At 54.5% G+C, this 55,007-nt stretch carries 61 protein-coding genes and 3 pseudogenes (1 of these 64 running past the window's edge); 23 read left to right on the plus strand and 41 right to left on the minus strand.

Annotated elements, in window-relative coordinates:
* Positions 1-289: 289 nt before the first annotated feature.
* A complete protein-coding gene (locus FHS72_RS11240) occupies positions 290-580 on the plus strand; it encodes a hypothetical protein (RefSeq protein ID WP_183529140.1) in 291 nt (96 codons plus the stop codon).
* A 161-nt stretch (positions 581-741) separates the two neighbouring features.
* Here FHS72_RS11240 and FHS72_RS11245 read toward each other — a convergent pair whose 3' ends face one another.
* Positions 742-1,200: a hypothetical protein gene (locus tag FHS72_RS11245; RefSeq protein WP_183529142.1), complete on the minus strand. Its 459-nt coding sequence runs from the start codon at positions 1,198-1,200 to the stop codon at positions 742-744.
* A gap of 281 nt (positions 1,201-1,481) precedes the next feature.
* Here FHS72_RS11245 and FHS72_RS11250 point away from each other — a divergent pair.
* Positions 1,482-2,666 (plus strand): annotated as a pseudogene (locus FHS72_RS11250) (IS3 family transposase).
* 30 nt (positions 2,667-2,696) lie between these two features.
* Here FHS72_RS11250 and FHS72_RS18650 read toward each other — a convergent pair.
* The 3 genes and pseudogenes from FHS72_RS18650 to FHS72_RS11260 all read right to left on the minus strand — a co-directional run.
* A pseudogene (locus FHS72_RS18650) lies at positions 2,697-2,911 on the minus strand (hypothetical protein); the annotation flags it as partial.
* A 21-nt stretch (positions 2,912-2,932) separates the two neighbouring features.
* Positions 2,933-3,136: pseudogene (locus tag FHS72_RS18655) on the minus strand (IS3 family transposase); the annotation flags it as partial.
* Between the two features lie 34 nt (positions 3,137-3,170).
* On the minus strand, positions 3,171-3,356 hold the full coding sequence (locus FHS72_RS11260) for a hypothetical protein (protein WP_183529146.1): 186 nt from the start codon (positions 3,354-3,356) through the stop codon (positions 3,171-3,173).
* A 476-nt stretch (positions 3,357-3,832) separates the two neighbouring features.
* Here FHS72_RS11260 and FHS72_RS11265 point away from each other — a divergent pair, with 476 nt between their 5' ends.
* The 5 genes from FHS72_RS11265 to FHS72_RS11285 all read left to right on the plus strand — a co-directional run bounded on the left by FHS72_RS11265 (position 3,833) and on the right by FHS72_RS11285 (position 8,035).
* The gene (locus tag FHS72_RS11265; protein WP_183529148.1) at positions 3,833-4,432 is read left to right on the plus strand and encodes a TRAP transporter small permease; all 600 of its coding nucleotides are present in this window, start codon (positions 3,833-3,835) and stop codon (positions 4,430-4,432) included.
* A complete protein-coding gene (locus tag FHS72_RS11270) occupies positions 4,432-5,970 on the plus strand; it encodes a TRAP transporter large permease (RefSeq protein ID WP_183529150.1) in 1,539 nt (512 codons plus the stop codon). The genes FHS72_RS11265 and FHS72_RS11270 overlap by 1 nt, the downstream gene beginning before the upstream one ends.
* Positions 5,971-5,992: 22 nt before the next feature.
* Positions 5,993-7,057 carry a TRAP transporter substrate-binding protein DctP gene (gene dctP, locus FHS72_RS11275; protein ID WP_183529152.1) on the plus strand — a complete coding sequence of 355 codons (1,065 nt, stop codon included), beginning with the start codon at positions 5,993-5,995 and terminating at the stop codon, positions 7,055-7,057.
* A gap of 116 nt (positions 7,058-7,173) precedes the next feature.
* Entirely contained in the window at positions 7,174-7,560 is a 387-nt protein-coding gene (locus FHS72_RS11280) for a hypothetical protein (protein WP_183529154.1), read from the plus strand.
* 127 nt (positions 7,561-7,687) lie between these two features.
* A complete protein-coding gene (locus tag FHS72_RS11285; RefSeq protein WP_183529156.1) occupies positions 7,688-8,035 on the plus strand; it encodes an H-type lectin domain-containing protein in 348 nt (115 codons plus the stop codon).
* 1 nt (position 8,036) lies between these two features.
* Here the strand turns inward: FHS72_RS11285 and FHS72_RS11290 are convergent, their stop codons facing one another.
* The gene (locus FHS72_RS11290; RefSeq protein ID WP_183529158.1) at positions 8,037-9,050 is read right to left on the minus strand and encodes a ribose-phosphate pyrophosphokinase; all 1,014 of its coding nucleotides are present in this window, start codon (positions 9,048-9,050) and stop codon (positions 8,037-8,039) included.
* Between the two features lie 111 nt (positions 9,051-9,161).
* Between FHS72_RS11290 and FHS72_RS11295 the strand changes: the two genes are divergently transcribed.
* Positions 9,162-9,758 (plus strand): 2-hydroxychromene-2-carboxylate isomerase, encoded by a 597-nt coding sequence (locus FHS72_RS11295; protein ID WP_183529160.1) that lies wholly within the window; start codon positions 9,162-9,164, stop codon positions 9,756-9,758.
* 63 nt (positions 9,759-9,821) lie between these two features.
* On the opposite strand, the gene FHS72_RS11300 is transcribed toward FHS72_RS11295, so the two are convergent.
* From FHS72_RS11300 to FHS72_RS11325, 6 genes are all read right to left on the minus strand, one after another.
* A complete protein-coding gene (locus FHS72_RS11300; protein ID WP_183529162.1) occupies positions 9,822-10,868 on the minus strand; it encodes a threonine aldolase family protein in 1,047 nt (348 codons plus the stop codon).
* On the minus strand, positions 10,868-11,335 hold the full coding sequence (locus FHS72_RS11305) for a YcgN family cysteine cluster protein (RefSeq protein ID WP_183529164.1): 468 nt from the start codon (positions 11,333-11,335) through the stop codon (positions 10,868-10,870). The genes FHS72_RS11300 and FHS72_RS11305 overlap by 1 nt, the downstream gene beginning before the upstream one ends.
* Positions 11,328-12,266 carry a bifunctional riboflavin kinase/FAD synthetase gene (locus FHS72_RS11310; protein WP_183529166.1) on the minus strand — a complete coding sequence of 313 codons (939 nt, stop codon included), beginning with the start codon at positions 12,264-12,266 and terminating at the stop codon, positions 11,328-11,330. The genes FHS72_RS11305 and FHS72_RS11310 overlap by 8 nt, the downstream gene beginning before the upstream one ends.
* A gap of 37 nt (positions 12,267-12,303) precedes the next feature.
* Entirely contained in the window at positions 12,304-12,747 is a 444-nt protein-coding gene (locus tag FHS72_RS11315) for a MaoC family dehydratase (protein ID WP_183529168.1), read from the minus strand.
* An 89-nt stretch (positions 12,748-12,836) separates the two neighbouring features.
* Positions 12,837-13,712, minus strand: coding sequence for a TIGR01459 family HAD-type hydrolase (locus FHS72_RS11320; RefSeq protein ID WP_183529170.1), 876 nt, complete (start codon positions 13,710-13,712; stop codon positions 12,837-12,839).
* 145 nt (positions 13,713-13,857) lie between these two features.
* Positions 13,858-14,778: a manganese-dependent inorganic pyrophosphatase gene (locus FHS72_RS11325; RefSeq protein WP_183529172.1), complete on the minus strand. Its 921-nt coding sequence runs from the start codon at positions 14,776-14,778 to the stop codon at positions 13,858-13,860.
* A gap of 229 nt (positions 14,779-15,007) precedes the next feature.
* Between FHS72_RS11325 and FHS72_RS11330 the strand changes: the two genes are divergently transcribed.
* Positions 15,008-15,694 (plus strand): DUF2161 domain-containing phosphodiesterase, encoded by a 687-nt coding sequence (locus tag FHS72_RS11330; RefSeq protein WP_183529174.1) that lies wholly within the window; start codon positions 15,008-15,010, stop codon positions 15,692-15,694.
* Here FHS72_RS11330 and FHS72_RS11335 read toward each other — a convergent pair.
* Entirely contained in the window at positions 15,691-15,909 is a 219-nt protein-coding gene (locus tag FHS72_RS11335) for a DUF6500 family protein (RefSeq protein WP_183529176.1), read from the minus strand. The genes FHS72_RS11330 and FHS72_RS11335 overlap by 4 nt on opposite strands.
* Entirely contained in the window at positions 15,906-16,904 is a 999-nt protein-coding gene (locus tag FHS72_RS11340) for a TraB/GumN family protein (RefSeq protein ID WP_183529178.1), read from the minus strand. Before FHS72_RS11340 ends, FHS72_RS11335 begins: the two co-directional genes overlap by 4 nt.
* 196 nt (positions 16,905-17,100) lie before the next feature.
* On the opposite strand from FHS72_RS11340, the gene FHS72_RS11345 reads away from it, so the two are divergent.
* Entirely contained in the window at positions 17,101-17,388 is a 288-nt protein-coding gene (locus FHS72_RS11345; protein WP_183529180.1) for a co-chaperone GroES, read from the plus strand.
* 61 nt (positions 17,389-17,449) lie between these two features.
* On the plus strand, positions 17,450-19,096 hold the full coding sequence (gene groL / locus FHS72_RS11350) for a chaperonin GroEL (protein ID WP_183529182.1): 1,647 nt from the start codon (positions 17,450-17,452) through the stop codon (positions 19,094-19,096).
* Between the two features lie 131 nt (positions 19,097-19,227).
* Here the strand turns inward: groL and yghX are convergent, their stop codons facing one another.
* Positions 19,228-20,115 (minus strand): YghX family hydrolase, encoded by an 888-nt coding sequence (yghX, locus tag FHS72_RS11355; RefSeq protein WP_183529184.1) that lies wholly within the window; start codon positions 20,113-20,115, stop codon positions 19,228-19,230.
* A 119-nt stretch (positions 20,116-20,234) separates the two neighbouring features.
* On the opposite strand from yghX, the gene FHS72_RS11360 reads away from it, so the two are divergent.
* On the plus strand, positions 20,235-21,071 hold the full coding sequence (locus FHS72_RS11360) for a DMT family transporter (protein WP_183529185.1): 837 nt from the start codon (positions 20,235-20,237) through the stop codon (positions 21,069-21,071).
* Here FHS72_RS11360 and FHS72_RS11365 read toward each other — a convergent pair.
* Positions 21,068-21,514 carry an NUDIX domain-containing protein gene (locus tag FHS72_RS11365; protein ID WP_183529187.1) on the minus strand — a complete coding sequence of 149 codons (447 nt, stop codon included), beginning with the start codon at positions 21,512-21,514 and terminating at the stop codon, positions 21,068-21,070. The genes FHS72_RS11360 and FHS72_RS11365 overlap by 4 nt on opposite strands.
* Before the next feature lie 88 nt (positions 21,515-21,602).
* Here FHS72_RS11365 and FHS72_RS11370 point away from each other — a divergent pair, with 88 nt between their 5' ends.
* Positions 21,603-22,358, plus strand: coding sequence for an esterase/lipase family protein (locus tag FHS72_RS11370; RefSeq protein ID WP_183529568.1), 756 nt, complete (start codon positions 21,603-21,605; stop codon positions 22,356-22,358).
* 61 nt (positions 22,359-22,419) lie between these two features.
* On the opposite strand, the gene FHS72_RS11375 is transcribed toward FHS72_RS11370, so the two are convergent.
* From FHS72_RS11375 to FHS72_RS11385, 3 genes are read right to left on the minus strand one after another with little or no spacing between them, the layout of a single operon-like run.
* A complete protein-coding gene (locus FHS72_RS11375) occupies positions 22,420-23,490 on the minus strand; it encodes a 5-(carboxyamino)imidazole ribonucleotide synthase (RefSeq protein ID WP_183529189.1) in 1,071 nt (356 codons plus the stop codon).
* Positions 23,483-23,971, minus strand: coding sequence for a 5-(carboxyamino)imidazole ribonucleotide mutase (gene purE, locus FHS72_RS11380; RefSeq protein WP_183529191.1), 489 nt, complete (start codon positions 23,969-23,971; stop codon positions 23,483-23,485). Before purE ends, FHS72_RS11375 begins: the two co-directional genes overlap by 8 nt.
* Positions 23,972-24,031: 60 nt before the next feature.
* Complete coding sequence (locus FHS72_RS11385) at positions 24,032-24,250, minus strand: YdcH family protein (RefSeq protein ID WP_183529193.1); 219 nt, start codon at positions 24,248-24,250, stop codon at positions 24,032-24,034.
* Positions 24,251-24,445: 195 nt separating this feature from the next.
* Here FHS72_RS11385 and FHS72_RS11390 point away from each other — a divergent pair, with 195 nt between their 5' ends.
* Together FHS72_RS11390 and FHS72_RS11395 are read left to right on the plus strand one after the other, a co-directional pair.
* Positions 24,446-24,859 (plus strand): Hsp20 family protein, encoded by a 414-nt coding sequence (locus FHS72_RS11390; RefSeq protein WP_183529195.1) that lies wholly within the window; start codon positions 24,446-24,448, stop codon positions 24,857-24,859.
* A gap of 4 nt (positions 24,860-24,863) precedes the next feature.
* Positions 24,864-25,088: a DUF1150 family protein gene (locus FHS72_RS11395; RefSeq protein ID WP_183529197.1), complete on the plus strand. Its 225-nt coding sequence runs from the start codon at positions 24,864-24,866 to the stop codon at positions 25,086-25,088.
* 75 nt (positions 25,089-25,163) lie between these two features.
* Here FHS72_RS11395 and FHS72_RS11400 read toward each other — a convergent pair whose 3' ends face one another.
* Both FHS72_RS11400 and trxB read right to left on the minus strand, forming a co-directional pair.
* Positions 25,164-27,239 (minus strand): bifunctional sulfate adenylyltransferase/adenylylsulfate kinase, encoded by a 2,076-nt coding sequence (locus FHS72_RS11400; protein ID WP_183529199.1) that lies wholly within the window; start codon positions 27,237-27,239, stop codon positions 25,164-25,166.
* Positions 27,240-27,496: 257 nt separating this feature from the next.
* On the minus strand, positions 27,497-28,444 hold the full coding sequence (trxB, locus tag FHS72_RS11405; RefSeq protein ID WP_183529201.1) for a thioredoxin-disulfide reductase: 948 nt from the start codon (positions 28,442-28,444) through the stop codon (positions 27,497-27,499).
* 199 nt (positions 28,445-28,643) lie between these two features.
* On the opposite strand from trxB, the gene FHS72_RS11410 reads away from it, so the two are divergent.
* Entirely contained in the window at positions 28,644-29,144 is a 501-nt protein-coding gene (locus tag FHS72_RS11410; protein ID WP_183529203.1) for an Lrp/AsnC family transcriptional regulator, read from the plus strand.
* On the opposite strand, the gene FHS72_RS11415 is transcribed toward FHS72_RS11410, so the two are convergent.
* The 5 genes from FHS72_RS11415 to lgt form a co-directional block, all read right to left on the minus strand.
* On the minus strand, positions 29,141-29,938 hold the full coding sequence (locus tag FHS72_RS11415) for a Hint domain-containing protein (protein WP_183529205.1): 798 nt from the start codon (positions 29,936-29,938) through the stop codon (positions 29,141-29,143). The genes FHS72_RS11410 and FHS72_RS11415 overlap by 4 nt on opposite strands.
* A gap of 326 nt (positions 29,939-30,264) precedes the next feature.
* Complete coding sequence (locus FHS72_RS11420) at positions 30,265-30,450, minus strand: hypothetical protein (RefSeq protein ID WP_183529207.1); 186 nt, start codon at positions 30,448-30,450, stop codon at positions 30,265-30,267.
* 278 nt (positions 30,451-30,728) lie between these two features.
* On the minus strand, positions 30,729-31,490 hold the full coding sequence (gene pgeF / locus FHS72_RS11425; RefSeq protein ID WP_183529209.1) for a peptidoglycan editing factor PgeF: 762 nt from the start codon (positions 31,488-31,490) through the stop codon (positions 30,729-30,731).
* Positions 31,480-32,544 carry a class I SAM-dependent methyltransferase gene (locus FHS72_RS11430; RefSeq protein WP_183529211.1) on the minus strand — a complete coding sequence of 355 codons (1,065 nt, stop codon included), beginning with the start codon at positions 32,542-32,544 and terminating at the stop codon, positions 31,480-31,482. The genes pgeF and FHS72_RS11430 overlap by 11 nt, the downstream gene beginning before the upstream one ends.
* The gene (gene lgt, locus FHS72_RS11435) at positions 32,541-33,425 is read right to left on the minus strand and encodes a prolipoprotein diacylglyceryl transferase (protein WP_183529213.1); all 885 of its coding nucleotides are present in this window, start codon (positions 33,423-33,425) and stop codon (positions 32,541-32,543) included. The genes FHS72_RS11430 and lgt overlap by 4 nt, the downstream gene beginning before the upstream one ends.
* Before the next feature lie 93 nt (positions 33,426-33,518).
* Here lgt and FHS72_RS11440 point away from each other — a divergent pair, with 93 nt between their 5' ends.
* Positions 33,519-33,758 carry an accessory factor UbiK family protein gene (locus FHS72_RS11440; protein WP_183529215.1) on the plus strand — a complete coding sequence of 80 codons (240 nt, stop codon included), beginning with the start codon at positions 33,519-33,521 and terminating at the stop codon, positions 33,756-33,758.
* A 95-nt stretch (positions 33,759-33,853) separates the two neighbouring features.
* Here FHS72_RS11440 and FHS72_RS11445 read toward each other — a convergent pair whose 3' ends face one another.
* Positions 33,854-34,885, minus strand: a complete 1,032-nt coding sequence (locus FHS72_RS11445) for a M42 family metallopeptidase (RefSeq protein WP_183529217.1) — start codon at positions 34,883-34,885, stop codon at positions 33,854-33,856.
* A gap of 96 nt (positions 34,886-34,981) precedes the next feature.
* On the opposite strand from FHS72_RS11445, the gene FHS72_RS11450 reads away from it, so the two are divergent.
* Positions 34,982-35,647, plus strand: coding sequence for an HD domain-containing protein (locus FHS72_RS11450; RefSeq protein WP_221235408.1), 666 nt, complete (start codon positions 34,982-34,984; stop codon positions 35,645-35,647).
* 196 nt (positions 35,648-35,843) lie between these two features.
* Positions 35,844-36,347, plus strand: coding sequence for a type III secretion system chaperone family protein (locus FHS72_RS11455; protein ID WP_183529221.1), 504 nt, complete (start codon positions 35,844-35,846; stop codon positions 36,345-36,347).
* A 42-nt stretch (positions 36,348-36,389) separates the two neighbouring features.
* Here the strand turns inward: FHS72_RS11455 and FHS72_RS11460 are convergent, their stop codons facing one another.
* The 11 genes from FHS72_RS11460 to FHS72_RS11510 form a co-directional block, all read right to left on the minus strand.
* Positions 36,390-37,568 carry a DegT/DnrJ/EryC1/StrS family aminotransferase gene (locus tag FHS72_RS11460; RefSeq protein WP_183529223.1) on the minus strand — a complete coding sequence of 393 codons (1,179 nt, stop codon included), beginning with the start codon at positions 37,566-37,568 and terminating at the stop codon, positions 36,390-36,392.
* A gap of 72 nt (positions 37,569-37,640) precedes the next feature.
* Entirely contained in the window at positions 37,641-38,948 is a 1,308-nt protein-coding gene (locus FHS72_RS11465) for an NAD(P)/FAD-dependent oxidoreductase (RefSeq protein ID WP_183529225.1), read from the minus strand.
* Positions 38,945-40,297, minus strand: a complete 1,353-nt coding sequence (locus tag FHS72_RS11470) for a glutamine synthetase family protein (protein WP_183529227.1) — start codon at positions 40,295-40,297, stop codon at positions 38,945-38,947. Before FHS72_RS11470 ends, FHS72_RS11465 begins: the two co-directional genes overlap by 4 nt.
* Complete coding sequence (locus FHS72_RS11475; RefSeq protein ID WP_183529229.1) at positions 40,294-40,977, minus strand: type 1 glutamine amidotransferase; 684 nt, start codon at positions 40,975-40,977, stop codon at positions 40,294-40,296. The genes FHS72_RS11470 and FHS72_RS11475 overlap by 4 nt, the downstream gene beginning before the upstream one ends.
* Positions 40,978-41,052: 75 nt before the next feature.
* Complete coding sequence (locus FHS72_RS11480) at positions 41,053-42,384, minus strand: glutamine synthetase family protein (protein ID WP_183529231.1); 1,332 nt, start codon at positions 42,382-42,384, stop codon at positions 41,053-41,055.
* Between the two features lie 106 nt (positions 42,385-42,490).
* Positions 42,491-43,297, minus strand: a complete 807-nt coding sequence (locus FHS72_RS11485; protein WP_183529233.1) for an ABC transporter permease — start codon at positions 43,295-43,297, stop codon at positions 42,491-42,493.
* A complete protein-coding gene (locus FHS72_RS11490) occupies positions 43,294-44,178 on the minus strand; it encodes an ABC transporter permease subunit (protein ID WP_183529570.1) in 885 nt (294 codons plus the stop codon). The genes FHS72_RS11485 and FHS72_RS11490 overlap by 4 nt, the downstream gene beginning before the upstream one ends.
* Before the next feature lie 93 nt (positions 44,179-44,271).
* Positions 44,272-44,988, minus strand: coding sequence for a transporter substrate-binding domain-containing protein (locus FHS72_RS11495; protein ID WP_183529235.1), 717 nt, complete (start codon positions 44,986-44,988; stop codon positions 44,272-44,274).
* A gap of 28 nt (positions 44,989-45,016) precedes the next feature.
* Positions 45,017-45,829 (minus strand): ABC transporter ATP-binding protein, encoded by an 813-nt coding sequence (locus tag FHS72_RS11500; protein ID WP_183529237.1) that lies wholly within the window; start codon positions 45,827-45,829, stop codon positions 45,017-45,019.
* A 45-nt stretch (positions 45,830-45,874) separates the two neighbouring features.
* Positions 45,875-46,315: a tellurite resistance TerB family protein gene (locus FHS72_RS11505; RefSeq protein ID WP_183529239.1), complete on the minus strand. Its 441-nt coding sequence runs from the start codon at positions 46,313-46,315 to the stop codon at positions 45,875-45,877.
* Between the two features lie 105 nt (positions 46,316-46,420).
* The gene (locus tag FHS72_RS11510; RefSeq protein ID WP_183529241.1) at positions 46,421-47,200 is read right to left on the minus strand and encodes a 23S rRNA (adenine(2030)-N(6))-methyltransferase RlmJ; all 780 of its coding nucleotides are present in this window, start codon (positions 47,198-47,200) and stop codon (positions 46,421-46,423) included.
* Positions 47,201-47,287: 87 nt separating this feature from the next.
* On the opposite strand from FHS72_RS11510, the gene FHS72_RS11515 reads away from it, so the two are divergent.
* Positions 47,288-48,025, plus strand: a complete 738-nt coding sequence (locus FHS72_RS11515) for a MipA/OmpV family protein (protein WP_183529243.1) — start codon at positions 47,288-47,290, stop codon at positions 48,023-48,025.
* Positions 48,026-48,033: 8 nt separating this feature from the next.
* Here FHS72_RS11515 and pyrG read toward each other — a convergent pair whose 3' ends face one another.
* The 3 genes from pyrG to FHS72_RS11530 form a co-directional block, all read right to left on the minus strand.
* Positions 48,034-49,677 carry a CTP synthase gene (gene pyrG / locus FHS72_RS11520; protein WP_183529245.1) on the minus strand — a complete coding sequence of 548 codons (1,644 nt, stop codon included), beginning with the start codon at positions 49,675-49,677 and terminating at the stop codon, positions 48,034-48,036.
* A gap of 176 nt (positions 49,678-49,853) precedes the next feature.
* Positions 49,854-50,219 carry a preprotein translocase subunit SecG gene (secG, locus tag FHS72_RS11525; protein ID WP_183529247.1) on the minus strand — a complete coding sequence of 122 codons (366 nt, stop codon included), beginning with the start codon at positions 50,217-50,219 and terminating at the stop codon, positions 49,854-49,856.
* Between the two features lie 80 nt (positions 50,220-50,299).
* Positions 50,300-50,695 (minus strand): DUF6524 family protein, encoded by a 396-nt coding sequence (locus tag FHS72_RS11530; protein WP_183529249.1) that lies wholly within the window; start codon positions 50,693-50,695, stop codon positions 50,300-50,302.
* Positions 50,696-50,826: 131 nt separating this feature from the next.
* Here FHS72_RS11530 and FHS72_RS11535 point away from each other — a divergent pair, with 131 nt between their 5' ends.
* Both FHS72_RS11535 and FHS72_RS11540 read left to right on the plus strand, forming a co-directional pair.
* Complete coding sequence (locus tag FHS72_RS11535; RefSeq protein WP_183529251.1) at positions 50,827-52,119, plus strand: adenylosuccinate synthase; 1,293 nt, start codon at positions 50,827-50,829, stop codon at positions 52,117-52,119.
* 9 nt (positions 52,120-52,128) lie between these two features.
* On the plus strand, positions 52,129-52,344 hold the full coding sequence (locus tag FHS72_RS11540; RefSeq protein WP_183529253.1) for a DUF2842 domain-containing protein: 216 nt from the start codon (positions 52,129-52,131) through the stop codon (positions 52,342-52,344).
* 112 nt (positions 52,345-52,456) lie between these two features.
* Here FHS72_RS11540 and FHS72_RS11545 read toward each other — a convergent pair whose 3' ends face one another.
* The gene (locus tag FHS72_RS11545) at positions 52,457-54,541 is read right to left on the minus strand and encodes a prolipoprotein diacylglyceryl transferase (RefSeq protein WP_183529254.1); all 2,085 of its coding nucleotides are present in this window, start codon (positions 54,539-54,541) and stop codon (positions 52,457-52,459) included.
* Between the two features lie 141 nt (positions 54,542-54,682).
* Between FHS72_RS11545 and FHS72_RS11550 the strand changes: the two genes are divergently transcribed.
* Positions 54,683-55,007, plus strand: the beginning of a protein-coding gene (locus tag FHS72_RS11550) for a thiamine diphosphokinase (RefSeq protein WP_183529255.1). It continues 338 nt past the right edge of the window; the window shows 325 of its 663 coding nt (coding positions 1-325); it begins with the start codon at positions 54,683-54,685; the stop codon falls past the right edge of the window.

The raw sequence follows: 55,007 nt of genomic DNA on the forward strand, positions 1-55,007 counted from the left end.
AGCACACGAACAACGGCATGCTGTCACCGGTTGACTATGAAATGAAACAGCAGAAAATGAACAAGGCAGGCGTCTAGGAAGTTAGGGGCACCTCATTGAGCTTGGTAGCCTCTTAGTTTCCGACCCAACTTGGGAGCATCAATCAGGTAAATGGAAGGGTGACGAATTTAAACTGTCACACTACCAAGAACCGTTGCAAAACAATGTGAGAACGATACTTAGTCAAATTATTTCGGAAGAACCGAGTTGTGCTAGCCTAAGAGATGGATTAGCTGGGCTGAATGGTGCTATGGAAACAGCAGTAGCAATCATGCCCACAGTGTCAGGTTCTGCAGTTATCGCCTCCAATACCAAGGTAGACGAAATCAAGGAGCAGCATCGAAAAGTTGGAGGTCTTGATATGGAGGTTTATGGTCTCTACCGAGCCGCCGCTCTGCACGCAGATAACGTGAGTTGCTTTGCTGCAAAAACTGTCGTTGATCTCGCAAACGAAGATAAAGGAGATGACCTTCACCATTCTGGCGCTGTATTTTCCGCACGCTTTGTAGCTAAAGCAATACCGCGAATTCTTCGTGGTTAGTTTTGAGGCAAGAAGCCCGAAGATCTATCGATGGAATTGATGGCCCTTTTTCAAACCAGCGTACGGGTCTGCTAGCGTCTGCAGCGAAGCTTTCTTGGTATAACGACCGGCAAACGATCTCTTCATAGGCATGGAATCTAGTCTGCGAACCGCTTTGGGTTTTATTGATCTATCCGAACAGCGTTGCTAAACATGTTGCCTGGCCTCTCGTAGGGCTTATCTTCGCGCTTACTAACGTCCCCACCGATATTCTCTACCCAGCCAAAGAACATGTGCGCATCGCCATAAACTGGCAACGTACTCACTATGGTTTCGTTTGCAAAACGCCACATAGTCTTCAAAAAGCAATGCAATCTAAACGGATGCGCGGCGAGGTTTCGCCCTTTGCGTTCCAGAGCGTCAATGATTATCACATTCTGGTTCCCGTGATCAAAACGGAGATGATCGCACGTGGTCGCAACTTTCATGGCCTCTTTTAAAGCGTCCCGACCAAAATGATCACGCAAACCGGCTACTGTCAAAATACCATGCTCGGTTATCCATAGTTCTTGTGATGAAATCCAAGCAATGTTTGCAAGCTGATTATGAATTTTCAGTTGGTATGATTTTGTTTCTCTCACGGTCTTTCTCCTAGCTTGTCATAATAAATATGCTGAGCATTTTGTATGGTCATATCTTCGGTAATTCTTAGACAAGCCAACCAATCGTTGGGCGTCCACTTGGTGTAGTTGATAGCAGCTTCATAGAGCGTATCTGGTCGTTCTGAGTGTTGCACCTTGAACTGGTCCCTCCACTGTTCGTAAAAATGCCGCTGATCACTTGTCAGGTCGGCTAAGAGGTCTGAGCTGCTGCCGGTTTCGTGGACACCGAGATAAGGTGTTTATGAGATTGGAGATCAGCGATGACGAGAAGAGTTTACAGCTGAGAATATAAACGCGAGGCGGCACAGCTTGTGACGGCTCGCGGAGTGAGTGTCGCACAAGCGGCCAAAGATCTGGATGTGCATGCAACCGTGCTGCGCCGATGGGTGCGTGAGTTTGGATCAAACGGGCCAAACGCCTTCCCAGGCAACGGTCAGCTGAAACCAGATGACGAAGAGCTTCGCAGCCTGAGACGTGAGGTCGCAAAGCTGAAAGCGGAGCGTGACATATTAAAAAAGGCCGCCGCCCGCTGACCGGCAGCACATGCTTGCATGTGTGAGAGGGACCTTCGCCAGGGACCATCTGTAATGTTCGGGTTTGTTGCGAAGCACCGAGGGGTTTGGCCAGTGAGTTGGATGTGTGATGCGCTCGGTGTGTCACGAAGTGGGTTCCATGCGTGGCTGACGAGACCGCGCAGCGCCCGTGCGTTGCAAGACGAACTGCTTGGCGCCGCTATCAGGGCGAGCTTCGTGCGATCTGATCGGACCTATGGCGCGCGCCGCGTTTGGCATGACGTCCTTGCTGAGGGCTTTGAATGTGGTCTGCATGGCATTGAACGGTTGATGCAAATGAATGCCCTCAGGGCGCGTCCGCGCCGCCGTCAGCTCCCAAAGGATGTGGGCGAGCGATCCAGTATTGCGCCAAACGTGCTTGAACGTGAGTTCAAAGCAGAGGGCCCAAACCAAAAATGGGTCGCCGACTTCACTTATATCTGGACCGCCGAAGGTTGGCTTTACGTTGCTGTGGTCATTGATCTGTTCTCGCGTCGCATCGTCGGCTGGTCGATGAAAGATGCCATGACAGGGCAGATGGTTACTGATGCCCTGATGATGGCGATCTGGCGCAGAGGGCGACCAAAGGAACTGCTGCATCACTCGGATCAGGGTAGCCAATATACCAGTGAACCGTTCCAGAGGCTAATGGCGGACAATGGCGTCACCTGCTCGATGAGCCGGTCGGGCAATGTCTGGGACAACGCTGCAGCGGAAAGCTTCTTCTCATCGCTCAAAATCGAACGTGTGAAGCGCAAAGTCTACCGGACCCGTGATCAAGCCCGTGCGGATGTGTTCGATTACATCGAGCGTTTCTACAATCCGACACGTCGTCACTCGACCATAGGATATTTAAGCCCTATGCAATACGAGGAGAGAGCGATGAAAGCTTAAGTTGCCGTCCACGAAACCAGCAGCAGCTCACAGATACAAAAACCCACGCCGAACAGGGATATAGGTGATGTCACTGCACCAAACATGGTTCGGCCGCGTGATTGGTCGCTTCCGGAGCAGGTATGGATAAATGCGGTGCTGAGGGTGCTTCTTGCCCCCTCTCACACATGCAGAGCATGTGTTGCCGGTCTATGGGTATTCGGGCTCTTGTAGATGGCCTGTAACCCCATCAAACTCAGCAGCCGCCGCACGCGGTGGCGGCCTGCATGGAACCCATTTCTGGGCAAGTAGGCTGTGATCTGTCGGCTTCCGAAGAACGGGTATTTTGTGAACACGCGGTCGATCTCATTCATCAGTTCCAACGTCTCTGCGTTCACGCCCACTGGGGCATAATACAGGGATGACCGGCTGATCTTCAGCAGCTTACACTGCCTGGTCAAACTCATGTCCGTGCAATCCCGATTGATCATTGTTTTCGTTCAGACGGGCTCATCGCCTCTCGGGTCATTGCTGCGCAATACCCTGTCGGTAATACATCAGCCCTTGTGACAAAAAATCATTTTCCACCGCCACCTTGCCGATCTTCGCGTGCAGTTCTTTGACTTCGGCTTCGTTATCCTCAGCCTTCCTGACTTTGTCGGAAAAAACACCCGTCAGGCCATCAATTGCCTGCCGCTTCCACGTCGTCACCTGCGTTGGATGCACTTTGTGCTTGTAATCTCTTGCGCCGTCTTGTCTCCACGAAGCGCCTCAAGCGCTACCGTGGCCTTAAACTTATCTGAAAAACTGCGTCTCTTCGTCATTTCTGTATCCTGTCTTCAAGGTTGGATACATCTTAGCACGCTGCCCAAATTTGCAGGACCACTTCACTCTACGTCCACCGTTTTCATGTTCCTCACACTTTTTGACTAATCTGGCCGTAAACGCGGTCTAGTGACATTCACGAATTCTCATCCAATTCGACAATTGATACACCATTGTGTCACATTGTCGTCCATGTTACCAAAACGTCATTGTTGGCGCGTATCCGTTTGGTTGTCGTTGCATATTTTGCCATTCAATCGGTTGACAGATGCGTACGGTGGCGACGACGATGGCACGGTAAGCTAACAAGTTCAGCGATGGCCGGGGAGGGTCATTCTTAATAAAGCGGGGGGAGGAGCTGTATGTCAGTCCTGTTTGGGTTATTGTGGCCGTTGGAGCGCATCAACGCGACTTTGCTTGCTATCGGCAAAGTCATCGCGATTGCAGCGCTCGCCATCATGGTGTGTTTAATCCTAGGTCAAGTTTTCTTTCGTTACATACTCAATGACGCGCCCAATTGGACCGAAGAAGCCGCGCGTTTTGGCATGCTTTGGATGGCTGGATTGATGGCGCCTTTGGCCTATCGCATGGGCGGTTTTGTCGGGATCGACATGCTTGAACGCGCATTGCCGCGTGCGCTCTCTGGTCTGTTATCTTTAATCCTAATGTGTCTGACGATGTGGGTTCTGTTCATTGCTTGGGAACGCGGACTTAATAATCACCTCGACACGATTTCTGGGAAAGGCTGTTCAGCGTCGTTGCGCTGGCCTTTCGGCATCGAGATCGGGAAATGTGGTGCTAAATTTCAGAACAGGTTTCAATACGCATCGCTTTGGGTCGGGGTAAATCTGCTTATCTTGGTGAACTTCGAACTTATCATTCGCCAACTTATCATGCTGGCCGGGCAAGGCGACCGTCTGTCGCGCCTGACTGCGGACGAAGATATTGCAGGAGCTTCATAATGCTGCTTTGGTTCCTTCCTTTATTTCTCGTTCTCATCATGGTCGGCTTGCCGGTCGTATTTGCATTGCTGGTTTCGCCCTTCGCGTTAATCATGCTCGAAGGCGACACCCGCAATGTCGTCGCGGGGTTGTACCGTAACTTCTACAACGGAATGGATAGTTTTCCGTTAATGGCGCTCCCGTTTTTTATGCTTGCTGGCGAGGTCATGAACCGCGGCGGGATCACTGTTCGACTGGTCGAGTTTTCCCAAGCATTCATGGGGCATATGCGCGGTGGTCTCGCTCACGTGAACATCCTGTCCTCAATCTTATTCGCAGGCCTGTCTGGGTCTGCGGTCGCTGATACCTCGGCGCTGGGATCAACGCTGATCCCTGCGATGGAAAAAAACGGCTATAGCCGCAAGTTTGCCGCCGCGATCACGGCTGCGTCGTCGGTTATTGGGCCGATCATTCCGCCGTCCGGCATCATGATTATTTACGCCTACATCATGGGCGAAAGCGTGGCAGCGCTGTTCCTTGCCGGTATCGTTCCCGGCATTTTGGTTGGGGTCGGATTGATGATCATGGTTCGTCTGATGGCTGACCGCTATGACCTGCCCAAGGCCGAACGGATCGTCCAAAAAGACCAAACCATGACGCCACTTGAGGCTTGGGTCAGTTTTTTCCTTATTCGTGTTAACATCGCGGGATTGCTCTACGCGATTTCAGGTCTCGTCACTCAGTTTATCCCACAACAAGTGAACGGCTGGTTAATTTTTCTCATCGGTCTGCCGATTGCACATGCCATCGCGACTGCGACCAAAGCGCGTGTGAGCCATGATTTTCGTATCGTCTGCAAAAAAGCCATCGCGCCGCTGCAAACGCCGATCATCATTCTTGGCGGGATCCTCGTTGGGGTATTCACACCAACCGAAGCCTCTGCGGTTGCGGTCGCCTATGCGCTGATCGTCAGCTTCTTTGTTTTGCGGTCGATGAACGGTAAAGACCTGATCGAAGTCCTTGCAAAGTCAGCGCTTTCCACCTCGGCGGTCTTGCTTCTCGTAGGGGCGGCTGTGGCCTTTAAAACGGTCGTCAGCCTATCCTATGCGCCGCAAATCCTGTCTGATTACATCCTGTCACTGTCCGAAAACCCGCTGATCTTGCTGTTTCTGATTAACATCCTGTTATTCATTGTCGGCATGTTCCTCGATGCTGGGCCCGCGATCATTATCCTTGGGCCGATCTTGGGCCCGATTTTTGTCGACCTCGGTGTTCACCCCGTCCATTTCGCGATCATTATGTCAGTTAATCTGACCGTCGGGTTGGCGACGCCGCCTATGGGGCTTGTGTTATTCGTGGCTTCGACAGTGTCCGGCGAAAAGGTTGAAACCATCGCCAAAGCAATCTTGCCATTTCTTGCGGTCGAAGTTCTCGTGATTTTCCTCATCACATATATTCCGGCGATTTCGATGACCGTGCCGTATCTTTCTGGCTTTTTGGGTTGCGGCCCAGAGGTCGGTTTCTCTGCGTGTATCAGCCCTGTGCCGGTACCAAACTGACAGCATCTATAGGGAGAATAAAATGCTGAAAACTCTATCAAAGGTCGCTGCGACCGCCGCGTTTCTAACTGCGCCACTTGCAGCGTGGGCGGACGGGCATCAAGAATTCACTATCCGCGCGACTGCCAACTCAAATGAGAACGACGAAGACTACGACGGACTGGTTGTCTTTAAAAACTACGTCGAATCCGCGTCGAATGGCCGTATCGGGGTCGAGCTGTTTATCGGCACGCAGCTCTGTTCCGGCGGGGCTGAGTGCCTCGAAGGTGTGGCCGAAGGTTCGATTGATGTGTTCGTGACCACATCAGGTGGTGCCGCTGGTATCATGCCTTTCGTTCAAGTTCTTGACCTGCCTTATCTGATGTCTGACGACCGCGTGGCAGAGGCCGTTTTGACTGGCGATTTCACACGCACGATGCGCGACATGGGGCTTGAGGCCACTGACGGCGCATTGCGTCTGATGACCATTGGTAACACGGGTGGCTGGCGCAACTTTGCCAACACCCAACGCCGTGTCACTGGCCCAGCTGACATGGAAGGCCTGAAAATTCGGACCGTTGTCGCTGATCTGCCGCAGGAACTGGTGCGTGCGATGGGCGCTTCCCCGACACCGATCCCATGGCCCGAGCTTTTTACATCGTTCCAAACCGGTGTCGTTGAAGGGTCCAAAAACGGTATCACTGATATCATGAGCATGAAGTTCCCTGATGCAGGGCTTCAGTACCTCACACTCGACGGTCACGCCTACATGGGCGCGTTGTGGTACATGAACAATGAAAACTTCCTTGGCATGCCAGAAGACATGCGCCGTGTTGTTGTTGATGGGTTCTCCCAATTGCAGCAAGCGACATTTGCTTCGCCAAAGCGCAAGTCGATTGAGGCTTATCAAGCCTTTGTTGAAGGTGGCGGCGACTTGTATGTGCCATCACCAGAAGAAAAAGCAGCTTTCGCTGAGGCTGCCACCCCAGTTCAAGGTTGGTTCCGCGAAAACGTAGACGGGGGTGATCAAGTCCTCGACGCGTTGATCGCAGCTGTTGAAGTGGCCGAATCCGACCTTGCAGCAGAATACGCAAGCGACCTGAATTAAACGTTAATACGCAACGACAAAGGGCCGCCCATCGCGGGCGGCCCTTTTTTCATGGGTAATCTTGTCGATCTTGCACTGCTCAGCTACGGTTCGACCAACAAAAAACGGAGAACATCATGCGTGGCGCAGGCGGCAGCGACGGCGGCGAATTTAACTTCGTCATTGGGCTCGTGATGATGGTGGCGGGCGGGTATCTACTACTTAGCAACATCGTAATTCGCCCTAATTTTGGTATGGGAACACGGGCTTTTGGGCTTGGTGGCGTAGACGTCACGACGGGTATGATCCTTATTCCGTTCATGTTCGGCATCGCAATGGTGTTCTATAATGGGCGCAGTAAAATCGGTTGGGCACTCGCAGTCGGTGCGATCATTGCGCTAATCGCTGGGGTGATTTCGAACCTCACGCTGCAATTTACACGCCTCAGCGCGTTCGACCTACTGGTCATCCTTGTGCTGCTTTTTGGGGGCGTTGGCCTGTTTTTGCGGTCGTTGCGCGGATAACCAAAGTGCTGTGGTTAAACCGATGACGCATAATGATCCCAACTGTGCGTAAAACCTACCCAAAGTTTGTTTTCATTTTGTTAATCGTTCATAGTGTATACGTTACTGAAGCGGGATTTGAGCACGAATGAAACGATTGGATAGCCACGCTATTGGTGTGGATCACGGCGACTTAATATTATTTTCGGACTTTGAAGACGACGGTGAAATGTGGAAAGGCGAGGGCCCACGCGCTGCACGTCGCACGGTAACCTTTTCTGAACGTTTCGCAGATATGCCTGTTATTTCGTTGCAGATGTCGATGGTCGACATGTCGAATGATGCCTACATTCGCGCCGATTTACAGCCGGACGGCATAACCGAGACCGGCTTTGATATTGTTTTTAAGACGTGGGGCGATAGTCGCATCGCGCGTATTCGGGTCGCTTGGCAGGCGATTGGATCACTGCCAAGCGACGATTCTTGGGAGCTATGATTTAGCTCGAATACATGCCTTCGTAGATCGGGCCGAGCGTCTCGTGGTCGAACAGCGACGACACCGAGGTGCCGTTGGACGTGTTCAGGATCGCTTGGGCGAACATTGGTGCGGTTGGTACGATGCGGATTTTGTCGGTCGCCAAAACTGGTTTTGTCGCTTCAATCGTGTCGGTGATCACAAGGTGTTTCATCACAGATGCATTTACGCGTTCGATGGCGGGACCGGACAAAACGCCGTGCGTAATATAGGCGTGAACCTCTTTTGCGCCATGCTCAAGCAGCACCTCGGCAGCTTTACACAGTGTACCTGCGGTATCGACGATATCGTCGACGATCAGACAAGTGCGGTCTTTAACGTCACCAATCACAGTCATTTCTGCAACTTCGCCAGGCTTGCCACGCCGTTTATCAACGATAGACAACGGTGCGCCGATCCGCTGGGCCAGATCACGGGCACGCGCCACGCCACCGACGTCAGGGGACACAACCATGATCTCGTCCATCTGGTTCTTAAAGTTGTGCTTCACATCAAGCGCGAAAATCGGCGACGCATAAAGGTTATCGACTGGAATATCGAAAAATCCCTGGATCTGTGTCGCATGAAGATCAAGCGTGAGAATGCGTTCAACGCCAGCTTCGACGATCATATTCGCGACCAGTTTCGCCGTGATTGGCGTCCGCGCTTTGGACCGGCGATCCTGACGGGCGTAACCAAAATACGGGATGACAGCGGTAATGCGCGCGGCAGACGATCTGCGTAAAGCATCCGCAATAATCAACAATTCCATAAGGTTATCGTTTGCAGGATTCGACGTCGGCTGGATAATGAACATATCCTCACCGCGGACGTTTTCGAACACTTCGACGAAAATTTCGCCATCATTGAACCGCTCGACACGGGCGTCAACGAGACCCACTTTGCGTCCGCGATGCATCGACATCCGTCGTGCGACACGTTCGGCCAACGGCGTATTGGCATTTCCTGAGATCAGTTTGGGTTCGGTGGGCGTCATCTGGCGCGGTCCTTTGGCAGAAGGTCTGTTGAAAGTAACAGAATCGTGGCGTTGACACCGCTTAGCACGCCGTTACGGTCTCGCAAACATCATGCGCGTCCGGAGACCAAAATGGCCCATATAGATTACTACTTTGCCACGATTTCGCCCTTTACCTACCTGTGCGGCACACGCCCCGAGCAGATCGCAAAGGCGCATGGTGCAACCCTGACGTACAAGCCGTTGGATATTATGCAGTTATTTGGCCGGACAGGGGGCGTCCCCCCCAAAGATCGGCATCCGAACCGTCAAGAGTATCGGCTGCAAGATATGCGGCGCAGGGCTGCGATGACCGGACAGCCGATGAATTTGAAGCCAGCGTTCTGGCCGACAAACGGTGCGCCTGCGTCATTTGCGATTATTGCAGCACAAACAGCGGGCGGCGATGTGGCCAAATTGGTCGCGAACATCACCAAAGCATGCTGGGCCGACGACAAAGATATCGCGCAAGACGAGGTGATCCGTGCTTGTTTAGTCGAGGCCGGTTTTGACGCGGATCTGGCCGACAAAAACATGCTGACAAGCGCTGAAACCTTCGGCGCAAACCTCGAAGAGGGTATCAATGCGGGCGTCTTTGGCGCGCCATTCTTTGTTACAGATGATGGCGAACGCTTTTGGGGTGAAGACCGCTTGGCCGATCTTGATGCGCATCTCGCGGGCAAGATTTAAGGTAAGCGCGGCGGGGGCCAGCCCCCGCACCCCCGGAGTTGTTCTGGCGAAATGAAGTTGAGGTTAACCGTTGATGATGTTGAGAAAATTCTCGACATCCTCAGCGGTTGCAGACCAGTCTGTCACAAGCCTTGCGGTTAATATCGCGTCTAAATCGCCAGCCTGTGGATCACCATCAATGACGTAGTAGTTCGCGCCAGCATTCAGCAAACGTTGGTGAAGGTGACGCGGGAAGCGTGCGAAAATAATGTTGGCTTCGGGTTTTTCGACGAAAGTAACAGCAATGTTTGTCACAAGTCCCTGAGCGAGTTGTGCACATCGCGCATTCGCTTCGGTCGCCATGGAAAGCCAAAGGTTATCAGTCAGATAAGCCTGCATTTGTGCGGACAAATACCGGTGTTTAGAAAAGAGATGACCGCCGCGTTTGCGCCGTAGCTGAAATTCCCATGCCTTTTCAGGATCAAAAATCACGCAGGCTTCGACGCCCATGAGACCGTTTTTCGTACCGCCAAAGCTGACCGCGTCGATGCCGGATTTCCATGTCATCTCGGCAGGAGTGCAATTGAGCGTGGCAAGCGCGTTGGCAAATCGCGCACCGTCCATATGGACCTTGCTTCCGAATTCGCGGGCGATCTTGGTTAATGCGCGGAGTTCGTCCAAGGTGTGAACAGTGCCCATTTCGGTGACTTGGCTGATCGAAACGGGACCGTGTTGTGGGCCGTGCACGCCGCGATTTCCTTCGTTCTGCATTGAGATGCGCAATGCCTCTGGCGTCATTTTCGCGTTTTCAGCAGGCACCAATGTCAGCTTCGCATTTGTGTAGAATTCTGGCGCGTTACATTCGTCTTCGTGAATGTGTGCCATGGGCGAGCAGAATATCGTGTCCCATGGATTTGTAAGCGTCGCCAGTAGGATAGCGTTCGCTGCTGTACCCGTCCCGACCAGAAAAACGGCGGCATCTGGGGCTTCGAATAGCTCGCGGATTTGCGCCGTTACGATGTCCATTTCTGCATCCGCGCCGTAACCTGATCGGTATCCGTTGTTCGCGTTAACCAACGCCTCTAACACCTTTGGATGGGTCGGCCCGGAGTTGTCGGATGCAAAGAACATCAGGTCGGTTCCTCTATGATGTAGTCTTCCCAATCGTCTTCGTGAATTTCAAATTCGGGAATTGTGCGCCCCTGCATGGTCACGCCAGCCTCGTGGATCGCGGTGTTGTTTCCGGCGATCAAGGGATGCCAATCGTAAAGTTTGCGCCCCTCGTAAAGCAGGCGATAACCGCAGGTGCTAGGCAGCCAATAAAGGTTATCTTCTAATGTCTTAGGTGTCAAAACGATGCATTCAGGCACAAACTGGTGACGGATGGGATATTGACTACACAGACAAGTTTCGTTGTCGAGCAGGCGGCAGGCAACGCGGGTTAATGCGACTTCACCGGTGTCTTCGTCTTCGAGTTTGTTAAGACAGCATTTACCACATCCATCGCAGACGGCTTCCCATTCTGCTTTGTTCATTTTTGACAGTTTTTTGGTTTCCCAAAACCGGTCAGCAAGACCTTCGCGAGGAATATCAGACATTGGTTAATATCTCGCGCGCGGTCACACAATCCGCGTCCATTTGAGTGATAAGGGCATCAAGTCCATCGAATTTCAACTCTGGCCGCAGATAGTCGATCAATGCGAGGGAAATCGTTGAACCGTATAAATCCCCTTTGAAATCAAAGAGAAACGTTTCGCAATTCGGGATGTTTTCGCCAAACATCGGGCGGACACCAATTGACGCAGCGCCATGATAGCTGCCTTTGTGCGGTCCATTCAGAACGTCGGCTTTAACGGCGTAAACCCCGAATTTGGGCTGGTGCAACCCGCTGATCGACATGTTCGCTGTTGGATACCCAAGCTCGCGACCGCGCTGTTCGCCACGTATCACAACACCTTCGATCTCGTGCCAATGACCCAGCATCGCGGCGGCATCGCGCGGGCGTCCATCGGTCAGCGCAGTGCGGATCGCTGTGGATGATACCGCCTCGGTGCCGATTGATTTCATCGGCGCAATGGTAACGCCAAACCCCATCTCAGCGCCGAACGTCTGAAGGTCTGTAATGGTGCCGAGGCGACCGCTGCCAAAGCAGAAATCACTGCCGACAACGATGTGTTTCAGGCCAAGCCGATCGACGATAATCTGCTGCGTAAATTCGCGCGGACTGAGGGCGGCGAGGGCAGCATTGAACGGCACTTCGTAGAGCTTATCAACCCCAAGCGCGTCCAGACAATGCGCCTTTGCATCCGCGTTCATGAGGCGGAAGGGGTTGTCATCCTTAGAGAAATAGCTGCGCGGATGCGGCTCGAATGTCATTACTCCTAGCGGCGCATTCACGGCTTTTGCGGCCTCGCGCGTCAGGTCAATAACCGACTGGTGCCCGAGATGGACGCCGTCGAAATTTCCTATCGCCGCAGCAGCGCCGCGGTCGTCTGGATCGATGAATAATGTGTCACGAATAATGCGCATGGCCGTGCGTACCCCGCTGTGAAACGGGGCGCAAGGTTCAGTCGAATTTGCGCGACGGTGCCAGCACAGTTGCCTCGCCGACCAAGACCTTTTTGCCATTCACGATGCAACGGGTTTCCATTTTAACACGCCGTTTTGAATGGTCGATTTCGACCACCTCAACCTCTGCCAGAACCATGTCGTCGGGACGTACAGGAGCCAAGAATTTAAGGCTTTGCCCAAGGTAAACTGTGCCGTGACCGGGTAGCTGTTCGCCAATAACCGCTGAAATCAGGCCCGCGGTCAGCATCCCATGCGCAATGCGACCACCAAAAATGGTGTCGTGGGCGTAGTCATCGTCAAGGTGGACAGGGTTCCGGTCGGTCGAAATTTCTGCAAACATCTCGATGTCACGGTCGGTCACTTGCTTGCGCAGCGACCGGACCATGCCGATTTCGATGTCTTCGATACAGATTGTTCCGCGCGGTGCATTGTCCAACATTTTGCGTCCTTGAGGTAATAAAAGACCGACACATGGGTGTCGTTTGTAATTTTATTACTTCGCGAGTGCAGAAAAATCAACCGTTACTTTTAGCGTAGGTGTCCGATGCTGTAGGTCGCCGTTGTCTTTTCGGATTCCAGATAATCGGCCAAGGCTTGTGGGTCCGGTTGCGGGTCTGTTTTGGTTTCTGCCGCTGCTAAGCCGCCAGTGATGAACAGTGTATCGAGGTCTTCTTGCTGGCCGCCAAGGACGTCGGTGCGAATCCCGTCACCGATGCAGATGATATCACAATCAGCCGCAGATTTTCCTAACGCCGCGAGTCGTCGTTTCGCGAGATCGTAAATTGGTGGATGTGGCTTGCCGAAGTACAGGCTTTCGCCGCCCATATCGGTGTATAGTTCGGCGAGCGCACCAGCGCACCATTCCCGAATTTCACCACGGTCCACGATGATATCGGGGTTGGCGCAGAGCAGTTTCAGACCCTTTTGCTTTGCATATAAAAATTGTGGGCGGTTCACGTCGGGATCGGCCATCGTGTCGAACGGGCCGCAGCACACAATGCCTTCGGCCTCTTCGAGCGGAACCTTTGTGATCTCAATCGGATTTTCGAGGAGAGACAAGGGCTTGAAGAAATCATCGTCGCGCGGCGTCTCGCCCATGAACCAGACTTTGGAGCCGACAATACCTTGGAACATCGCTGATCTGGCAGAGTCGCCGGACGTCGCAATCGCGTCCCACGCATCCTCTGGAATGCCGAAATCTAGTATCTGGTGCGCAACCGAATCCCATGGGCGCGGGGAGTTCGTGACGAGGATCACAATGCCGCCGCGGGCGCGGTAATCTTGCATGGCTTTGACCGCTGCCGGATGTGCGTCGATGCCGTTATGCATGCAGCCCCACAGGTCCACAAAGGCGGCGTCATAGCGATCAGAAATCTCGGAAAAAGTGGTGATAATCTGGGTCATGTTTAACCTTTGTGAATAGGACGTTAAGGCAAAAGCCGTGTGTGATTGACGTACACTAGGCGTGCACAGAGCGTACACTGAAATTTCGGCAAAAAAGAAGGGGCACAGTTAAGCACCCCTTCATAATTTCAGTCTAAACCGTAATTTAGGAGGTTTTTAGATTTGGAATGATCTGCTTTTTGCGGCTCATTACGCCTGGCAGAACAACGGTGTCGCCTGTGACGGTCGCGCCGAATGACGCCTGCGCCACTGTTTTGGACAACGCGTTCGGGATCATCATCGTGGCTTCTTCATTCAAGATGTCCACAACGAAGAGCAGCACTTGATCAACGCCGTCTTCTTTTGCGACGTCTGTCATGGACGCCATGATGCTTTCTTTGCGGTCCAGAATAATCTTGGGCGCGGTGGTTTCCAACACGGAGACGCGGAATTTTGTGTCGCCAACGGCGTATTCTTTGCTGTCCATGCGCAGCAGTTCAGCGTCAGAGAATTCTGATACGTCTGATTTTGCTTCGAACATGTCCGATGCGTAGGCCGATAGGTCCACGCCCAGATCAGCGGCCAGTTTTTCGGCCAGTGCTTTGTCGACAGGCGTGGTCGTTGGGGACCGGAATTCCAAGGTGTCAGAGAGGATGCAAGATAGCATCAGGCCTTTGACGGCTTCTGGCATGTGGGCTTCGTGGCCAGCCATCAGGTCGTGCATGATCGTCGCGGTGCAGGCCAGCGGCCGGATCGTGATATCGATTGGGCCCGCTGTTTCCAAGCCGCCCACCAACTTGTGGTGGTCGATGATCGCGGTGACGTTTGCGCCGTTGATATTGCTTGGCAATTCCGAAGGGTTGTTCGTGTCTACGATCACGCAATCTTGGCCGTCGGCGACGTCGCTGATGATCTCTGGTTGGGCAAAACCCCAACGTTTGGCGACAAACGCGGCTTCGGTGTTGGGCGTGCCAAGCAACACGGCTTTGGCGTCGGTGCCTGTGTGGTTCATGAACCACTCCCAGATAAGGGCAGAGCCGAGGGAATCAGTGTCTGGCGCTTTGTGGCCGAAAACGAGCGTTGTCATGTGTCAAAGACCTATATTAATTGGTGTTTGGCCGCCTTATAGCAGGCAGCGGGCCTTTGTCACGTGGGCAAAATGGCTGGCGGGTATGTGTCTGTCGTGTAGGCGTCTGGCTGCGTGGCGCGCGATCTTGGCTCTCAAATCCGTCTCACAACATGCCTTTCATTATATAGACTTTCCCCGCTGTCATGTGGGAAACATAACGGATTGTTGTGAAAAGGCGCAGTTGCGGATGGCGAAGCAGGACCAGTTTAGCCGAGAGGCGGATTTATACGCGCCGGTGAAGGCATATTTGACCCGCCAAGGTTATGCCGTGAAGGGCGAAGTCGGGGCGGCTGATATTGTTGCGACCCGCGCTGACGAAGATCCGGTGATTGTTGAGCTAAAGCTGGGGTTTTCGTTAAGCCTTTTCCATCAGGGTATCGCGCGATTGACCGTCACTGATCTGGTCTATGTGGCTGTGCCTTTAAAGGCGGGTAAACCGTTTCAGCGGGCGTTAAAGGACAATGTGAAACTGGCAAGACGTATCGGTTTAGGGGTGATGACAGTGCGCCCACGCGACGGGCATGTCGAGGTTCATGCCGATCCGGCCCCTTACATGCCGCGCAAATCCAAGAAGAAGAAAACCCAATTGCTGCGGGCGTTTGACCGCTTAAAAGGCGACCCAAATGAAGGCGGATCAACGCGGCACGGGCTTGTAACCGGCTATCGTCAGGATGCGTTAAGATGTGCGCGTTTCCTTGCGGTGCACGGCCCAAGCGCAGGCGCAAAGGTCAAGGAATGGGCCGAGGTGCCGCAGGCCACCACGATCATGCGCAACGACCATTACGGCTGGTTCGAAAAGGTCAGTCGTGGCGTCTATGCGTTAACCGAGGTGGGCAGCAAGGGGTTGGCGGATTATGGTGATCTTGACGCTTAAAGCCCGGCTTGGATCATGTCGCGGATTTTCACGGCTTTTACAAAGTGGTCCAGTTTATGGGTTTTGATCCACCATTCGGCGGCCTCCATCAATAGCTCTGGGTCATTGTTCTTGTTCGCGAAAAAGGCGTAGAATGACAGACCGACAGTCTCGCCTTTCTTGGCGATTTTGTCGTTACAAATGGCAATGGCTTTGTCGCGCAGGCTTTGCCTCATGGTCGCGTGACCTGCCGTTCCAGTGCCCATCCTTCGGATTTTAGCAGTTCAATCACGCCCAATTCACCCGGCAAATGCGCCGCGCCCACGGCGATGACGATATTGTCGTGGGTTGTCGCGGCGTCCGTGATGACCGGCAACCAATTCAGGTTGCGTTGGTCCAACAACAACTCTTGAGTTTCCAACATCTGCGCGGCGGCGTCTTCCTCTGACATGCCCGTCAATTCGCGGGAGGCGATTTGGCTTACTTCCCAAACGCGGGCGACTTGTTCAGAGAAGTAGGCATCTAACATGGCGACGAACAGGGATTGCTGATCAGCCGCGTCGATCAGGCCAAGTTGCAGTAGCTCGATTTGTTCTTGCTGCGTCCCTTCTGTCATAATGTTGATCAGCGTTTCCCAGCTTTCGAGGGCTTGCAGGGGGACGCCCGACGCTTCTGCATCTGCGATCAACATGTGATCTAACCCGCGTTTTCCGCTAGCAATTTCAGCCATAGCGCAAGCAGGTGCGGCGAGCATCAGAGACAAATACCACGGTTGAAATTTCGCGACAAAGAATGACGGCAGGCCGCGATCAGTGGCGGCTTGTTCGACCTTGGCCCAGGTTTCTGGCGTTAACAATTCGGGCAGGGTGGGGCCATCATTGATCAAATAGAGGTCCGGATTGTTGATAAACGCCTCTTGCATCGCGGCTTCTTCTGCGCCGGTGGCTTCGACCATCATCAAATCGGCGTTTGTGATTGCGGGTGTCATGCGGGCGCGTATCGCGTCGAGGCGCGCGTCATAGACGTGCATTGTGCCAACGATGGTTAACGTCGTGTCGCCTTTGGTCGCGGTCCAGATCAGGCCCGTGTTGTTCGGGGTCGCCGCAACGGCGCCAGCGATTTCAATGCGTTGCGCCTCTGCCAATTGGTTCAGATAGCTTTCGCCAGAACATAGGGCAAAGGCGGGCAGGGCGGTGAGGCTAACAAATACGGTGAGGGCTGCGCGAAACATAAGCGTCCTTTTGGGGAACCAATTTTACGAAAATGTAACCTGTCTGGCCTAGGGTTCCAAAGGGAATTTACCGTCCTTCAAAAAATCCAATTCGGTGTGTTGACACACAGTAGTGCCCTGCCTACCTATGCATCGTTAGCACTCGTCGAGCATGAGTGATAACACCAGTTTTAACGCGAACAAGGAGAGTTCGGAGATGGCATTTACACCACTGCATGACCGCGTGTTGGTTCGTCGTATCGAAGGCGACGAAAAAACTAAAGGCGGCCTGATCATTCCAGACGCTGCGAAAGAAAAGCCTTCTGAAGGCGAAATCGTATCTGCGGGTACGGGCGCACGTAAAGACAGCGGTGAGCTGATCGCAATGGACGTCAAAGCAGGCGACAAAGTTCTGTTCGGCAAATGGTCCGGCACAGAAGTTAAAGTCGACGGCGAAGACCTGTTGATCATGAAAGAAAGCGACATCCTCGGTATCATTACCTGATTTGGATGGGTGCCTTCGGGCATCACCGCTTTGAACGAAACAAAATTTAAGGAGCTCATCAATGGCTGCTAAAGACGTAAAATTCGGCACCGACGCTCGCGGTCGCATGCTGAAAGGTGTCAACATTCTTGCTGACGCTGTAAAAGTAACGCTTGGCCCAAAGGGTCGTAACGTTGTTCTGGACAAATCTTTTGGCGCACCGCGCATCACAAAAGATGGTGTATCTGTTGCCAAAGAGATCGAACTTGAAGATAAGTTCGAGAACATGGGCGCGCAGATGGTTAAAGAAGTTGCATCGCGCACCAACGACGAAGCTGGCGACGGTACAACAACTGCGACTGTTTTGGCTCAAGCTATCGTTCGCGAAGGCATGAAGTCCGTTGCGGCTGGCATGAACCCAATGGACCTGAAGCGCGGCATCGATCTGGCGACAACAACTGTTGTTGACGCGATCAAAGCGGCAGCACGTCCGGTGAACGATTCTGACGAAGTTGCACAGGTTGGTACAATCTCTGCAAACGGCGAAGCAGAAATCGGCCGTCAAATCGCTGACGCAATGCAGCGTGTTGGCAACGAAGGCGTGATCACCGTTGAAGAAAACAAAGGTCTCGAAACTGAGACTGATGTTGTTGAAGGCATGCAGTTTGACCGCGGTTACCTGTCCCCTTACTTCACAACAAACCAAGAAAAAATGACAGTCGAGCTGGAAGATGCGATCATCTTGCTGCACGAAAAGAAACTTTCTTCTTTGCAGCCAATGGTTCCATTGCTCGAAGCAGTGATCCAGTCTGGCAAGCCATTGCTGATCATCGCTGAAGATATCGAAGGCGAAGCGCTTGCAACTCTCGTTGTAAACCGTCTGCGTGGCGGCCTGAAAGTTGCGGCTGTTAAGGCTCCTGGTTTCGGCGATCGCCGTAAAGCCATGTTGCAAGACATCGCAATCCTGACTGGCGGCCAAGTGATCTCTGAAGATCTTGGTATGAAGCTGGAAAATGTCACAATCGACATGCTGGGTTCCGCGAAGAAAATCAACATCACCAAAGACGAGACTACTATCGTTGACGGTGGCGGCGAAAAAGCTGAGATCGAAGCACGCGTCACACAGATCCGTGGCCAGATCGAAGAAACAACATCCGACTACGACCGTGAAAAACTGCAAGAACGCGTTGCCAAATTGGCTGGCGGTGTTGCTGTTATCCGCGTTGGCGGCATGTCCGAAGTGGAAGTCAAAGAGCGTAAAGATCGCGTTGACGATGCATTGAACGCGACACGCGCTGCTGTTCAAGAAGGCGTTGTTGTTGGCGGTGGTGTTGCACTGATCCAAGGCGGCAAAGCTCTTGACGGTCTGAAGGGTGCGAACTCTGACCAAGACGTTGGGATTTCGATCATCCGCAAGGCGCTTGAAGCTCCTCTGCGTCAGATCGCTGAAAACTCTGGCGTTGACGGTTCTGTTGTTGCTGGCAAAATCCGCGAGTCTTCGGACAAAAACTTTGGCTTCAACGCACAAACTGAAGAATATGGCGACATGTTCAAATTTGGCGTGATCGATCCAGCCAAAGTTGTGCGCACAGCTCTGCAAGACGCAGCATCCGTTGCTGGCCTGCTGATCACAACCGAAGCAATGGTTGCTGATAAGCCATCCAAAGAAGGCGCCGGCGGCGGTATGCCGGACATGGGCGGCATGGGCGGCATGGGCGGCATGATGTAATCACTTTCGACTTTGTCGGAAGTGATGCGGGTGATCGCGGTTTTTGAATAAAAGTCGCGAGACCCCACACCGCTCAATTAAAAAGAAGGGCGCTCCGATTGGGGCGCCCTTTTTCGTTTATCTGCGGTGGTTTAGGTCAGGTGCGTATTGAACCAGCCGATGGTCCGTTCCCATGACAATTCCGCTTTTTCAGCGTCGTAACGCGGGGTGCTATCATTGTGGAAACCGTGGTTCGCGCCCTCATAGATATACGCCTCGTAGGTCTTGTCGTTGGCGTCCAAGGCCTCTTTGAATGCGGGCCAACCTTCGTTAATGCGCTCGTCCAATTCACCGTATTGCATCAGCAGCGGGGCTTGGATTTTCGGCACATCCCCGACCGATGCTTGGCGACCATAATACGGCACGCCGGCCCCCATCTCAGGGTAGGCCACGGCCAGCGCATTCACCACGCCACCGCCGTAACAGAAACCCACAGCACCGACTTTGCCAGTGCTGTCTTCACGTTCCAGCAGGTGCTCAAAGCCCGCGAAAAAGTCGTTCATCAACGCGGTGCCGTCGACCGTTTGTTGCAGATCGCGCCCGTCCGCATCATTGCCCGGATAACCGCCAACAGAGGTCAGACCGTCAGGTGCCAGCGCCATAAAGCCAGCCTTGGCCACGCGCCGCGCGACGTCTTCGATATACGGATTCAAGCCGCGATTCTCGTGGATGACCAGCACGGCAGGCAACGGCCCTTCGACGCCAGCAGGACGCACAAGATAACCGCGCACGTCGCCAGTGCCGTTGGGTGACGGGTAAGTGATATAGTCGGCCACGATGTCTTCGTCGTTGAACGACACTTGCTCTGCCATCGCGTAATTCGGGCTGAGCATGTTCAAAAGAGCCATCGCCGTGACGCCGCCAACAGCGTAACGTCCTGCTTTATCTAGGAATTCACGCTTAGTGATTTTCCCATGTGCGTAAAAGTCGTACAAGTCTAACAGGCCTTGGTCAAAGTCCTTTGCCGTCATCCGGTTCATCTGTGGTGCTCCCTTGAGTTGCGCTTCGCGTTCTGCGTGTGCGGAGTGTAGCGCGATTGTGTAACGGCGCTAGGCGTCTTGCGCTTGTTCTCTTGTCACGATTTCGACAGATAAGCGGCATGAAGTTATTTATCCTCGTGACCCTAACGATGGTCGCCTTTGCAGCAAATTCAATCCTGAACCGCGTGGGCGTCGCGACCTACGGCATGGACCCGATGGGTTTCGCCGTGATCCGCACCTTAGCAGGGGCGGTGACGTTAACCATTCTAGTGGTGCTGCGCGGGACAGGCGGCATGGCGCTGTGGAACCGCAAACGCGGGGCAGGGGCGGTCGCATTGGCGATCTACATGATCGGATTTTCGTGGTCGTATCTGACACTAGGCGCGGGGCTTGGCGCGTTAATCTTATTCGGCGTCCTACAAGTCGTAATGTTCGGCTGGGCCGTCATCGAAGGGCAGCGCATTGCACCAATCCGCTGGCTGGGCGCTGGCGTCGCGATGATTGGACTTGTGGTGTTGCTCTGGCCCGGCGGCGGTGCTGCTGTCCCATTCGCAGGGGCCATGGTGATGGCATTGGCAGGCGTCGCATGGGCAGCCTATACGTTGCTTGGACGCGGTGAACCGGACGCATTGGCCGCATCCGCTGGCAACTTTGTACTGTGTTTTCCGTTGGTTGTCGGATTATTGGCCATCGTGGATATGGGGTCGTTAACCATGTCAGGCGTTCTCGTTGCCGTCACGGCGGGGGCATTAACGTCCGGTTTAGGTTACGCGCTCTGGTATCGTTGCCTACCGCAATTGGCGACGGTCACGGCGGCCGTAGCGCAACTATCCGTGCCAGTGATCGCAGTGGCGGCAGGGGTGTTTTTGCTGGCAGAACCCGTGACGCAACGTCTGCTGATCGCGGGTATATTAGTGCTGGGCGGCATCGCGATTTCGTTAAAACCGTCGCGTTAACGAATTATCGGTTCTAAGGGATCGTAATTAGGTGCATCCGCATCCTGCCATGCAACGGCGGCAAGGCTATCGGGCTTGACCTGCATCGCCGCCATTTCAGCGCGTGTCACCCATTTGCGATTGTCCACGATACCTTCTGGATCTTGCCAGTTGTCGGTTAACGTCCCGCTGGCAAGCGTGCAGTGGAAATACACATCAACCTGATGATAGTCGCGGTCCACATCATTGAACTCATTGACCAAACAGACGTCACCGATGTGGACGCGCAGGCCGGTTTCTTCCATGAGTTCACGGTGAAGATTATCCGGCAAGCTCGCGTGTGCATCAACGCCGCCGCCGGGCGCGCACCAAAGATCATCGCGACCTCGCCACGCATTAACTAAAAGTAGACGATTCTCGTGCATAAGCACGGCACGAACAGCAAGACGAGGTGGCTTTGACATACGTTAGATTTGGCGTTTTGTCGCTTATGACGCAAGGGCGTTATCGATTTGGACTACCAAAGCGCAAAGTGAATGCTAAATCATGCGAATGAGAGTAGCATTGTTTTCCGCGATAGTTTTGATCGGTTGCGCACCGATTGCCCAAGGGCTCGTACACGCGGCCCCACGTTCGGCGCAGGAATGCGTTGTCCTGTTACATGGTTTGGCACGCAGCGAGGTGTCGCTGGCGCCGATGGCGGCTGTGCTCGAATCTGCGGGATACCAAGTTATCAATCGCGGGTATCCTTCCACTGAAGACCCGATCGAGGACTTGGTTCACAATCAAGTGCGTGACGATGTTGCTGCCTGCGGTAGCCGTCGGGTGAATTTTGTGACGCATTCGATGGGCGGCATCTTGGCTCGCGCGTGGTTAACCGAGAATAGACCCGAAAATATGGGGCGCGTTGTCATGCTCGCGCCGCCGAACCAAGGCTCTGAATTGGTTGATGTTTTCGGAGATTTTGCGCCGTTTGAATGGATCCATGGCCCTGCTGGACTTCAGTTGGGGACCGAGGCGACATCTGTACCGAACCAACTGGACACTGTTCGCTATGAGATCGGAATTATTGCGGGCGATCAATCGCTGAACCCAGTCTATTCCGCGCTGATTGACGGCCCGGACGATGGCAAGGTTTCAGTCGAAAGTACCCGTTTGGAAGAGATGGACGACCATATTGTTCTGCCGGTGACGCACACGTTTATGATGAACAATCCGCTGGTGATTGCTCAGGTGCAAGCTTTCCTAAGCACTGGACGTTTTGATCGCGAGCTTAGCTTTGGCGAAGTAGTGTTCGGGCTCGAATAGCGCGATTTTTCACGAAAAATCGTACAAATTTTCTGGAAAATTTGACGCCTAGCCTTGAAGACTACGCATTACCCGTAATTCGGTTAATATGTCCCATCTTACGGCCCGCTTTTACGTCAGCTTTACCATAAAGATGGATCGCCGCATTGGTTTTGGCGGCCTCTGGCACGCGGTCCATATCGTCACCAATCAAGTTTTCCATCACAACGTTGCTATGCCGCGACCCATCACCCAAAGGCCAGCCTGCAACCGCCCGAATATGCTGTTCAAACTGGTCAATCACGCAGCCATTTTGCGTCCAATGTCCTGAATTATGCACACGAGGCGCAATCTCATTCACGATAAGTCCTTGTGGCGTCACGAATAATTCGACGCCCATCACGCCAACATAGTCGAGCGCATTCAATATTCGCGCAGCCAGCAGAACCGCGTCTGTGCGCTGACTGGGCGTCAATGTCGCAGGCACAGTTGTCGTGCTGAGAATGCCATCAACGTGGACATTTTCGCCGGGATCGTAACAGGCCACAGCGCCGTCTGGATTTCGGGCGGCGATGATCGAAATCTCGATCTTGAAGTCGACAAATCCTTCAAGGATCGCAGCGGCACCAGCCATATCGGCCAGCGCACTATCTGCTTGATCTGGCGTCATAATCCGAGCCTGACCTTTGCCATCGTAACCCATGGTGCGGGTCTTTAGGATCGCAGGCGTGCCGATGGTTTTGATCGCTTCAGCAAGGTCGTCAGCATTTTCAACATTCGCAAAAGGCGCAGTTTGCAGCCCGAGATCTCGCAGAAATGTCTTTTCAACCAGACGGTCTTGGCTGGTCGCCAAAGCTTGTCTGCCAGGGTGCAGCGGCTTGAGCGTTTCAAGAAGGTCCAGCGCAGATGTTGGAATGTTTTCAAACTCGTAGGTGATCACATCAACGGCGTTGGCGAACGCAGTAAGGGCGTCTTGGTCGTCGTAGCCCGCCGTCGTCACCGTATGCGCGACGTCCATCGCGGGTGGGTTTGCGCCCGGTTCGAAGATGTGGGTTTTCAGGCCCAAACGGGATGCCGCGATGCTTAACATACGGCCCAATTGTCCGCCGCCAAGAATTCCGATGGTCGCGCCGACGGGCAGAGGATTAGACATCAGTTGGTTCATCCGCGATCGAGGCGCTTAAATCGCTGCGCCATTTATTAAGTTTTTCAGCTAATTCAGGGTCTTGCAGCGCAAGAATGCCTGCCGCCATCAGCCCCGCGTTACACGCACCTGCGGCACCAATCGCCATGGTCGCAACGGGAAAGCCGCGTGGCATTTGCAGAATCGAATATAGGCTATCAACGCCAGATAACGCTTTGGTTTGCACAGGCACGCCGATCACGGGCACGCGCGTTTTTGACGCCATCATGCCGGGCAAATGCGCAGCACCACCGGCACCTGCGATAATCACCTGTAAACCACGATCTACCGCGCCTTTACCATAATCCCACAGCCGATCAGGCGTGCGGTGCGCAGATACGATTTTCTTTTCATAGGGAATGCCAAGCGCGTCGAGAATATCCGCCGCCTCTTTCATCGTGGGCCAATCAGATTGGCTACCCATAATAATGCCGACGGAAATTTCAGTCATGTGCGTCTCGCTGCCTGTGGAAGCGGCAATATAGCCGCGCTCGCCACGCGTGCAATGCGCTTATGCGATGATATCGGGGATCAAACGGTCATCAAGTTCGGCAATCGCATCTTTTAGCGACAATTTTTGTCGTTTGAGACGCTGAAGCGTTAACATGTCTGGCGCACCACGTTCGTGAAGCGCATGGATGGCGTCGTCGAGATCGCGGTGTTCTTGCTTGAGAACTGCGAGTTTCACGCGCAGAACATCGGCTTCGTCCATCTTAGCAGAGCTATTCATGCGTTTTCCTTTGTCGCGCGGCCGAGTGGTGCAGCGCCCACAGGTTTTTATAAGGCGTGATGACCGAAACACCTAGCATTTCCTTTATTATCAACGGACTTGCAAGCGCCGCCCCGAGATACCATATTTTATACAATGGGTTGCCGTTATCGGGACCCGCAACAGACGGTCGCTTGAAACGTAAGGACGTGTCGTATGACAAAATTAACTTTGGGAACGCACCCGTTCCTGTTGGGATTTGAGCAGCTTGAACGGCTGGTCGAACGCACCGCGAAAAGCGGAAATGAAGGCTATCCCCCTTATAACATTGAACAAACGTCGGATTGTTCCTACCGGATAACACTGGCCGTTGCCGGATTCGGTGACGATGATTTGGCGATTACGGTCGAAGATAATGCACTGGTGATCCGTGGACGGCAGTCCGAAGATCAAGAAAACCGCATCTTTTTGCATCGTGGGATCGCCGCGCGGCAGTTCCAGCGGAACTTTGTTCTCGCGGACGGCGTTGATGTAGGTGAGGCCGTGATGGAAAATGGCTTGCTGCACGTCGATTTAACACGCTCCGCGCCTGAGCAGATCGTCAAAAATATTTCAATTCGGAAGGGATAACGCCATGAACGACAAGTATATGTTCGCAAAACGCGACAAACACATCGTTTACCTCAAAGAGGTTGCGGCGGATGACGTGCCCGACGGTATTGATCTGGATGACCATAACCAAGGCCCTGTTTTTGCGATTCACGATGCAGATGGCGCGCAACTAGCTGTCGCCGCCAACCGTCAAATCGCGATTCATCTGGCCCAAGCAAATGATTTGGTGCCTGTGACTTTGCACTAATATTTAGCTAATTGGACAAAGAAAAAGCCCCGACGTCTTCAGACGCCGGGGCTTTTTTGGGTCGTCAAAGGCGCATTATCCTTTGATCAGGCCCATTGATTCCAACTTCAGGATTACCTGATGCGCACAGTTATCGACTTCGACGCTTTCGGTTTCCAAGGAAAGCTCTGGATCAGTTGGAACGTCGTAGGGGTCTGAAATCCCTGTGAATTCTTTGATTTTGCCTTCACGAGCGAGCTTGTACAGACCTTTGCGATCCCGACGTTCACATTCCTCGATAGAGGTTGCGACGTGGACCTCAATGAAGGCACCGAATTGTTCGATATCTTCGCGAACAGCCCGACGGGTTGTTGCATATGGCGCAATTGGCGCACAGATCGCGATACCACCGTTTTTAGTGATCTCGGACGCAACATAGCCGATGCGACGGATGTTCAGATCGCGATGCTCTTTCGAGAAACCCAATTCAGACGACAGGTTCTTCCGCACGATATCACCGTCAAGCAATGTGACCGGACGCCCGCCCATTTCCATCAGTTTGACCATCAAGGCATTGGCAATAGTGGATTTTCCTGAGCCAGAGAAGCCAGTGAAGAACACGGTAAAGCCTTGCTGCGCCCGTGGAGGACGTGATTTGCGCAATTCTTCAACGACAGATGGGAACGAGAACCATTCCGGAATTTCGAGGCCTTCGGCCAAACGACGGCGCAATTCTGTACCGGAAATATTAAGGACTGTGACGTTATCCTTGTCGGCAATCTCATCCGCAGGTTCGTATTGGGCGCGGTCTTGCACATAAACCATGTGCTTAAAGTCGACCATTTCGATGCCCATTTCTTCCTGATGCTCGCGGAACAGGTCTTGGGCGTCGTATGGACCGTAGAAATCGTCACCGGCAGAATTTTTGCCGGGGCCCGCGTGGTCGCGACCAACGATAAAGTGGGTGCAGCCGTGGTTCTTGCGGATCAGACCGTGCCAAACCGCCTCGCGTGGACCAGCCATACGCATCGCAAGGTTCAGCAGCGACATAGCGGTTGTAGACGCAGGGTATTGATCCAAAACCGCTTCGTAGCAACGCACGCGTGTAAAGTGGTCGATATCGCCCGGCTTTGTCAGGCCAACAACAGGGTGAATCAACAGGTTTGCTTGGGCTTCTTTTGCGGCGCGGAACGTCAGTTCTTGGTGGGCGCGGTGCAGCGGGTTACGTGTTTGGAACGCAACCACTTTACGCCAACCCATCTTGCGGAAATAGGCGCGCAATTCGTTAGGCGTATCGCGACGAGCGCGGAAATCATAGTGAACTGGCTGCTGGATCCCAGTGACCGGACCGCCAAGGTAAACGTTACCCGCCTGATTATGCAGGTAATTCACCGAAGGGTGCGCACTATCGTCGGCACCAAACACTTTTTCGGCCTCTAGGGCTTTGTTCGGCGTCCATTTGTCGGTGACGGTCATGGTCGCGAGGATCACGCCCTCTTGGTCGCGCAGCGCGATGTCTTGGCCGACCTCAATCGTATCGGCCTCTTTTTCGGACACGTCGAGCGTGATTGGCATCGGCCACAATGCACCGGATTCGAGACGCATGTTGTCGACAACACCGTCATAATCAGCTTCGGACATAAACCCTTTCAAAGGGTTAAAGCCGCCGTTCATCAGCAGTTCGAGGTCGCAAATTTGACGCGCTGTCAGGTCGTGCGACGTGAGGTCAGCAGCTTCCATTTTCAGCTTTTGCGCTGAATCGTAAGAGACATAAAGCTCGGGGATCGGTGCGAGAGTATCGGCCATAAAGTTTGTCCTATTTTTCAGAGGATTAAATCCGGATGTGGTGCCTGTCAGTTCGGCGTGGATTTTGTCGTATTCAGCGAATTTTCGTTTCAAAAACGTGTCGGTGAGGCGGTTCTTTTCGGACGCGCCACGGGTGGTGATCGCGTAGGCAACGCGCTTGCGTTTGTCGGTGTTGTCGCGTTCGGTGATTTTGATGAAACCCGCGTCGGTCGCGGCGCGCAGTTGCGCATTGAGCCGTCCCAGCGATATATCTAATGCTGAGGCAAGTGCGCGTTGTGATGCCTCGGGCGCGACATCAAGCTGACGCAAAAGACGAAAGAGGTGATCCTCGTCTTCATCAGTTCGGATGTGTGGCGGCAACGGCATACTAACGACTCAATATTTGTTCACGAATGAACGTATGTCACAAAAAGTATGTTCACGATAGAACAAACATCTCAACAGATCACTTATCCTTGCGAAAGGTTAAGGTGTTGTTCATGTGCAACGACAATGTGGCGGTTTTGAGGATTTAGCTGAAATCGTCGCCCTAAGGGCGGGGCAGGGGCCAGACCAACGTTGGCCCGCTGCATGTTCATGATTTGGTAAGACCCATCACTTAAGGTGGTCAGATCGCGGTAGGTTTAAGCGTCGTCCATCTCAGCAATGAATTTTTCCGCATCCAGCGCCGCCATGCAACCCATTCCTGCGGATGTCACGGCCTGACGGTAGATGTGATCCGTCAGATCGCCCGCCGCAAACACACCTGGAATAGCAGTGCGCGTTGATCCTGCTTCGACAGCCACATAGCCGCCGCTGTGCAGTTCCAACTGGTCTTTTACCAATTCGGACGCAGGCGCGTGACCGATCGCAATGAACACGCCTTTGGCTGGTATTTCGGTGATTTCGCCAGTTTTCGTATGCCGCACGCGCACAGCTTCAACGCCTAGCGGGCTCTCGGTGCCGGTGACTTCGTCAATTTCATGGAACCAAAGCGTCTCGATCTTCGGGTTCTTCATCAATCGGTTGATCAAGATTTTCTCAGCACGTAGTTCGTCACGGCGATGGATCAGCGTCACTTTGGACGCAAAATTGGTTAAGAACAGCGCCTCTTCAACGGCAGTATTGCCGCCGCCAACAACCACAATCTCTTGACCGCGATAGAAGAAACCGTCGCAGGTCGCACAGGCGGAAACGCCGAAACCTTTGAACTTTTCTTCAGACGGAAGGCCGAGCCATTTTGCCCGCGCACCGGTACACAAAATCACGGCGTCAGCGGTAAAAACCGCGCCGCTGTCAGCAGTTGCGGTGAACGGTCGTTTCGACAAATCAAGCGACGTGATGATGTCGCCAACAATTTCACAGCCCATTTCGCGAGCATGCGCTTCCATGCGGACCATCAGGTCCGGGCCTTGGACTTGGGTGTCGCCCGGCCAGTTTTCGACCTCAGTCGTCGTGGTTAACTGGCCACCGGGTTCGATCCCCTGCACGAGGATGGGTTCGAGCATGGCGCGCGCGGCGTAAACGCCCGCAGTGTAGCCGGACGGGCCGGAGCCGATGATCAGAACTTTGGTGTGGCGGGTCTCGGACATGGGGCAACCTTTCAAGGATTCGTTGATACGATATAGGCGTGCGGGCGGCGCGATAAAAGGCCGCGACTGCACAACTTTATAGCGGATGGATCGTGTCGTTGCCTGATAGAGCACGACATTTTATTTTAAGGCGGTGAAACAATGTTGCGCAATTCCGCCGTCTGACGTAGGAATCAGAAATACTTCAAAGGGGTTTGGAATGCCGGGTCAAAAACTAGACGATATCGATCGGATGATTCTGGCTGAACTTCAGGCGGACGGTCGCATGACCAATGTGGAACTGGCGAAACGCGTCGGTATTTCCGCGCCGCCATGCCTGCGCCGCGTGCGCACCCTAGAAGAATCAGGCTTTATTCGTGGTTATCACGCAGACGTCGATCCGCGCGAGTTGGGCTTTGAAGTCCAAGTGTTCGCGATGGTCGGACTGGTCAGCCAAGCCGAAGTTGACCTGTCCGCGTTCGAAGACAAATGCCAAAGCTGGCCGCTGGTCCGCGAATGCCACATGCTGAATGGCGAAGTCGATTTTGTCCTGAAATGCGTCGCACCAGATTTACGCTCGTTCCAGCGTTTTCTGACCGAAGAATTGACCAGCGCGCCCAACGTGGCGTCGGTCAAAACCTCGTTGGTCATTCGCGGCGCAAAAGACGAACCGGGCGTGCCGTTTGACGTGTTAGAAGCACGGTTGGCGCAAGAAGCTTAAGCCACCGCAAACAAATCAAGATCACGCAGATTGAGGCGCGGACGTAGCAGGTCTTCGAAATCTGCTAGATTATTTTTGTGCGGAAACAGTGACATAAACAACAACTGCATGTCTGACCGCATTTGTACGATATGCGGCAGGCCGGGGTGCAACGTCTCGATCTCGATACCGTTCACGTTGATCTGCTCGTGATTGTCGAACCCAAGTTGATAGCAATGCACAGGTGCAATCGGGCGCAGCTCGATGATGCTCGACCCGTCGATATAGTCGCGGGCAGGGACAAAGGCGGAATCGCTTCCGGTCAAGGTTTTGACGCCTGGGGCTTTGTGCAGGATGCGGGCTGACGGGCCGAGCACCAGATCAAGTCCGGGACGCCCATAGCCTAGCGCGTCGGACGTGAGCCGCGTCATCGTGCCCATCTCGGGCCGTTTGTTACGCGCACCGGGCACAATTGTCATGCTGCCACGCCATTTTAGCGTTTGGAATCCGTTGCTTGATGTCTTGACCCGATCACCCGGATATAGGTCTTCGACCGCAGATGGGCCTTTTTCAGTCTGCACAATCGCGCCGCGCCCGATCGCCGCAAAGCAATCTTCGAACACAGACGTCGCCGGAGCGAGCCGCGTGAATTCTTCAATGTCATAAGAAGGTGTCAGATGGGCGACTTCATATTTCCGCATGAGAGGCTTCACACGGGGCAGTCGCCCATCTTGACTAGCGATCTGACCCGAATGGGCCAGAGAGGTATAAGTATCCGCCGCGAGGCCTGCGACGGCTTGGTGGGTCTTACGCATGTGTTCACCCTTTCAGGTTCTTCACACATCTGTCGGCCCCACCGACAACATCTGAGGAGAGTTGTAATTTCGTTGTCCTGAATGTGGCAAATTATGGCGACCACTGTCAAAATTTTTCTTATTTGGTGATGAACCAGCCGTTAATCATTAACTGCAATGCAGGATTGTCGCTGAAGTGTGCACAAGTTTGCCATATTTGACCAAACTTAAGACGCCATTGGATGGGGAATCGTGTCCAAAACACGAATCAACCGCGCAGCTTGGGACTACGCGGTTGACAGACCGACCCTTGGGAAGTCGGGGGGAGGGAGAGGGAATGCGGGCCGTTAGGCCGAAATGTCCATGGACAGGAATGCCGGCATCGGCGGCAGGGTAATCTTGTTCTGACGTGTGTCAGTTTCGAGGCGACGTGCGATCATTGCTTGACGGCGCAATCCGCGTGCCCACGGCATATTTGTTTCACAGTCGTTTGCTGCGGTTTTTGTTTCTGCGATCCAGCGTGCTTTTGCCATTGTCATATCTCCGGTTCGACCTGTGTTTCGTGCAACGTTTGATTGTTGCTCTTCTGAGAACAGTTTGTCCTAGGATGCAGGCAAGAATTTGACGGTTTTTCAAAAACTTTTGCATCCAATGAGATCAGACTAACGGGACTTGGTTAATTAAGTCCCAAGACGTGAAGTATCTTAAATATAAGGGTGAAATTTCCAATCAGCGGACAATCGGCGGTAAATTCAACGGATTGTTTCGCAAAATGCGGCATGAACCGGGCGCGATATCGCCCCAATGTTGCCTAAGTCGGGCAGCTGATTGCCGCAATCAGACGACCATAATCGGCTTCTTTGCGGTGACAGGTCCGGCGATAGCTATAGAATCGGGCTTCATCTGCATATGTGCAGTGCCGCGTCCACGCAGCTGCACCGATCCCATGCCCCCGCAGACGCATCAAACCAAAAGCGGGCAGGTCGAATTGCATCTTATCGCCCGCACCTTGGGCAAAGAAACGGGCGTACAGCGGGTCTTCGGCGAGGAACGTGTCGAAAAACTCTGGTCCGACCTCGTAGGCCGCTTGGCTGATCGACGGCCCGATCACCGCGTTGATGTTCGCGCGGTCCGCACCAATCGCTTCCATCGCGCTGATCGTCGCCTCTAGCACGCCATTCAACGCACCAGTCCAGCCCGCGTGTGCGGCGCCCACAACCTTGGCCACGGGATCAGCGAACAGCACTGGCTGGCAGTCTGCCGTCAGGATCGACAACGCGAGGCCCGGAACATTTGTCACCAACGCATCTGCTTTGGGTTTGTCTGGCGTTGCTTCGGTCACGGTCACGACGTCTGCTGAATGGATCTGATGCACGCCCATCAAGTGGTCCGGTGCGACCCCCATCGCGGTCGCCACGCGCGTCCGATTATGGGCGACGATCTCGTGCTGGTCAGAGCTGCCAAAGCCGCAGTTCAACCCCGCATAGACCCCCGCCGACGCGCCACCTTTGCGGGTGAAAAACCCGTGTGGGACCCCGTCCAGCAGGTCGTCGGTGATGATCTCAAGCGTCATGAATAAACCCCGGCAGTGGCGGGCTGTCTTTTGGATGCAGCCCGATAACTTTGAATAGTTCACCCATTTCTGCGGGGTGGGTCAAGCGTCGGTGCGCGGCAATGTGCTGATCCAACGCGTCACCGCTGAGTTTTTGAGCAAGCATTTGGGCGCGATTGGCAATCCCGAGCCGTTCCAGAAACATCCCTTGGGTGGTCAGGCGGGTAAAGGCTGCGGGGGCGGCGGCAGTGGAAATCGCTTCGAAATCAACATGCGCGGTCAAATCGGCCAGTCCGGGGGCGGCAAGCGGATCAGCCACCGCATGCCCCGTCAGCGCCTGAAACGTATCGCCAAGACTACGCCAGTCGCCGTAATCAATAATGAGCGCCGCACCGCCATGTTCACCAATCCGCTGGCCGATTTGGGCAGTGATACCAGACAATGCCGGACAGACTTCGACAATATCACCCGATTTTGTGTCGTCCAAACGATGCTCTAACGCGTCGATCGGGGCAGGGGCCGACAGTCCAAGCGTCAGCTTATCGTCCTGCAACCCGATCATATGTTCGCGCCACCCAGCCGCATCGCGTGTGAACTGGCGGATTGGCAGCGCGTCGAAAAATTCGTTCGCCACTATATACAAGGGCGCGTCGGGCAGGCTGCTGACCTCGTCGTGCCACGTGGCGTCCGGCACCGCTTCGGCTTGTTTGGCACGCAAAAGCGGCGACGCCTCGATAAAATGCACCTGCATCGCGGCATGAAACCCCGGCACAGCTTTGGTCGCGCGCAACAGATCAGCCATCAGTGTCCCGCGACCGGGCCCAATCTCGGCTAACTTAAAGGCGGCAGGCTGCCCTTGATCGATCCACGCTTGGGCCAAACACAGACCCAACAACTCGCCAAACATCTGAGAAATCTCAGGCGCGGTGATGAAATCACCAGTCGTGCCGAACGGGTCGCGGGTCGCGTAATACCCATGCTGCGGATGCAATAAGCACTCGGCCATATAGTCGGACAGGGCGATTGGACCAGTCTTGGCAATCCGCGACTTGAGAAGATCACCAAGGGCGGTCATGTGCGACGAGCGGCAATAACAACGACGGTTAACCCGATGATAATCATCGGCAACGATAGGGTCTGACCCATCGTCACACCCCATCCATCAATATGAAACGCAAGGCCCAGCGGATTGCCAGCCGTCACAAACTGGGCATCCGGCTGGCGGACAAATTCAATGATAAACCGCGCAATGCCATATCCGGCAAAGAACAGCCCAGTGATCATCCAAGGCCGCTTTAGCGCACCATAGCCAAACACAAGCGTCATCAGGATCGCACCAAGAACAAGGCCCTCTAGACCCGCTTCATACAGTTGCGACGGATGACGCCCGCATAATTCCGTCGTAGTCGCACAGCTTTGCGCAGCCTCACCCGGAAAGGCGACAGCCCACGGCAAATCAGTCGGACGGCCCCAGAGTTCTGCGTTGATGAAATTTGCAATACGCACCAGCAAAATCGCAGGGGTGGCAGCCACAGCAATGATGTCCGCCAGCGACGAATAAGGAATATTATTGCGATAGCTGAACAGCCAGACGCCAATAATCACGCCGATAAAGCCGCCATGAAACGACATGCCGCCCGTCCAAATCATCGGTATCTCAATCGGGTTCGCGAGAAAACGGGCCGGATTGTAAAACAGCACATAGCCCAATCGACCGCCGCCAATGACACCCACAACAACATAGGTCAGCAAATCTTCGAGCTGCTTGTGGGCCATCGGGGCCACGCCACCGCGCCACAAATGCGGGCGGCGCAGGGCGGCCGCAACGACCTGCCAGCCAATGGCAATGCCGACGATATAGCCCATCGCATACCAGCGCAGGGCCAGCTCAAAACCAAAAAGAGTGACCGAAAAAATCTCGGGCGAAATCGGGGGGAATGGGATCGGATTATTCATGCGTTTATGTCCTATCGGACCGCGACAAAGTCAACCTTGCGCAACATTGATCGGCCCCCCATATAAAGGGTAACAAATAGCGGAGCCTGAGCCATGCAATCCAAGAACAAAATCCTCGATGACCTGTCCCAATTGATGACAAACGCCATGGGCGTGGCACAAGGGGCCAAAGACGAGGCGGGAAATGCGGTCAGTTCCATGATGGACCGCTGGCTCGCTGATCGCGACTTTGTGACCCGCGAAGAATTCGACGCAGTGCGCGCCATGGCGCAAAAAGCCCGCGAAGAAAACGAAGCCCTCGCAGCACGCATCGCGGCACTTGAGGCGAAGTAGGGTCTCCCTGCTTCTTTGACTTTTTCTATATCCCGGGGGCGAGGGGGCTGGCCCCCTCCCGAATTTTCTAGAAAATTCGCCTCCGGAATGAGCCATTAAAACTCCGACAAATACGCGACGAGAATATCCAGCGCGGCCTGTAGATCGCCCTTTTCGATCATCTCGGTCACCGTGTGGATATAACGTGTGCCCACAACAATCCCGACAGCCCGCGCACCGGCGGCGGCTTGCTGTGCGGCGGCACCGTCTTGGCCACCAGCCGCAAGCATCGTGCGTTGGAACGGAATGCCCTTGGCGATCGCCAGCGCCTCGATGTCCTTGACCAGACCGCGATCCGCGATGAACGAACTGTCGCGCACGTGCAGCCCAAACCCTTGGCCCTGCGTCGTGGTCGCGTCCTTTTCAGGAATGCCCGGCGTGTCACAGGCCAGCGTCGTATCCACGCCAATGCCGATGTCAGGCTGCACTGCAAAGGCTGCGGTTTTCCCGCCGCGCAATCCGACTTCTTCCTGACAAGTGAACACAACATGCAGCTCGGCACCGCGCCCCTTGTCACCAAGCGCACGCATCGCCTCGATCCCCAGCCAGCAGGCAATGCGGTTATCCAGCGCCTTTGACACGATCTTGTCGCCGATCTCGATGAACGGCTCTTCCATGACGACAAAATCGCCGACCTTGATCACATCATGCGCCTTTTTGCCCATGCCCAGATCCACAAAGAAGTCACCCAATTCCGGCACTTTCTTACGATCCTCAGGCGAGGCAATATGCACAGGCTTGCCACCGGGGTTCATCACGCCAAGGTAATCGCCATCATCGGTGCACACACGCACACGGCGCGAGAACAAATTGCGCGGATCAAAGCCCCCGACGGGGTTCAAATACAGATAGCCGTCTTTGCTGATGTGACTGACAAGAAAGCCGATTTCGTCCATGTGACAGAGCAGCATAATCTTGGTCGGATTTTCGCCAGCCCCGCTGCGTTTGCACAGCAGCGACCCCATCGCGTCAGTTTTCACCTCGTCAAACAGCCCATCAATTTCGGCTGTGATCAGATCACGCACACGGTGCTCATTGCCAGGCACGCCGGGGGTTTCACATAGGGTTTTCAGCAGGTCGAGGTTCATCAGAGGCTCCGTATCAATGTTGCGATAAATGTGATGGGCGGGGGTGGCAAAGGCAAGCCGCTTATCGGTAAACACTTTGACAAAACGAAAGTGTGTATGATGACCCAAGCTGATATTTTCGCCCCCTATGCCGACATGGCGCAAGACCTGTTGCCGCATGCCTGTGACAAGGCAGATGACGGGTCGCATGACATGGCACATATCGCGCGGGTCTGGGCAAATGCGCAGAAAATTCATGCGGTTGAGGGCGGCAATGGGCGCGTTCTCTGTGCTGCCGTCATCTTGCACGATTGCATTTCCCTTGAAAAAGATGCGGACGACAGATCACAAGGATCGCGATTGGCGGCGGACAAGGCTCAAGGCGTTTTAACCACGCTGGGCTGGACGGCTGATGACATCGCCGCCGTTGCTCATGCGATCACAGCACATAGCTTTTCCGCGAATGTGACGCCAACAACGCTTGAAGCGCAAATCTTGCAAGATGCGGACAGGCTCGATGCGATTGGGTTGGTTGGTGTGGCGCGGTGTTTTTATGTGGCGGGGCGCATGGGCTCGGGCCTGTACGATCCGGCTGATCCGCAGGCGCAGCATCGTGCGTTGGACGACAAAAGCTTTGCAATCGACCATTTCGAGACCAAACTACTGACGCTCGCAGAGGGTTTCCAGACCCAAGCGGGAAGAGATATGGCGCAAACGCGACATCAGGCGCTTTTGGCGTTTCGGGACGGTTTCTTTGACGAGATCGGTGTCGCGGCGCGTTAACCTTTTGAAAAATACAGAGTTCTCCACAGTTTTCTGCGGCGCATTTCTACTTATCCCCAAGAAACGACTTTACAGGTAAGGACTTGTAAAGCACCATATGTCGTAGGGTCAGATAACAATAATACTGATCCTAGAGCAGTCACATAGCGGTTGGGTCGCTGCCACGTCCCGCTGCCAGACAGGCGAGGCGCGACACATGGCACTTTCAGAGCACTACCTTGAAACGGATGATCTGCATCCGATTGATTTGGTCGAATATGTCGCCGAACACCATGATTGGCAGTTTGACCGCATCCACGACGACCAGATTGCAATGTCGGTCGACGCGCAGTGGCGGACCTACGCGATCACCGTGGCGTGGAACGCAGAAGACGAAACGCTGCGTCTGATCTGCACCTACGAGATGGAGCCGCCAGCCAAGCGGGTGCCTGCGCTTTACGAAGCGTTAAACACGATTAACGATATGTGCTGGGCCGGATCGTTCTCTTGGTGGGGCGATGAACAGATGATGGTTTACCGCTACGGCCTTGTTTTGGCTGGCGATCAGGCGCCGTCAGCGGAACAGGTAGACACCATGATCGGTGCGGCCATCGCCAGTTGCGAACGGTTTTACCCAGCGATCCAATTGGTGACATGGGCCGAACGTAGCCCCAAAGACGCCGTGCAAATCGCGATCGCGGAAACCTACGGGCGGGCCTGAACACCCGCGCCGCAGTTCGATTTTTCACGAAAAATCGCGGCCTTACGCCGCCGCTTTGGCCGTGGCATGGGTCACGGCAGCAATCAACACCTCTGCCACCGCGTCGCATTCCATTAAGGTTAACCGCGCAGGCAAACGCACATCGCAAGCGATCATCAGCATCGCGCGGGTCATCGGCAAATCAGGTGTTTCACCTAAGAAATTCCAGTTCCAAAACGCCCGTGCATTATCCGCTGAGCGGCCAAAAATCTGAACATTCAGACCCGCAACCTTCGTGCTCGCCTGAAACGCCTCCACCTGCGCTTCGGTCATGTTAACCATATTAAACTGGATGGAATCCGGCGCGCGGACTTCTGCGTCCAATGGAGCAGGCACTTGCAAATGCGGATGGCCATTCAGCAAGCCCGCCACATGATCGTGATTACGTCGTCCATCCCTAACCCGTTGATCCAGCGCAGCTAATTGCGGGCGGATCAAAGCAGCGGACAACGTATTCAGGCGTAAATTATACAACGGCAACTGGTTCTGCCAGGTTTCAAACGGCGTGTGCAAAACAGGGTGCTTGCGCCAATTATGTTCATACGCGCCCGACATAATAATCGCTTTCGCGACCAATTCGGCGTCATCAGTAACCATGATTCCGCCTTCACCGGCGTTCAACATCTTATAGGATTGAAAACTGAAACAGCCGATCTTGCCAATCGTCCCGATATTCCGTCCATGCCACGTTGTCCCCAGACTATGCGCCGCGTCCTCGATCACAGGCGTGCCAGCGGCATCACACAGCGCCATAATCGCGTCCATATCAGACGTATGACCGCGCATATGGCTGATGATCACAGCATCAACGCTGGGTAGTTTGGCTGCGAAATCATCTATATTTATTCGGTAGTTATCGCCACATTCGCACAACACAGGCACGCAATCCGCATGGACAACAGACGATGGCACGGCGGCAAAGGTAAACGCGGGGATCAAAACACGCGCGTCACGCGGCAGGCCAAGCGCCTTGAGCGACAAAAACAGCGCCGCCGAACATGACGACACCGCCAACGCGTAGGTGCTGCCCAACTTTGCCGCGAACTCTGCTTCCAATAATGCCACCGGAGATTGCTCGGAAGTATAGCGAAATAAATCGCCCGTCTCGAGAATGCGCGTGACCTCGGCCATCGCGGCGGCGGGGATCGGTTCAGCTTGGGTCAGATTTGGCAGGACTGTCATGATTTCACCTTTTCCGAATGTATATTTCGGAAATTGCTAACATGTCAGCCATGTCATTTCTATGACTGTGATCTACAATCCGAATTTTTCGCGCAAAATGTTCCAAGTCAGAAACAACTGCAGTAATGGCCGACCCAATGCTGGACCGCCAGGAAATGCGGGGGCGGGCAGGGCGGATAACGTGTCGAAACGCGCGGCTTGGCCCGCGATCGCCTCTGCCATGACCTTGCCGCAAAGCCCCGACAGTGCCACGCCATGCCCCGTAAATCCGCCCGCTGACAGGGTGTTTTTGTCGATGCGTTGCACCGCCGGCAAGCCGGTCATCGTCACCCCCAACGTACCGCCCCACGCATAGTCGATTTTGACGTTTTCCAGTGTCGGAAACAGAGCAGTAAATCGCGGGCGCAGCATCGCGCCAATATCATCTGGAAACGCAATGCTTGCACTCGCACGACCGCCAAACAGCAGACGGTTATCCTCGGACATACGGTAGTAATTGACGAAATATTTGCTATCTTCGACAGCTATATCTTTTTTGAGTATGTTATTTTGATCTTCATTCAAAGGGGCGGTTGCACAGATAAAACTATTAATTGGCATGATCGTCGCGGCGACCTTGCGTTCTAACCCCGCGATATATCCGTTTGTCGCTATGATCAGATGGTCCGCTTTGATCTGTCCTTTGCTGGTGCGCAGCGTTACTTTTGCACCCTTGTCGATGTGGTGCACGGCGCTGTTTTCATAGATCACAGCGCCCGCATTTTCCGCCGCTTTGGCCAGCCTCAGCGCATAGCGCAGCGGGTGAATATGCGCACCGCCCCAGTCAATCGTGCCGCCGTCATACAGGGGCGACGCGACCACATCGGCAAAGTCATCGCGACCGTAGGTTTTGATCTGATCGTAGCCGTAAGTGTCCTGCAAAAAGCGCGCGTCGTCATGATGTGCAGCGCGTTCTTTTGCCGAATAACAGCCGTGCGCAATGCCCGATTTATACTGTGCGTCAGGCGAAAATGCGGCGCAATTATCGGCGACATCCGTTTTCGCCTCTTGCGTCAAATTCCAAAGGTCGCGGGCAACACCGGCACCCAACTTCTTGGTTAACAGCCGTTGCGGCGCGTTATAACCCGATGCGACTTGGCCGCCGTTCCGCCCCGACGCACCAAAGCCCGCGCGATGCGCTTCTAGCACAATCACAGATAGACCTTTGGCGGCCAACACCCGCGCAGCAGTCAGCCCAGTATATCCCGCGCCAATGATGCAAACATCAGCCGATTGCTCGCCACGCAAATTAGGTCGCAATGGCGGCGGATCAACCGTCGCGGCATACCAAGACGCCGGAAATTCCCCCTGACGGTCGTTGCGCGTCAGTGGGCTTGTCATACGTTCAGCAACAAATGCTCGCGTTCCCAAGGGCTGATAACCTGCAGAAATTCGTTATATTCCGTGCGCTTAACAATGGAATACACACGAGAAAAGTCATGCCCCATGATGTCGTGAATGTCAGTTGCTTCGTCGAACAGGTCCAACGCGGCATACAGCCCTTGAGGAATGTCATCTTCGCCATCATATGCGTCGCCCGCGTAAATCTCGCCCGGCTTGGTGGCGTTCATCATCCCTAAATACCCGCAAGCCAACGATGCTGCGATGCACAAGTAAGGGTTGCAATCCATACCTGCCAGACGGTTTTCAACGCGTCGCGCAGCAGGGTCCGACAGTGGTACACGAATGCCGGTCGTGCGGTTATCGCGTCCCCATTCAAGGTTAATTGGCGCGGCATGATCCCGGACATAACGCCGATAACTATTCACGTAGGGGGCCATCACGGCGATGACATTCGGCAGGTTCTGTTGAAGACCACCGATAAAATGCATGAATTCGGGCGTCTCGCTGCCGTCGTCGGCGGTAAAGATGTTTTTACCATTTTCGTCTAACACCGAATGATGAATATGCATGGCACTGCCCGGTTCACCTTCGATCGGTTTGGCCATGAATGTGGCGAAACAATCGTGCTTTAGTGCGGCTTCCTTTATCAGCCGTTTAAAGAAGAAAACCTCGTCGGCCAGCTTCACCGGATCGCCGTGCAAAAGGTTAATTTCTAGCTGACCAGCACCGCCCTCTTGGGTAATGCCGTCGATCTCGAAACCTTGAATTTCAGCGTATTCGTAAATGTCGTCGATCACCGGACCAAAGTCGTCGACGGCGGTCATCGAATAGGCTTGCCGCCCAGCGACGGGACGACCCGTCCGTCCCATCATAGGCTCAATTTTCATCGCGGGATCAGTGTTCCGCGCGACCAAAAAGAACTCCATCTCGGGTGCGACAACAGGCGTCCAACCTTGTTCTTTGTATTTAGCAAGGACGTGTTTCAAAACGTTGCGCGGCGAGAAACCAATGGGTTCGCCGTTGGTGCGATACGCGTCGTGAATGACCTGCAACGTGCCATCTGTTGTCCACGGCGCAGCTGTCGCTGTACTCAAATCTGGGCGCAGGAACATGTCTGGCTCTGTAAAACCTGTAGGGCCAGCAGCCTCGCCCCAATCACCTGTAATCGTTTGGAAAAATATCGATTCGGGCAGGTGAAAATATTCTTGCTTTTCCCATTTTGCCGCCGGCACAGCCTTGCCGCGTGCGATGCCGGGCAGGTCACCAATGACACATTCGACCTCGTCCAGTCGGTTCTGTTCAAGATAGGTTTTTGCGGCGTCAGGAAGCGCGTCAATCCAGCTCATGCGATGGACCTTTCTTTAAAAAATGTGCCGATTTGGCGCGCCAGCACGTCAGAATGAACCGGTGCGTTGACCGACGCACGCGCCGCGTCCAGCAATGTGTCAGGCACATTGCCGGGGCCGCGATGCGTCGCGAGGCCTGTAATAAATGCGCCGTCAAATTCTGGATGTGCTTGCACGGTGAATGCTTTTTTACCGTAGATCAGCGCAGCATTTTCGCAAAAATCATTGCGGCCTACGACGGTCGCACCTTCGGGTAACGTCACCACTTGATCTTGGTGCCAGGCGTTCAAGTGCACGGTTTCGCCTTGCCAGTCATAGGTTTGACGGCCCACGGCCCAGCCGTTTTTGAACTTTTCAACCTTACCGCCCAAGGCTTGCGCGATGATCTGATGGCCAAAGCAAATCCCGACCAACGGTAGGTCCGCGGCGTAGATATCGCGGACCAAATCTTCGAGCGGCGCGATGAACGCATGGTCCTCGTAAGCGCCGTGTTTCGAGCCGGTGATTAACCAACCGTCCGCCGCGTCAGGCCCGCTTGGGAACTGCATGTCGACGACACTATATTTAGCAAATTCAAAGTCTTGCCCTTGCAGCAGGGTGACGAATAAATCTGCGTAATTGCCTGCCTCCCCTAAGATTTCCTTAGGGGAATGTCCCGCCTGTAGGATGCCGATTTTCATGGTGTGCCTGTGGGTTGTGTTGCGCATATCGTAGTCGGCGAAAATGGGCACGGCAAGAGGCCGCACCCATTCAGGTCAAACGGTATCGAGGTAAAGATCGAGCTGCTCTTCAGGGGTCAATTCGTTAAAGTTTAGCATTTCTTGCCGTTTGGTCAGCACGAAATTATCAACCAACATCGGATCAAAAATCCGGCGTGCAATCGCGCTTTTGTCGAAGGCTTCGATCGCCTCGGCCCATGTACCGGGGACCTGCGGCAGGTCTTGGTCATAGGCGTTCCCGGTGATTGGCGGTCCCGGTTTCAGCTTGTCTTCGATCCCGATCAGGGCAGAGCCAAGAACGGCGGCGAGGAACAAATAAGGGTTAACATCGCCACCCGCGACACGGTGTTCAACGCGCCGTGCTTTCAGGCTACCACCGGGCACGCGGATCGACGCGGTGCGGTTTTCGTAGGCCCAGCAAATGCCAGTCGGCGCATGCGAATTTGGCACAAGACGTTCGTAGGAATTGCCGTGAGGCGCGAAAATCAGCGCCAAATCGGGGATACCCTTCAAACAACCAGCGATGGCGTTGTGCAGCAGTTCTGTGCCTTCAAACGTGTCGTTGGCCATCATGTTATTGCCCGCATCATCGATGATCGAGAAATGCGTATGTAGCCCGTTGCCTGCGTAATCTTCGTAAGGTTTCGCCATAAAACTGGCGGCCATGCCGTGGTTCCGCGCTAATCCACGGACTAGCATCTTGAACAGCCATGCATCGTCAGCGGCCTTGAGCGCGTCTGGGACATGTTCGAGGTTAACCTCGAATTGGCCAGTGCCCGCTTCGGAAATCGCGGCCTCGGCGGGGATATCCATCAATTCGCAAGCGTCATAAAGATCGTTAAAGAATGCGTCAAAAGCATCCAAAGCCCGCAAGCTAAGGATTTCCGCACCGGGACGACGTTTCCCAGATTGCGGCGAACGTGGTTGCCTGATCTCGCGACCACTGTCGTCGATCAGGTAAAATTCCATCTCGGTCGCGGCAACTGGGGTCAATCCTAGCGCCTTGTAGCGGGCGACGACATTGGCCAAGGCATGACGCGGATCACCCGCATAGGGTGTGCCATCTTCAGAATGCATCCAGACAGGGATCAGCGCAGAAGGGGCGGACAACCAAGGAATCGGCACATAGCCGCGCTCTGTTGGCAGCAGCAATCCATCAGGATCGCCGGTCTCGAACACCATTGGGCTATCGTCGATATCTTCGCCCCAAATATCGAGGTTCATCACGGATAGCGGAAAGCGCGTGCCTTCGGTTTCCAACTTTTCGGCAAAGCGGCGCGGGACGCGCTTGCCGCGGGCTTGACCGTTTAGATCTGCGGCACCGCAGCGGACGTTTCTAACTTCGGGGTGATCGTGAAGCCAACTCATTTTGTGTTCTGGTCCTTGGCCCAAATTGGGTGGTTATGACCTTGTTTTACTGGACTTCGGATGTCTAAGCCAGTGGGAAACAGCGGCCGATATTTTGGTCGTAAGTTTAGCGAATAATCTGTGGTCGAATGCGCAACCGCTTGCGGTTCGCAGATGGTAAATGGCGATTCAAACGGGCGTTAATCAGGCCGAAAATTCCAATCACACAGAGCGTCATCAAAATGAAATACCCCGCCAAAATCGGATAGGGAATGAACGGGTTGAATGTCTTGTCAGCAAAATAGCTGGCGTAATACAGGGCGTCGCCGCGCTGTTGAAACGCTGGGAAACCCGCGAAGAACACAAGCGTCGTGGCGTGGAAAAGAAAGATCGCCTCATTGGTGTAGGCGGGCCACGCGAGGCGCAGCATCGTCGGCCAAATCACACGCTTAAAACGCGGCCAACCTGTCATGCCATAGGCGTCGGCGGCTTCGGTGTCGCCTTTAGGGATCGACTGTAACGCACCGTAGAAAATCTCGGCGGTATAGGCCGAAGTATTCAGCACAAGGACCACCAACGCGCCGAATGTGGCCGAGGTGAGAGGGCTGAAAATAGGGTAAACGCCTTTGAGCGACAGGAACAAAAAGTAGGCGAAAAAGAATTGAATAAACAGCGGTGAACCACGGAAAACAAAGATGAACCATTCGGCAGGCTTGCGGGCGTAGGGGCTAGGATTTGCCTTGCCCATGGCCACCAGCGTCGCGATGCAGAACCCGATCAGCAGCGCCAAAACGCCGAAATAGATGTTCCAGATCATGCCAGAGCCGATCAGCGTGAATTGCTGACAAAGCGTAAAATCGCTGCGTGGTAACAGGCGTTCGCCGTAACCAATTGACCGGAACGCGTAGGTGGCGATGGTTTCATAACAGGTCATACGGCGGCCTTGCGTTGGGCTTCACCAGCGGCGGTGGCTTGGCCGCGCGTCAATTTAACCATGATCCGGTCTAGGACGACTTCGGATACTTTGGTGAAGCACAGATAGAAAACCAGCAACGCGCCAAAGTACCACATGCGCCAATCTGCGTGCGGGTAATCGGTAAAGTTCGGTGTTTTCGAGCCACCCATTTCGCGGGCCCAATAGACGATATCTTCGACGCCAAGCAGGAACAAAAGCGGGGTCGCTTTGATCAGGACCATCCACAAGTTCGACAGGCCGGGCAGGGCGTAAACCCACATCTGCGGCACAACGATGCGCCAGAAGGATTGACGGTGTGTCATCCCGTAAGCTTCGGCAGTTTCGATCTGGGCATGAGGTACGGCGCGCATCGCACCGAATAAAACGTTCGCCGCGAACGCGCCAAAAACGATGGCAAAGGTTAACACGGCGAGGGAAAACCCGTATACTTCGTGCATCCATTGCGGGTCATTGCCAAGCGGTAGTTTGGCGGCCTGACAGACGACAAAATCGCTGCCTTGGCGGATCGGTTGGTCCCAGTCGGGGCATTTGATCTTGTGCCGGACGTATTCAATCGCCTGATCTAAGGCGATGACAAAGAACAAGAAAAACACGATGTCGGGGATGCCGCGCACAATCGCCATGTAGGCTTTGCCGATCCAGCGCAGCGGGGCCAGATTGCTACGCGCCGCAGTCGCACCACCAAAGCCGAATGCCAGCGCGATAGGGGCCGTAATGGCGAGCAAGGTTAACACGGTTCCAAACGCCCAATACATGTTCATGTGCTTGCCTGTGGTCAGGTAGCAGGACAACCATGTGAGGCCCTCTAGCGAGGCGGGATCGGTGCAATAGTCAAAAATGGGGTAGCCCAGACGTGCGGTTGGAATGAGTTGTTTTGGCGAAATGAAGACTGGCGTTGCGCCCCGATGCGGGACCGAGGCGCAAGAATTAGCTTATTCGAAAGTGGCGCCGATTTCCCACTTTTCGATCAAAGCGTTCAGCGAACCGTCCGCTTTCATGGATTGCACGGCTGCAGTCAGCGTGTCGCGCAGGTCTGTATCGCTTTTGCGGACACCAGCGGCCACGCCGCCACCCAGAAGCACTTCACCGATGATGCTGAGGTCAGCTTCGGAATCTGCGACTGGCTGCAAGAAGGATGCGTCGGCCAGAACCGCGTCAGCTTCGCCATTTTTGACGGCTGCGACAGTTTCTTCTGGTGTTGCGAATTCCAACAATGTGGCACCCATTTCAGCGACATGTGCTGCTTGGATTGTGCCAGTTTGTGCGGCAATCACAGCGGATGCGAGGTCGATGTCAGCGGATGCGCCAAGGAAAGATGACGGATCAGGCTGGGAATAGTTTTCGGAGAAATCGATGACTTCTTCGCGTTCTTCCGTGATCGACATGCCTGCGATGATGACGTCGTAGTTGCCGGAAACGAGGTTCGGGATAATGCTGTCCCACTCGTTTGTGACCCATTCGCAGGTCAGTTCGGCGCGTGCGCACAGCTCGTCGCCAACTTCGCGTTCAAAGCCGTCTACTTCGCCTGCGTCATTGATGAAGTTCCACGGAGGGTAGGCGCCTTCGGTGCCGAGACGCGTGACGTCTTGGGCCATTGCCATTGTCGAGACGAGCGATGCAATCGCTGTTGTCAGGATCAGATTTTTCATCAGATTTCTCCCAATTGATGAGTTGATTTTAGTGTTGGGTCGCAGAGAGAAATCCCTGCAACCGTTCCGTTTGCGGATTCTTGAAAAGCGTTTCTGGGTCGCCTTGTTCTTCGATGCGACCTTGGTGCAAAAACACGACATGGTCACTGACGTCGGCGGCCATGCGCATGTCGTGGGTCACGATCAGCATGGTCCGGCCTTCGGCTGCTAAGTCTTTGATCACTTTGACCACTTCTTGTTCAAGTTCGGGATCAAGAGCAGAGGTCGGTTCGTCAAATAGCAGCGCTTTTGGTTCCATGCAAAGCGCGCGCGCGATGGCAGCGCGTTGTTGTTGGCCACCGGATAGCTGCGCTGGATAGACATCGCATTTGTCGCCGATCCCGACTTTGGTCAGGTATTCGCGGGCTTTTTGCTCGACTTCGGCTTTGCTGCGGCCCAGCACGGTGACGGGGGCTTCCATCACGTTTTGCAGGATCGTCATATGCGCCCAGAGATTGAACTGCTGAAACACCATCGACAGATTTGTCCGGATGCGGATGATTTGTTTCTGGTCGGCGGGGCGGCGGTTGTGCCCTTCGCCTTTCCATGTGACGGGTTCGCCGCAGAACAGGACCTCGCCGGATTGGCTATCCTCAAGCAGGTTTGCGCAGCGCAGCAAGGTTGATTTGCCAGAGCCGGAAGAACCGATCAGCGACACCACATGCCCAGCAGGGGCCGCGATATCGACGCCTTTGATCACTTCGAGTGAGCCGTAGGATTTATGCAAATCACGGATTTCAATTACGTTTTCGGTTGTCACGGATACGTGGCCTTCTTTGCTTTGCAGATCAATAGGCCGCATTTTTTGGGATTCGGCAATGCGTGACTTTGCGGTGCAACCTGTGATTTATTCCGACGCGGTCACAGCGATGCGTGCGGCGTTGCTATCTTGGTCGGTGACGCCAAGCATCGGGGCGACCATCCGCATCAGGCTGTTTTCCTCGGCGTCGCGTTCCCCGTCGGCCAGCACGATTTCCCACATGGCGGAAATTACAGCGCGGCGATCCTCGTAGGCGACCGAGTCTTTGATCGCGCGGGTAAAGCGCACGGTGTCGGGGGCCTCTGTTTCCAAGGTTTCGCAATCGCTACGCAATGCCGTTGTTTCCGCGTCAGACAACCCGTAGCGTTTCGACAAAATCCGGTCGATGCGCTGCACTTCGACGTCTTGATAATCCCCATCGGCGCGGGCGAGCCGTACAAGGAGCGCACCCAAAGCCAAGCGAGCGTCAACATCAGGAAGCGGGGCGGGGTCTGTGGCCAACAGGCCTTTGAGAAAATCTGCAAACATGATCTGGATATAGGGCCGCAAGGTTGGAATGAAAAGTCGGATGTTTCGCACGCGAAACGTATTATGTACAGCGTGCGGTGATATTTTGTTAATATTTACAAAGTGTTACTCAAGGTTTGCGAAGCGCGTAGAAAGCCATTTTCCTTCGTCTTCAAGGCCGAAAGGTGGGTTAATCACGAACATACCTGACCCCACCATGCGGTGTCCGATGCGGGCGGGGGGGAAGCTGACTTCGTGGCTGAACGCGTCGGGGTGGTTGCGTTTCAGGTCATTAACCATCGGGACATGCGGTCCATCCGTCAGGATCGGATACCAAAGAGCGATCACGCCAACGGGCCATTTGCGGTTCAACTTGCGGATCGTGTCGGGAATGGTTTCGTAGTCAGTTTTGATCTCGAACGACGGATCAATCAGCAACAGACCGCGCCGTGGATCGGGCGGGCATTGCGACAAGGCCATTTCCCAGCCGTCGCGTTGCTGACAGATCGCAGAGTGCGGTTTCATGTTCTGCTGCAGGTGGCCGAATTCCTGCGGGTGCAATTCGCTGAGGAACAACGGATCGGACGGGCGCAGCACGTGTGCGGCCACCATCGGCGAGCCGGGGTACGCGTTGCGACCGTGTTCGGCGGTTACTTTGTCCAAGGCCTGCGCGTAAGGATGATTGGCGTGGAACCATTTGCGCGCAATCGCGATACCCTGCGCCGCTTCGCCTGTTTTTGTGGCCATTTCGTCGGTCGTATCATACAGCCCGCGGCCTGCGTGGCTTTCCATATAGGTTAACGGCTTGTCCTTGCGCGTCATGTATTCCAGCATCCACGCCAACAATGCGTGTTTGTGCACATCGGCCATATTGCCAGCGTGATAAGCGTGTTGGTATGACAGCATTGGCGTCTCCTTGGGTTGCGCTATGTCCTATGGGACAGGGCGTGTCGCGCCAAGGTTAATCGGGCCTACAGGCCGAAAGGAAATGTAATGAAGTGTGTTTTGATAGCTGGACTATGTGTTTTCGCCAGCGGGGCGAGCGTGAGTGCCGAAGTGCTGAGCTTTGATTTGGGTTTAGGTGTGCAGTCCACGCCGGGGTATTTCGGTGATGACGACGTTGAAAGCGGCGCGACTGGATCGTTTGCGCTGGACCGATTGGTACTGGGTGGGCTGACGATTGGTGGCGGTGATCCAAACGGTTTCGGGTTCAAAGGCGCATTTCGTGCGATTAGCGAACGCTCTGCTGATGACCATGCGGAACTGGCTGGATTGACTGACGTTGATGCGGCCGTCGAAGTCGGCGCAGGTCTGACATTTACCGCGTTGCCGGATGGGGTTTCCACGACGCTGGGTAACTACGTCTTTGCCGAAGTCCGCTACGGCGTTGTCGGCCACGAAAGCTATGTCGCAGAGATCGGAACGGACGTGATTTACAAGCCGTCGACAGAGTGGGAATTCCGCGCTGGACCGCGTTTGTTTGCGGGTGATGACGATTACGCGGCGACGTATTTCAGCGATACACGTGTCGGCTACGAAGCGGACGGCGGGCTGCTGTCGCGCGGTTTTCAGGCCAGCGCAGGTTACGATTTTAGCGATGATTGGGGGGTGCTGGGCACGGTGCGCTACGACCAGTTCACGAATGACGCGGCCGATAGCCCGATTGTGCAAAACGGGTCAGAGGATCAGGTATCGATGAGCCTGATCGTGACCCGGGCAATTTCGTTTTAAGTCATCGTTTAGACAAGGCGGCTGTTTTCAACGGCCGCCTTGACGAACCCTTCGAACAGCGGATGCGGCGCGAATGGTTTGGATTTCAGTTCCGGGTGGAATTGCACACCGATAAACCACGGGTGATCTTTCCATTCGACGATTTCTGGCAGCTTGCCATCAGGTGACATGCCAGAGAACGTCAGGCCGCATTCTTCGAGCTTTTCACGGTATTTTGTGTCCACCTCGTAACGGTGACGGTGGCGTTCTTCGATGTGCGTGGTGCCGTAAACTTCGGCAACTTTAGACCCATCGACCAGCGTCGCGTCATAAGCGCCGAGACGCATGGTGCCGCCTTTGTCGTCGCCTGTGCTGCGGGTCACGGCATGGTTGCCCTGAACCCATTCCTTGAGGTGGTAAACGACGGGCTCGAAGCGTTTTTTGCCCGCTTCGTGATCGAATTCCTCGGACCCTGCGTCTTTCATGCCAGCCACGTTACGCGCGGCCTCAACAACGGCCATTTGCATGCCAAGACAGATGCCAAGGTAGGGTACTTTGTTCTCGCGGGCATATTGCGCCGCTTTGATTTTGCCTTCGGTGCCGCGTTCGCCAAAACCGCCTGGCACGAGAATCGCATGGAAGCCTTGGAGGTAGGGGGCCGCGTCGCCTTTGTCGAAAACTTCGGCGTCGACCCATTCGATTTTGACTTTGACACGGTTGGCCATGCCGCCGTGCGTTAGCGCCTCTGCGATGGATTTATAAGCGTCTTCGAGTTGCGTATATTTGCCGACGATCGCGATTTTCACGTTACCCTCGGGGTTGTGAATCCGGTCGTAGACGTCATGCCACACGTCGAGTTTCGGCATCGGGGCGGGCGAGATATCGAAGGCGTCCAGCACGGCCTGATCGAGACCCTGCTCGTGGTAGGCTAATGGCGCCTCGTAGATGGATTTCAGGTCGTAGGCAGGTACGACACAGTTTTTACGGACGTTACAGAACAGCGCGATCTTCTCAAGCTCGCGATCAGGGATCGGGTGCTCTGACCGGCAAACAAGCACGTCAGGTGCGATACCGATGGATTGCAGTTCTTTGACAGAGTGCTGCGTCGGTTTTGTTTTCAACTCGCCGGATGCTGCCAAATACGGCAGCAATGTCAGGTGCATAAAGATGCACTGACCGCGTGGTTTGTCGTGGGAAAACTGGCGGATCGCCTCAAAGAACGGCAGTCCTTCGATGTCGCCCACAGTGCCGCCGATTTCGCACAGCATAAAGTCAACTTCGTCGTCGCCGATGTGCAGGAAGTCTTTGATTTCGTTTGTGACATGCGGGACCACTTGGATCGTTTTGCCAAGGTAATCGCCGCGCCGCTCTTTTTCCAACACGGTGGAATAGATCCGGCCAGAGGACACAGAATCGGTATTGCGGGCATGAACGCCCGTAAAGCGTTCGTAGTGACCAAGGTCGAGATCGGTCTCAGCCCCATCATCGGTCACGAACACTTCGCCATGTTCAAACGGCGACATCGTACCGGGATCGACGTTCAGGTAAGGATCAAGTTTGCGCAGACGGACCGAAAAGCCGCGTGCCTGTAGCAATGCGCCTAGGGCTGCGGACGCAAGGCCCTTGCCCAACGACGACACAACACCACCAGTAATAAAGATATAACGCGCCATGCTTGGGCTGTCCCCCGTGAGTATTTTCTAGGAATAGCGACCGTCAAAAATCGCATCATCACGGGATTTAAGAATACTCGGATTCGGCCCGCGCCCGCAACCCCCAGCACTGCTGTAATGCCGCATCTGACCCAAGATAATCCCGGGCCAGCGCGTTATGTAACAAAATCTGGTAGTTAGTTGCCTGACGGAACCAGCGGTGCTTCGCTAGATGACGATGGTGGCAACAGGCTTTCGCCCAGATCAGGTGTTGCGGCACCGTCAGTTGCGACTGGCACGTCAATCAGACGGTCCACAACCGATGCACCAGCGGATTGCTGTGCGGCTACGATGGTCAATGTGATGGATGTGGCGATAAACGCGGCTGCAAGAATCCAAGTAAACTTGCCCATGACTGTCGCGGGCGCACGGCTACCGGCGCTTCCGCCGCCACCACCGCCGCCGCCCATGCTACCCATACCGCCCTCAGAGCGTTGCATCAGCACCGCCCCAATCAGGGATAACGCCAAAATCAGGTGAATAACGAGGATGACGTTTTCCATAGTGGTATAGTGCCTACGATCAGAGTGGTTTGGGGGTATTTAGGGGTTTGGGGCGCGTCTCGCAAGGGCGGATTGCGTGGTCAGGTGTCTATATCGTCCACATCGGCCTGTCCGGACAGTTTGCGACGCACGATTGACCACGACAGCCCGATGGCCAAAACCAACGATAACACAAAAAGCGCGAGCCATGTGTTGAAGGTCGGATCAGCGAGATTGAGCCAGCCAAAGTCGAACAGCACCCAGATCAGCGTGCCTGCGACGGCCAAGATCAGCAGCATCCCAAAGACGCCAATCGAGCGCAATGACGCGCGCACGTAGATGATATAACCGATCAGCAAGACGAGGCTCGCAAGGATCGCCAGCGGCAGTTGGGTCTCATAATTCGCCATGCCCCAGCGCACGAAATTCCATTGGGTAGGGTTATATGTCGCGGCCAGCAGTACAAAGGCAAAGCCCCAACGCAACAGAAAACCCATGAAATTCGTCCCTTACCCACTCATTTAGCGTCACATTGACCAGACCTGTGCGGTGGTGTCTAGAACTTTGCGGTTTCGCCGCCCCATCGGCATGGGTATAGGGGAAACGGGATTCCTAAAGGACAGATAACATGGCAAACGTAGTCGTCGTGGGCGCTCAATGGGGCGATGAAGGCAAAGGCAAGATCGTAGACTGGTTGTCCGAACGGGCAGACGTGGTCGCGCGCTTTCAAGGCGGACATAACGCGGGCCACACATTGGTCGTCAGCGGTGAAGTTTATAAATTACACGCGCTGCCGTCTGGTGTTGTGCGCGGCGGCAAACTGTCAGTGATCGGCAACGGTGTTGTTCTTGATCCATGGCACTTGGTCAAAGAGATCGAAACAATTCGTGCGCAAGGCGTTGAAATCACGCCCGAAACGCTGATGATCGCGGAAAATACGCCGCTGATCCTGCCATTCCACGGTGAGTTGGATCGGGCGCGTGAAGGTCAGAATTCTGTTGCGAAAATCGGAACAACAGGGCGCGGTATCGGGCCGTGCTACGAAGATAAAGTTGGTCGTCGCGTGATCCGTGTGGCTGATCTGGCCGACGATGCGACGCTCGAATTGCGTGTTGATCGTGCTTTGGTCCACCATAATGCGCTGCGCAACGGGCTTGGCCTGACGCCAATCGACCGCGATGCGTTGCTGGCTGATCTTCGCGCGATTGCGCCATCTGTGCTGGAATACGCGGCACCGGTTTGGAAAGTGCTGAACGAAAAACGCAAAGCCGGTAAGCGGATTTTGTTCGAAGGGGCGCAGGGCGCGTTGCTGGACATTGATTTTGGCACATACCCGTTTGTAACGTCTTCCAACGTGATTGCGGGCCAAGCGGCTGCGGGTACAGGCATGGGACCGGGTGCGATTGATTTCGTTCTGGGCATTGTCAAAGCCTACACAACACGCGTTGGCGAAGGTCCGTTCCCAACAGAGTTGGACGATGCTGACGGTCAGATGCTGGGTGAACGTGGCCACGAATTCGGCACCACAACAGGCCGGAAACGTCGTTGCGGTTGGTTCGATGCGGCCTTGGTGCGCCAGACCTGTATCACATCAGGTGTGACCGGTATTGCATTGACAAAGCTCGATGTTTTGGACGGTTTTGAGACGCTCAAGATCTGTACCGGCTACGATCTGGACGGTGTTGTGTTGGATTATTTGCCAACTGCAGCCGATCAACAGGCGCGTTGCGTTCCGGTTTACGAAGAAATGCCGGGCTGGTCAGAGACAACCGAAGGTGCGCGTAGCTGGGCCGATTTGCCAGCCGCTGCGATCAAATATGTGCGCCGCGTGGAAGAGCTGATCGGCTGTCCGGTTGCGATGTTGTCGACATCCCCCGAGCGCGAAGACACGATCCTCGTGACGGATCCATTTGCTGACTAAAGGTGCGACATGGCGTTAAGTTATAAAGCCCGCAAACGTTGGGCGCTGGTTGTACTGGTGCTCGGCATACCGCTCTATATCGTGATGGCGGTGACGATCATGAACATGCTGGGGCGACCATCGTTGTGGGTCGAACTGGCGGTTTATGTGGGGCTAGGCGTGCTTTGGGCGTTTCCGTTGAAGGCGATTTTCAAGGGGATTGGCCAAGCTGACCCCGACGCCTGAGATAAAATCGCTTTGACGGCACGGTTTTACGCTGGAAATCTATCGTAACGATTTGAGATCAAATGCAAAAAGGGCCGCAGTTTCCTGCGGACCTTTTGTTTATTGCGGTGGCTTATGCCGACCGTGCGTCTGGACGGAAGCGTGTCTGTTCAGACACTTGGAACCGGCCATTGCGGACTTTACTGATGCGGCCCTGACGCAAAAGCGTCCCGAAAGAGCGCAGACCGTCCTCACGGCTGAATTCTTCGTCTGTGGTCAGCTGCACTTTTTTCATGATTTGCGGACGAGAGAAGTCTTCGACGCCTTCTACGAATGATGTGTAGGCTGCGGCTGCTTCGAGCAGGTCAGGCAATTCAGTGGCACCCATTTGTGCTGCGAATTGAGCGAAACCGCCAACCTCTGGCATTTCAACGGCTTGGGCTGCGACGCGGCGTGGTTGCACGTCTGGGCCTGTTGCTGCGTCATCTTCGTCAACGCGCTGGGATGCGACCAATTTGAGCGGTGCTGCGCGTGGACGTTCGGACCGGATGTTTTGGTCGTCTGGTGCAACTGCGCGGCGAGGGCGCACAACCTGATCCAAATCTTCGCGGAATGGTTCCTGCTTCATCGCGTCACCACCGGATTGATCGCCAAGCTGACGGGCTGCTTCGGTTGCTGCAACTGCAGCTTTGAGTTGGGCAATCGCGTTGCGGCGACGGCTGCCTGTTGGCTCGCTGAGCGCTTCGTCGGTTTGCGTCATGATGCGTGACATGGCCGCGTCATCTGTTGCTGGCAACATTTCGCGTCCAGCGCGCGCTGGTGCTTCGACAACTTCTGGCATCTCTACAGGCGCTTGGGCGACGTCTGGCATCTCAATCGGTGCTTCGGCCACGTCTTCGACGATGATTTCCGCGACTTCTGGTTCGTCATCTTCGATGGAAACAACGTCTTCGGCGACGGCTGCGAGTTCACGCAGCAGGTCGTCTTCGTCGTCGTCGGACAGGTTGCCAGCAGGAATTGCTGCGGCAATGGCTGCGCGAATGTCGTCGTGTGTCGAGGTCTGCTTTGCAACTTCGTCTTCGACGACTTCGATGTCGGCTGCTGGTTCTTCAGCAACGTCTGCGATGATGTCTTCTGCGACGACGTCTGCCACGGTTACGTCTGTGATGGTGTCTTCTGCAACAACATCTTCAACTGGTGCTTCTGCGGTATCTTCGACGGTTGGTGCAACTTTTGACGTTACAGACTTCAAGGCTGCGGCCACACGTTTTGCGACACCAGAGTCGTCTGTCTCTGATGGTTCTGCTGCGACGACTTCTGCTGGTTTGTCCTTGCGCAGACGCACGATGCGGGCGCGGACAATTGGTTTCGCCGGTTGAACAGGCTCGGCCTTTGTGGCCTCTTCTGGTTCGTCGATGTCGTTGAGGTCAGACGAGACATCTTCGTCAGCTTCTGCTGCGACTTCATTTGTGTCTGTTGGGTTGACCGCTTCGGCCTCGGCCTCGGGCTCGATTTCAGCTTCAACAGCTTCAATCTCTGGCGCGTCGATTTCTGGCTCGTTTACCAGTTCGGCTGCTGCGCTTGTCTCGTCAGTGGTGTCGGCCATAATGTCTTCGGCGGTGACGCTGACCTCAGGCTCAGAGGTCGCAGCCACATCGTCTGTTGCGGTTGCGTCCTCGTAGGTTTCTTCGACTGGTGCGGCTGGTTTGCCAACAACTGCACGGATGCGCTGCAATTTGGCTGCAACACTTTCCGCGTCGGGATGTTGTGGGGTCACTGGGGTCGTGATTTCATCGACTACAGACGTCGCGTCGTCGTCTGCTTCCGGTGTTTCGCGGGATGCCATCAATGGTGCGGCTGGCATCAGTGAGGACGGCGAATCGCTGTTTTTTGGTGCTTCGGCCTTGGGGGGCATCGCGACAGAGTTTTCTGCGGCTGGTTTTTCAGCGGCGTCGTCTTCTGCCATGGTTGCACGCAGGCGGATGCCTTTGCCGTCCATCTTGGCCTCGACACGGCGCGAAATCTCGCGTTCCGCAATCTTGGCGAGCATTTCTGCGTCTGGCGCAGGTGGTTCCGCACCAAAATACCGGTCTTCATGAGCCAAATCGCGGAAATATTCCGCAATTGCCTTCATGGAGTGAAAAGAATCGTCGAACCCTTCGAGGGTACACGAGAAGGTCCCATATGAGACGGTAAGAATCTTTGTTGATCCAGCCATGATTTATGCTCGCTTTCTGCCATTCGCTTTGACAGTCTGTTTACCACCAATTGGTTCCCAATCCGGAACAACACCGCGGTTATTCCAGTATTATTTCGTGTCTGAAATATGGCAGGTTCATCCAAATAAGGCAAAACCCCCATGACAGAGTTGATCGTTGACGTCACCGACCCGATCGCATTGATCGGTGGTGCACAGCTTAGCCCACAACACCTTAACATACTGCAAACACTGACCCAAACCTTTGTTGCGGCTGATAGTGGTGCGGATCATTTACTAGGTGCGGGGATCAGTCCGGCGGCTGTGATCGGTGATTTCGACAGTCTTTCAGACGACGCTAGATCAGCGTTTTCGCCACAATTGCATCATGTGACAGAACAGGACACGACGGACCTTGAGAAGACTTTGAACCGCATTTCTGCGCCTGTGATCATTGGCGCAGGATTCTTGGGCGGGCGATTGGACC

Origin of the sequence: Yoonia ponticola (assembly GCF_014199395.1) — a bacterium.
Taxonomy (GTDB): domain Bacteria; phylum Pseudomonadota; class Alphaproteobacteria; order Rhodobacterales; family Rhodobacteraceae; genus Yoonia; species Yoonia ponticola.

Coding starts and splice junctions, on each gene's coding strand:
- FHS72_RS11455 (WP_183529221.1), top strand. CDS start 35,844: ATGGCACTTTCAGAGCACTACCTTGAAACGGATGATCTGCATCCGATT.
- FHS72_RS11450 (WP_221235408.1), top strand. CDS start 34,982: ATGATGACCCAAGCTGATATTTTCGCCCCCTATGCCGACATGGCGCAA.
- pyrG (WP_183529245.1), bottom strand. CDS start 49,677: ATGGCGCGTTATATCTTTATTACTGGTGGTGTTGTGTCGTCGTTGGGC.
- FHS72_RS11445 (WP_183529217.1), bottom strand. CDS start 34,885: ATGAACCTCGACCTGCTGAAAACCCTATGTGAAACCCCCGGCGTGCCT.
- FHS72_RS11290 (WP_183529158.1), bottom strand. CDS start 9,050: ATGACGCCCACCGAACCCAAACTGATCTCAGGAAATGCCAATACGCCG.
- FHS72_RS11430 (WP_183529211.1), bottom strand. CDS start 32,544: ATGACCGCCCTTGGTGATCTTCTCAAGTCGCGGATTGCCAAGACTGGT.
- FHS72_RS11240 (WP_183529140.1), top strand. CDS start 290: ATGGAAACAGCAGTAGCAATCATGCCCACAGTGTCAGGTTCTGCAGTT.
- FHS72_RS11280 (WP_183529154.1), top strand. CDS start 7,174: ATGCGTGGCGCAGGCGGCAGCGACGGCGGCGAATTTAACTTCGTCATT.
- FHS72_RS11410 (WP_183529203.1), top strand. CDS start 28,644: ATGCCGGGTCAAAAACTAGACGATATCGATCGGATGATTCTGGCTGAA.
- FHS72_RS11470 (WP_183529227.1), bottom strand. CDS start 40,297: ATGAGCTGGATTGACGCGCTTCCTGACGCCGCAAAAACCTATCTTGAA.
- secG (WP_183529247.1), bottom strand. CDS start 50,219: ATGGAAAACGTCATCCTCGTTATTCACCTGATTTTGGCGTTATCCCTG.
- FHS72_RS11515 (WP_183529243.1), top strand. CDS start 47,288: ATGAAGTGTGTTTTGATAGCTGGACTATGTGTTTTCGCCAGCGGGGCG.
- FHS72_RS11530 (WP_183529249.1), bottom strand. CDS start 50,695: ATGGGTTTTCTGTTGCGTTGGGGCTTTGCCTTTGTACTGCTGGCCGCG.
- FHS72_RS11505 (WP_183529239.1), bottom strand. CDS start 46,315: ATGTTTGCAGATTTTCTCAAAGGCCTGTTGGCCACAGACCCCGCCCCG.
- FHS72_RS11375 (WP_183529189.1), bottom strand. CDS start 23,490: ATGTCTAATCCTCTGCCCGTCGGCGCGACCATCGGAATTCTTGGCGGC.
- FHS72_RS11535 (WP_183529251.1), top strand. CDS start 50,827: ATGGCAAACGTAGTCGTCGTGGGCGCTCAATGGGGCGATGAAGGCAAA.
- FHS72_RS11465 (WP_183529225.1), bottom strand. CDS start 38,948: ATGACAAGCCCACTGACGCGCAACGACCGTCAGGGGGAATTTCCGGCG.
- FHS72_RS11420 (WP_183529207.1), bottom strand. CDS start 30,450: ATGGCAAAAGCACGCTGGATCGCAGAAACAAAAACCGCAGCAAACGAC.
- FHS72_RS11395 (WP_183529197.1), top strand. CDS start 24,864: ATGAACGACAAGTATATGTTCGCAAAACGCGACAAACACATCGTTTAC.
- FHS72_RS11400 (WP_183529199.1), bottom strand. CDS start 27,239: ATGCCGTTGCCGCCACACATCCGAACTGATGAAGACGAGGATCACCTC.
- FHS72_RS11370 (WP_183529568.1), top strand. CDS start 21,603: ATGAGAGTAGCATTGTTTTCCGCGATAGTTTTGATCGGTTGCGCACCG.
- FHS72_RS11360 (WP_183529185.1), top strand. CDS start 20,235: ATGAAGTTATTTATCCTCGTGACCCTAACGATGGTCGCCTTTGCAGCA.
- yghX (WP_183529184.1), bottom strand. CDS start 20,115: ATGAACCGGATGACGGCAAAGGACTTTGACCAAGGCCTGTTAGACTTG.
- FHS72_RS11485 (WP_183529233.1), bottom strand. CDS start 43,297: ATGACCTGTTATGAAACCATCGCCACCTACGCGTTCCGGTCAATTGGT.
- pgeF (WP_183529209.1), bottom strand. CDS start 31,490: ATGACGCTTGAGATCATCACCGACGACCTGCTGGACGGGGTCCCACAC.
- FHS72_RS11340 (WP_183529178.1), bottom strand. CDS start 16,904: ATGTTTCGCGCAGCCCTCACCGTATTTGTTAGCCTCACCGCCCTGCCC.
- FHS72_RS11540 (WP_183529253.1), top strand. CDS start 52,129: ATGGCGTTAAGTTATAAAGCCCGCAAACGTTGGGCGCTGGTTGTACTG.
- FHS72_RS11345 (WP_183529180.1), top strand. CDS start 17,101: ATGGCATTTACACCACTGCATGACCGCGTGTTGGTTCGTCGTATCGAA.
- FHS72_RS11285 (WP_183529156.1), top strand. CDS start 7,688: ATGAAACGATTGGATAGCCACGCTATTGGTGTGGATCACGGCGACTTA.
- FHS72_RS11315 (WP_183529168.1), bottom strand. CDS start 12,747: ATGTTGGACAATGCACCGCGCGGAACAATCTGTATCGAAGACATCGAA.
- FHS72_RS11320 (WP_183529170.1), bottom strand. CDS start 13,712: ATGACCCAGATTATCACCACTTTTTCCGAGATTTCTGATCGCTATGAC.
- FHS72_RS11330 (WP_183529174.1), top strand. CDS start 15,008: ATGGCGAAGCAGGACCAGTTTAGCCGAGAGGCGGATTTATACGCGCCG.
- FHS72_RS11270 (WP_183529150.1), top strand. CDS start 4,432: ATGCTGCTTTGGTTCCTTCCTTTATTTCTCGTTCTCATCATGGTCGGC.
- FHS72_RS11295 (WP_183529160.1), top strand. CDS start 9,162: ATGGCCCATATAGATTACTACTTTGCCACGATTTCGCCCTTTACCTAC.
- FHS72_RS11390 (WP_183529195.1), top strand. CDS start 24,446: ATGACAAAATTAACTTTGGGAACGCACCCGTTCCTGTTGGGATTTGAG.
- FHS72_RS11305 (WP_183529164.1), bottom strand. CDS start 11,335: ATGTCTGATATTCCTCGCGAAGGTCTTGCTGACCGGTTTTGGGAAACC.
- FHS72_RS11365 (WP_183529187.1), bottom strand. CDS start 21,514: ATGTCAAAGCCACCTCGTCTTGCTGTTCGTGCCGTGCTTATGCACGAG.
- FHS72_RS11310 (WP_183529166.1), bottom strand. CDS start 12,266: ATGCGCATTATTCGTGACACATTATTCATCGATCCAGACGACCGCGGC.
- FHS72_RS11510 (WP_183529241.1), bottom strand. CDS start 47,200: ATGCTGTCATACCAACACGCTTATCACGCTGGCAATATGGCCGATGTG.
- FHS72_RS11325 (WP_183529172.1), bottom strand. CDS start 14,778: ATGACAACGCTCGTTTTCGGCCACAAAGCGCCAGACACTGATTCCCTC.
- FHS72_RS11495 (WP_183529235.1), bottom strand. CDS start 44,988: ATGAAAAATCTGATCCTGACAACAGCGATTGCATCGCTCGTCTCGACA.
- FHS72_RS11265 (WP_183529148.1), top strand. CDS start 3,833: ATGTCAGTCCTGTTTGGGTTATTGTGGCCGTTGGAGCGCATCAACGCG.
- FHS72_RS11475 (WP_183529229.1), bottom strand. CDS start 40,977: ATGAAAATCGGCATCCTACAGGCGGGACATTCCCCTAAGGAAATCTTA.
- FHS72_RS11440 (WP_183529215.1), top strand. CDS start 33,519: ATGCAATCCAAGAACAAAATCCTCGATGACCTGTCCCAATTGATGACA.
- FHS72_RS11385 (WP_183529193.1), bottom strand. CDS start 24,250: ATGAATAGCTCTGCTAAGATGGACGAAGCCGATGTTCTGCGCGTGAAA.
- FHS72_RS11335 (WP_183529176.1), bottom strand. CDS start 15,909: ATGAGGCAAAGCCTGCGCGACAAAGCCATTGCCATTTGTAACGACAAA.
- purE (WP_183529191.1), bottom strand. CDS start 23,971: ATGACTGAAATTTCCGTCGGCATTATTATGGGTAGCCAATCTGATTGG.
- lgt (WP_183529213.1), bottom strand. CDS start 33,425: ATGAATAATCCGATCCCATTCCCCCCGATTTCGCCCGAGATTTTTTCG.
- FHS72_RS11480 (WP_183529231.1), bottom strand. CDS start 42,384: ATGAGTTGGCTTCACGATCACCCCGAAGTTAGAAACGTCCGCTGCGGT.
- FHS72_RS11300 (WP_183529162.1), bottom strand. CDS start 10,868: ATGTTCTTTGCATCCGACAACTCCGGGCCGACCCATCCAAAGGTGTTA.
- trxB (WP_183529201.1), bottom strand. CDS start 28,444: ATGTCCGAGACCCGCCACACCAAAGTTCTGATCATCGGCTCCGGCCCG.
- dctP (WP_183529152.1), top strand. CDS start 5,993: ATGCTGAAAACTCTATCAAAGGTCGCTGCGACCGCCGCGTTTCTAACT.
- FHS72_RS11545 (WP_183529254.1), bottom strand. CDS start 54,541: ATGGCTGGATCAACAAAGATTCTTACCGTCTCATATGGGACCTTCTCG.
- groL (WP_183529182.1), top strand. CDS start 17,450: ATGGCTGCTAAAGACGTAAAATTCGGCACCGACGCTCGCGGTCGCATG.
- FHS72_RS11500 (WP_183529237.1), bottom strand. CDS start 45,829: ATGCGGCCTATTGATCTGCAAAGCAAAGAAGGCCACGTATCCGTGACA.
- FHS72_RS11460 (WP_183529223.1), bottom strand. CDS start 37,568: ATGACAGTCCTGCCAAATCTGACCCAAGCTGAACCGATCCCCGCCGCC.
- FHS72_RS11415 (WP_183529205.1), bottom strand. CDS start 29,938: ATGCGTAAGACCCACCAAGCCGTCGCAGGCCTCGCGGCGGATACTTAT.